The sequence below is a fragment of the Clostridium sp. DL1XJH146 genome (genome assembly GCF_054819755.1).
Genome location: NZ_JBTVVN010000027.1, coordinates 1 through 49,565, shown reverse-complemented (window position 1 = coordinate 49,565; position 49,565 = coordinate 1). Strand labels below are relative to the sequence as shown.

45 protein-coding genes are annotated in these 49,565 nt (G+C 30.9%); 31 read left to right on the top strand and 14 right to left on the bottom strand.

The features are described 5' to 3' along the window. From ACVHXK_RS12970 to ACVHXK_RS12960, 3 genes are all read left to right on the top strand, one after another. Nucleotides 1-1,691, top strand: a 1,691-nt coding sequence (locus ACVHXK_RS12970; RefSeq protein ID WP_461206826.1) for an InlB B-repeat-containing protein, incomplete at its 5' end; no start/stop codon positions are given. 232 nt (nucleotides 1,692-1,923) lie between these two features. Further along, nucleotides 1,924-2,415 (top strand): hypothetical protein, encoded by a 492-nt coding sequence (locus ACVHXK_RS12965; RefSeq protein WP_461206825.1) that lies wholly within the window; start codon nucleotides 1,924-1,926, stop codon nucleotides 2,413-2,415. Nucleotides 2,416-2,436: 21 nt separating this feature from the next. Next, nucleotides 2,437-3,303 carry a hypothetical protein gene (locus ACVHXK_RS12960; protein ID WP_461206824.1) on the top strand — a complete coding sequence of 289 codons (867 nt, stop codon included), beginning with the start codon at nucleotides 2,437-2,439 and terminating at the stop codon, nucleotides 3,301-3,303. A gap of 110 nt (nucleotides 3,304-3,413) precedes the next feature. Here ACVHXK_RS12960 and ACVHXK_RS12955 read toward each other — a convergent pair whose 3' ends face one another. The 6 genes from ACVHXK_RS12955 to ACVHXK_RS12930 form a co-directional block, all read right to left on the bottom strand. Then, nucleotides 3,414-5,183, bottom strand: a complete 1,770-nt coding sequence (locus tag ACVHXK_RS12955) for an oleate hydratase (protein WP_461206823.1) — start codon at nucleotides 5,181-5,183, stop codon at nucleotides 3,414-3,416. 140 nt (nucleotides 5,184-5,323) lie between these two features. Beyond that, the gene (locus ACVHXK_RS12950) at nucleotides 5,324-5,890 is read right to left on the bottom strand and encodes a TetR/AcrR family transcriptional regulator (RefSeq protein ID WP_461206822.1); all 567 of its coding nucleotides are present in this window, start codon (nucleotides 5,888-5,890) and stop codon (nucleotides 5,324-5,326) included. 80 nt (nucleotides 5,891-5,970) lie between these two features. After that, complete coding sequence (locus ACVHXK_RS12945; protein WP_461206821.1) at nucleotides 5,971-7,386, bottom strand: DUF4317 domain-containing protein; 1,416 nt, start codon at nucleotides 7,384-7,386, stop codon at nucleotides 5,971-5,973. A 287-nt stretch (nucleotides 7,387-7,673) separates the two neighbouring features. Further along, a complete protein-coding gene (locus ACVHXK_RS12940) occupies nucleotides 7,674-8,372 on the bottom strand; it encodes an ABC transporter ATP-binding protein (protein WP_461206820.1) in 699 nt (232 codons plus the stop codon). Then, nucleotides 8,365-9,549, bottom strand: a complete 1,185-nt coding sequence (locus ACVHXK_RS12935; protein ID WP_461206819.1) for an ABC transporter permease — start codon at nucleotides 9,547-9,549, stop codon at nucleotides 8,365-8,367. Before ACVHXK_RS12935 ends, ACVHXK_RS12940 begins: the two co-directional genes overlap by 8 nt. A 13-nt stretch (nucleotides 9,550-9,562) precedes the next feature. After that, nucleotides 9,563-10,198 carry a cobalamin B12-binding domain-containing protein gene (locus tag ACVHXK_RS12930; protein WP_461206818.1) on the bottom strand — a complete coding sequence of 212 codons (636 nt, stop codon included), beginning with the start codon at nucleotides 10,196-10,198 and terminating at the stop codon, nucleotides 9,563-9,565. A 276-nt stretch (nucleotides 10,199-10,474) separates the two neighbouring features. On the opposite strand from ACVHXK_RS12930, the gene ACVHXK_RS12925 reads away from it, so the two are divergent. Next, nucleotides 10,475-11,680 (top strand): M20 metallopeptidase family protein, encoded by a 1,206-nt coding sequence (locus tag ACVHXK_RS12925; RefSeq protein ID WP_461206817.1) that lies wholly within the window; start codon nucleotides 10,475-10,477, stop codon nucleotides 11,678-11,680. Nucleotides 11,681-11,763: 83 nt separating this feature from the next. On the opposite strand, the gene ACVHXK_RS12920 is transcribed toward ACVHXK_RS12925, so the two are convergent. Beyond that, on the bottom strand, nucleotides 11,764-12,726 hold the full coding sequence (locus ACVHXK_RS12920; RefSeq protein WP_461206816.1) for a tocopherol cyclase family protein: 963 nt from the start codon (nucleotides 12,724-12,726) through the stop codon (nucleotides 11,764-11,766). A gap of 226 nt (nucleotides 12,727-12,952) precedes the next feature. On the opposite strand from ACVHXK_RS12920, the gene ACVHXK_RS12915 reads away from it, so the two are divergent. From ACVHXK_RS12915 to ACVHXK_RS12870, 10 genes are all read left to right on the top strand, one after another. After that, entirely contained in the window at nucleotides 12,953-14,065 is a 1,113-nt protein-coding gene (locus ACVHXK_RS12915; protein ID WP_461206815.1) for a cysteine desulfurase family protein, read from the top strand. Nucleotides 14,066-14,102: 37 nt separating this feature from the next. Further along, nucleotides 14,103-14,924, top strand: a complete 822-nt coding sequence (locus ACVHXK_RS12910; protein WP_461206814.1) for a tRNA 2-thiocytidine biosynthesis TtcA family protein — start codon at nucleotides 14,103-14,105, stop codon at nucleotides 14,922-14,924. A gap of 245 nt (nucleotides 14,925-15,169) precedes the next feature. Further along, on the top strand, nucleotides 15,170-16,003 hold the full coding sequence (licT, locus tag ACVHXK_RS12905) for a BglG family transcription antiterminator LicT (protein WP_461206813.1): 834 nt from the start codon (nucleotides 15,170-15,172) through the stop codon (nucleotides 16,001-16,003). 202 nt (nucleotides 16,004-16,205) lie between these two features. Continuing rightward, on the top strand, nucleotides 16,206-18,158 hold the full coding sequence (locus tag ACVHXK_RS12900; RefSeq protein ID WP_461206812.1) for a sucrose-specific PTS transporter subunit IIBC: 1,953 nt from the start codon (nucleotides 16,206-16,208) through the stop codon (nucleotides 18,156-18,158). Nucleotides 18,159-18,533: 375 nt separating this feature from the next. Then, entirely contained in the window at nucleotides 18,534-19,859 is a 1,326-nt protein-coding gene (locus ACVHXK_RS12895) for an ABC transporter substrate-binding protein (RefSeq protein WP_461206811.1), read from the top strand. A gap of 79 nt (nucleotides 19,860-19,938) precedes the next feature. Then, nucleotides 19,939-20,823 carry a carbohydrate ABC transporter permease gene (locus ACVHXK_RS12890; protein ID WP_461206810.1) on the top strand — a complete coding sequence of 295 codons (885 nt, stop codon included), beginning with the start codon at nucleotides 19,939-19,941 and terminating at the stop codon, nucleotides 20,821-20,823. Continuing rightward, complete coding sequence (locus tag ACVHXK_RS12885; protein ID WP_461206809.1) at nucleotides 20,823-21,650, top strand: carbohydrate ABC transporter permease; 828 nt, start codon at nucleotides 20,823-20,825, stop codon at nucleotides 21,648-21,650. Before ACVHXK_RS12890 ends, ACVHXK_RS12885 begins: the two co-directional genes overlap by 1 nt. Before the next feature lie 193 nt (nucleotides 21,651-21,843). Then, a complete protein-coding gene (locus tag ACVHXK_RS12880; RefSeq protein ID WP_461206808.1) occupies nucleotides 21,844-22,848 on the top strand; it encodes a LacI family DNA-binding transcriptional regulator in 1,005 nt (334 codons plus the stop codon). Between the two features lie 160 nt (nucleotides 22,849-23,008). Further along, nucleotides 23,009-23,980, top strand: coding sequence for an adenylylsulfate kinase (locus ACVHXK_RS12875; protein ID WP_461206807.1), 972 nt, complete (start codon nucleotides 23,009-23,011; stop codon nucleotides 23,978-23,980). A gap of 54 nt (nucleotides 23,981-24,034) precedes the next feature. Continuing rightward, nucleotides 24,035-25,750 (top strand): alpha-amylase family glycosyl hydrolase, encoded by a 1,716-nt coding sequence (locus tag ACVHXK_RS12870; protein ID WP_461206806.1) that lies wholly within the window; start codon nucleotides 24,035-24,037, stop codon nucleotides 25,748-25,750. Between the two features lie 150 nt (nucleotides 25,751-25,900). Here ACVHXK_RS12870 and ACVHXK_RS12865 read toward each other — a convergent pair whose 3' ends face one another. Beyond that, a complete protein-coding gene (locus ACVHXK_RS12865) occupies nucleotides 25,901-26,248 on the bottom strand; it encodes a cupin domain-containing protein (RefSeq protein WP_461206805.1) in 348 nt (115 codons plus the stop codon). A 448-nt stretch (nucleotides 26,249-26,696) separates the two neighbouring features. Between ACVHXK_RS12865 and ACVHXK_RS12860 the strand changes: the two genes are divergently transcribed. From ACVHXK_RS12860 to ACVHXK_RS12815, 10 genes are all read left to right on the top strand, one after another. Continuing rightward, the gene (locus ACVHXK_RS12860) at nucleotides 26,697-27,752 is read left to right on the top strand and encodes a LacI family DNA-binding transcriptional regulator (RefSeq protein WP_461206804.1); all 1,056 of its coding nucleotides are present in this window, start codon (nucleotides 26,697-26,699) and stop codon (nucleotides 27,750-27,752) included. Beyond that, on the top strand, nucleotides 27,745-27,900 hold the full coding sequence (locus ACVHXK_RS12855) for a hypothetical protein (RefSeq protein WP_461206803.1): 156 nt from the start codon (nucleotides 27,745-27,747) through the stop codon (nucleotides 27,898-27,900). Before ACVHXK_RS12860 ends, ACVHXK_RS12855 begins: the two co-directional genes overlap by 8 nt. A gap of 14 nt (nucleotides 27,901-27,914) precedes the next feature. Beyond that, on the top strand, nucleotides 27,915-28,913 hold the full coding sequence (gene larC / locus ACVHXK_RS12850) for a nickel pincer cofactor biosynthesis protein LarC (RefSeq protein ID WP_461206802.1): 999 nt from the start codon (nucleotides 27,915-27,917) through the stop codon (nucleotides 28,911-28,913). Nucleotides 28,914-28,921: 8 nt separating this feature from the next. Further along, nucleotides 28,922-29,722 (top strand): ATP-dependent sacrificial sulfur transferase LarE, encoded by an 801-nt coding sequence (larE, locus tag ACVHXK_RS12845; RefSeq protein WP_461206801.1) that lies wholly within the window; start codon nucleotides 28,922-28,924, stop codon nucleotides 29,720-29,722. 87 nt (nucleotides 29,723-29,809) lie between these two features. Then, the gene (gene larB / locus ACVHXK_RS12840) at nucleotides 29,810-30,559 is read left to right on the top strand and encodes a nickel pincer cofactor biosynthesis protein LarB (RefSeq protein ID WP_461206800.1); all 750 of its coding nucleotides are present in this window, start codon (nucleotides 29,810-29,812) and stop codon (nucleotides 30,557-30,559) included. Nucleotides 30,560-30,687: 128 nt separating this feature from the next. After that, a complete protein-coding gene (locus tag ACVHXK_RS12835) occupies nucleotides 30,688-31,662 on the top strand; it encodes an AEC family transporter (protein WP_461206799.1) in 975 nt (324 codons plus the stop codon). Between the two features lie 246 nt (nucleotides 31,663-31,908). Next, the gene (locus ACVHXK_RS12830) at nucleotides 31,909-32,577 is read left to right on the top strand and encodes a haloacid dehalogenase type II (protein ID WP_461206798.1); all 669 of its coding nucleotides are present in this window, start codon (nucleotides 31,909-31,911) and stop codon (nucleotides 32,575-32,577) included. A 23-nt stretch (nucleotides 32,578-32,600) separates the two neighbouring features. After that, nucleotides 32,601-33,239: a flavodoxin family protein gene (locus tag ACVHXK_RS12825; protein WP_461206797.1), complete on the top strand. Its 639-nt coding sequence runs from the start codon at nucleotides 32,601-32,603 to the stop codon at nucleotides 33,237-33,239. 83 nt (nucleotides 33,240-33,322) lie between these two features. Further along, complete coding sequence (locus tag ACVHXK_RS12820) at nucleotides 33,323-34,699, top strand: aldehyde dehydrogenase (RefSeq protein WP_461206828.1); 1,377 nt, start codon at nucleotides 33,323-33,325, stop codon at nucleotides 34,697-34,699. A gap of 192 nt (nucleotides 34,700-34,891) precedes the next feature. Then, entirely contained in the window at nucleotides 34,892-36,046 is a 1,155-nt protein-coding gene (locus ACVHXK_RS12815; RefSeq protein WP_461206796.1) for a hypothetical protein, read from the top strand. Between the two features lie 63 nt (nucleotides 36,047-36,109). On the opposite strand, the gene ACVHXK_RS12810 is transcribed toward ACVHXK_RS12815, so the two are convergent. After that, nucleotides 36,110-36,916 carry an MBL fold metallo-hydrolase gene (locus ACVHXK_RS12810; protein ID WP_461206795.1) on the bottom strand — a complete coding sequence of 269 codons (807 nt, stop codon included), beginning with the start codon at nucleotides 36,914-36,916 and terminating at the stop codon, nucleotides 36,110-36,112. A gap of 220 nt (nucleotides 36,917-37,136) precedes the next feature. Between ACVHXK_RS12810 and ACVHXK_RS12805 the strand changes: the two genes are divergently transcribed. From ACVHXK_RS12805 to ACVHXK_RS12780, 6 genes are all read left to right on the top strand, one after another. After that, nucleotides 37,137-38,273 carry an AI-2E family transporter gene (locus tag ACVHXK_RS12805; RefSeq protein WP_461206794.1) on the top strand — a complete coding sequence of 379 codons (1,137 nt, stop codon included), beginning with the start codon at nucleotides 37,137-37,139 and terminating at the stop codon, nucleotides 38,271-38,273. Between the two features lie 212 nt (nucleotides 38,274-38,485). Beyond that, the gene (locus ACVHXK_RS12800) at nucleotides 38,486-39,058 is read left to right on the top strand and encodes a histidine phosphatase family protein (RefSeq protein WP_461206793.1); all 573 of its coding nucleotides are present in this window, start codon (nucleotides 38,486-38,488) and stop codon (nucleotides 39,056-39,058) included. A gap of 228 nt (nucleotides 39,059-39,286) precedes the next feature. Continuing rightward, a complete protein-coding gene (locus ACVHXK_RS12795; protein WP_461206792.1) occupies nucleotides 39,287-40,327 on the top strand; it encodes an HD-GYP domain-containing protein in 1,041 nt (346 codons plus the stop codon). A gap of 314 nt (nucleotides 40,328-40,641) precedes the next feature. Next, on the top strand, nucleotides 40,642-41,052 hold the full coding sequence (locus ACVHXK_RS12790; protein WP_461206791.1) for a peptide deformylase: 411 nt from the start codon (nucleotides 40,642-40,644) through the stop codon (nucleotides 41,050-41,052). A 40-nt stretch (nucleotides 41,053-41,092) separates the two neighbouring features. Further along, on the top strand, nucleotides 41,093-41,533 hold the full coding sequence (locus ACVHXK_RS12785) for a GNAT family N-acetyltransferase (RefSeq protein ID WP_461206790.1): 441 nt from the start codon (nucleotides 41,093-41,095) through the stop codon (nucleotides 41,531-41,533). Nucleotides 41,534-41,578: 45 nt separating this feature from the next. After that, on the top strand, nucleotides 41,579-42,736 hold the full coding sequence (locus ACVHXK_RS12780) for a M20 family metallopeptidase (RefSeq protein ID WP_461206789.1): 1,158 nt from the start codon (nucleotides 41,579-41,581) through the stop codon (nucleotides 42,734-42,736). Between the two features lie 104 nt (nucleotides 42,737-42,840). Here the strand turns inward: ACVHXK_RS12780 and ACVHXK_RS12775 are convergent, their stop codons facing one another. The 5 genes from ACVHXK_RS12775 to ACVHXK_RS12755 form a co-directional block, all read right to left on the bottom strand. Then, complete coding sequence (locus tag ACVHXK_RS12775; RefSeq protein ID WP_461206788.1) at nucleotides 42,841-43,413, bottom strand: rhomboid family intramembrane serine protease; 573 nt, start codon at nucleotides 43,411-43,413, stop codon at nucleotides 42,841-42,843. Nucleotides 43,414-43,554: 141 nt separating this feature from the next. After that, a complete protein-coding gene (locus tag ACVHXK_RS12770) occupies nucleotides 43,555-44,478 on the bottom strand; it encodes a leucine-rich repeat protein (RefSeq protein ID WP_461206787.1) in 924 nt (307 codons plus the stop codon). Nucleotides 44,479-44,701: 223 nt separating this feature from the next. Next, the gene (locus tag ACVHXK_RS12765) at nucleotides 44,702-45,265 is read right to left on the bottom strand and encodes a carboxymuconolactone decarboxylase family protein (RefSeq protein ID WP_461206786.1); all 564 of its coding nucleotides are present in this window, start codon (nucleotides 45,263-45,265) and stop codon (nucleotides 44,702-44,704) included. Nucleotides 45,266-45,286: 21 nt separating this feature from the next. Then, the gene (locus ACVHXK_RS12760) at nucleotides 45,287-45,622 is read right to left on the bottom strand and encodes a MarR family winged helix-turn-helix transcriptional regulator (RefSeq protein ID WP_461206827.1); all 336 of its coding nucleotides are present in this window, start codon (nucleotides 45,620-45,622) and stop codon (nucleotides 45,287-45,289) included. Between the two features lie 70 nt (nucleotides 45,623-45,692). Beyond that, complete coding sequence (locus tag ACVHXK_RS12755) at nucleotides 45,693-46,412, bottom strand: LytR/AlgR family response regulator transcription factor (protein WP_461206785.1); 720 nt, start codon at nucleotides 46,410-46,412, stop codon at nucleotides 45,693-45,695. A 326-nt stretch (nucleotides 46,413-46,738) separates the two neighbouring features. Between ACVHXK_RS12755 and ACVHXK_RS12750 the strand changes: the two genes are divergently transcribed. Next, nucleotides 46,739-49,565 (top strand): leucine-rich repeat protein (locus ACVHXK_RS12750; protein WP_461206784.1); only part of this gene is annotated, 2,827 nt, incomplete at its 3' end.

The following is a 49,565-nucleotide window of genomic DNA, read 5'->3' as shown; positions in this document are numbered from 1 at the left end:
ATATTAATAGCTATGCAGTAACCTTCGATGTAGATGGAGGAAGTGCAGTTGCAAGTGAAAATGTAGAATATAATACAGAAGCAACTAAACCAGCAGATCCAACGAAGACAGGATATAGTTTTGGAGGCTGGTATACAGATAGTACACTTACAACAGCATTTGATTTCGATAGTGTACTAGTAACAGAAGACACAACAATATATGCGAAATGGAATATTAATAGCTATGCAGTAACCTTCGATGTAGATGGAGGAAGTGCAGTTGCAAGTGAAAATGTAGAATATAATACAAAGGTAACAAAACCAGCAGAGCCAACAAAGACAGGATATAGTTTTGCAAGTTGGTATGCAAATAATACATGGACAGCACTATTTGATTTTGACAATGTATTAGTAACAAAAAACACAACAGTATATGCAAAATGGAATGTTAGTAGCTATGCAGTAACCTTCGATGTAGATGGAGGAAGCTCAGTTGCGAGTGAGAGTGTAGTATATAATGGCAAAGTAACAAAACCAGCAGAACCAACAAAGACAGGGTATAGTTTTGCAAGTTGGTATGCAAATAGCACACTTACAACAGCATTTGATTTTAATAGTGTACTAGTAACAAAAAACACAACAGTATATGCGAAATGGAATATTAATAGCTATGCAGTAACCTTCGATGTAGATGGAGGAAGTGCAGTTGCAAGTGAAAATGTAGAATATAATACAAAGGTAACAAAGCCAGCAGATCCAACGAAGACAGGATATAGTTTTGGAGGCTGGTATACAGATAGTACACTTACAACAGCATTTGATTTCGATAGTGTACTAGTAACAGAAGACACAACAGTATATGCAAAATGGGTATCGGTAGTTACTCCGGCAACAACAGTAAAAGGACAAGTTGTTGATAAAAATGGAGATAGTGTTGGTGTAATAGATGCACTAGTAACTACAGAAGCAAGCGGAAATAAAAATGTGGAATTAAAAGCAGAGCAAGTTCTTTTGATGAAACAGGCTGATGGGAGTGAAGAGCCATTTAGTGACATTTCTAAAATAGGTTTTGCAGCAGAGGATAATATAAATGTTTCTATTTCTGCCGATGGCAAAATTCAAGTAAATGATTTAGCTATGGGTTCAGAGTCTATAGTACCAGTTACCTATGATTTAGGAAATGGAAATGAGATTATTATTGAATATATGTATATTAAAGTTGACGACATAGGAAATGTAACTATTACAAGTACTTTAGTAGACCCATATGGAATAATTACTGATATATCTACAGATGAGGTTATTGCTGGTGCAAATGTAACATTGTATTATGCAGATACCGCTAGAAATAAAGCAGCAGGTAAAATAGCTGATACATTAGTGGAATTACCCATTATTGATGGATTTAATCCAAATAATAATAAAAATCCACAAGTAAGTGATATATTAGGATCTTATGCCTTTATGGTATTTCCTACATCAGATTATTATATCGTTGTAACAAAAGATAAGTATGAGAAATATGTAAGTCCAACAATAAATGTAGAAAAGGAAATAGTTAAATATGATATAGAGATGACACCAATAAAAGAAGGTACTCTTGTGAAAACTGGTTCCTTTATAGATGTATTTATGTTGAATATTATAGGAAGTCTACTTATATTGGCAGGATTGTTTTTTATTAAGAAAAAGAACATAAAGTTTAGGTAGTATAAATTTATTGTACAATAAACAATTAAATATGATTTTGGTACTCAAAAAAAGCATGCATATTTTAATTATGTGTGCTTTTTTTATAGTTTTTACATTTGACGCTTCAATTTTTACATAATGAGTTTATAGGGTCATCAAAATGATACAATACGGTAGATTATTTTTTAATGATGGTAGAAATTTGTTAGAAGCTGTCGTTGAATTTAATTATAAAAGGGAGGGTTTTTTTATGTTAAAAAAAATGTTAGTAGTAATTTCAACTGTAGTGTTAGGTGTTGTAATGTTGACGGCTTGTGGTTCTGATCCAGTGCAAGATGATTTAATTAATTATATAAACAATGAGGTGTCAACTTTAGTTGAAACTGAAAACACAGTAAATTCAGAATATAGTGCAATTATGGAAAACAGTGAAACTACTGACGTAGAGTTTGCAGCTAAATTGAAAGATGTTGTAATTCCTGCTTCAGAGGAATTAGTAGCAAAATCAAAGGCAATCGTTCCAGAAACAGAAGAAGTGGCTGCAGTTCATAATAAATATGTAGATGCAGTTATTGCGCAAAATGAAGCTTTTTCTTTATACCTTGAGGCAGCTGAAAATAGTGATGGAGCAATTGCAGATACTGCAAATGAAAAATTAGCAGAGTCAAATAAATTAATTGAAGAATTTTTATCAGACTTGGCAACTTTGAAAGAAGAACATAATGTAGAAGATGAAAAATAAAATATAAAGGGTGGGTTATTTATGTTAAAGAAAATAATTATGACAATTTTAACATTAGCTATAGGTATGGCAGTGTTAACGGGATGTTCTTCTGATCCAGTGCAAGATGATTTAATTAATTATATAAACAATGAGGTGTCAACTTTAGTTGAAACTGAAAATTCAGTAACCGAAGAATATAGTGCAATTATAGAAAACAGTGAAGCCACTGACATAGAGTTTGCAGCTAAATTAAAAGATGTTATAATTCCTGCTTCAGAGGAATTGGTTGCACAAGCGAAAGCAATTGTTCCAGAAACAGAAGAAGTGGCTGCGGTGCATAATAAATATGTAGAAGCAGTTACAGAGCAAAATGAAGGATTTGTATTATTTTTGCAGGCAACCCAAAAGAATAATGAGTTAGTTGAGTATTCCACTAATAGTGAAATGTTAACTTTGATTAATTTAGAAGATGCAATAAGTACAGAATTTCAAACTGCTACCACAGGCAGCGATGAGGCTTTAGCAGCTAGTTTGAAAAATAGCATAATTCCAAATTCAAATGAATTACTTGAAAAATCGAAAGCGATTGTTCTAGAGACAGAAGAAATAGCTACAATCCACAGCAAATATATAGAAGCTAATACTGAACTATCTGAAGCATTTACTTTATTGCTTAAGGCAATTGAGGATAATGATTCCGATGCATTAGATACTATAAATGATAAGATAAATAATTCAATTAACTTATCAGACGAATATTTGTCAGCTGTTAAGGATATGGTTGATGATACTACATTACTAGATAGTGCAAATGAAAAGCTAACAAATGCAAATAAGTTATCTGAAGAGTATTTATCAGACTTGGATGCTTTGAAAGTAGAGCATAACGTGGAAGACGAAGAATAGAAATGATAAAAAAGTGTGAAAGGAGAGATCCTTTCACACTTTTTTAGTAAAATTATTTTCTGAATAGGGTTTTAAATTTTCTTAAGACCGTTGGGATGATAATTTTTAAATTATAGTAACTTATATCTCTTAAGTAAATCTTCTACAAGAGTTCCACTTATTGTTTTAAGTACTTTCTTCTTTACTAGACGAGCTTTAAATGGTAGTTTCACATCTTCTAGTTTTTTACCATCCATCATTTTGGATGTAGAATCAAGAAGTACACGTACATCGTAGCATGAGCCGAAGACTTCTGGCACACCACGGTCAACATTTAACAAAGTATATACAGCTTCCATAGCTGTTCTTACAGAGTATTCTGTAGTAAATACTGTGTCACGTACTGTTTCTGCAAATTGACCAAGGAAAGCAAAGTTTGTGCAACCTTCAGGTACAACAGCTGGTCTATCGCCTTTAGTTCTTGGCATAAAGAAAGCTGTTATATACGGCATCATACATGGAACACAACGAGTAGAATTTGTTGCTAAATCAAGAATTTCATTTTCAGGAACTCCCATATGATAAAGCCATTCTTGTGTTATTTCAAGGCCTGTACAATCTTTCATTGGTTTTTTGATGTAATCTCCAGGAACGTCAGTAAATAAACCATATACCCATACTACAAGTTGGTCTTTTGGTTGGTCTTTAAAATGACCTTGACGGTTAAGGGTAAAACTCATAAGCCATTTTGAGTCTTTAACTGAAACTATACCGCCAGTTACAACTTTACCACTGAATGGATCACGTTTGCATATTTTTTCGATATATGGTGGAATTTTATCATCTAGAGTTGTAATAGAAGCTGATTCCCAGTTTGTTTTTTGTGTGTTTGTACAGAATTTATCCGGGTGGCCGAAAGATGGGTCCTGTTTTGCTATGTTTCGCCAAAGATCCCAAGAAGCACCGTCTTCTATTTTAAATTCAGGTGCATTATTATCATCACCAAGGGAAGAGTTATCTGTACAGCTACCATTTGTAACAAAGACTAAATCATCTTCTATTAAATCGATATTTTGTTCAAGTCCATCATTTAGACAAATAATTCTTGTTGCAAGTTTTTTGCCGTTTTTTATATCAAAGATAACATTTTTTACTCTTGTATTGTAGTGGAATTTTACGCCATGAGATTCAAGGTAATTTAGCATTGGCATAACTAATGATTCGTATTGGTTGTATTTTGTGAATTTTAAAGCAGAGAAATCTGGAAGTCCTCCAATGTGATGAATAAATCTTTGAATATATAGTTTCATTTCTAATGCACTGTGCCAATTTTCAAAGGCAAACATTGTTCTCCAATAAAGCCAGAAGTTAGAAGAGAAAACTTCATCTGTAAATATTTCGTCTATTTGTTTGTCATATAAATCTTCATCGCGAGTCATAAATAATTTTATGATTTCTGCTGATGCTTTTTCACTCAAACCAAATTTACCATCAGTGTGAGCGTCTTCACCTCTATTTTTAATAGCTCTCATAAGAGAGTAGTTAGGGTCTTCTTTGTTTAGCCAGTAGAATTCATCAAGTACAGAAGCTCCTTCGGTTTCAAGTGATGGGATAGAGCGGAATAAATCCCAGAGACATTCAAAGTGATTTTCCATTTCACGACCGCCACGAGTTACATAGCCTTTTTGTGTATCCTTGATGCCATCAAGAGCACCACCTGCAATGTTTTGAGCTTCCAATATGTGTATGCGGTCACCTTTCATCTGTCCGTCACGAATTAAAAAACATGCAGCAGATAGGGATGCTAAACCTGAACCAACAAGATATGCAGATTTTTTATCTACACCTACAGGTTTTTTAGGACGAGCAAATGCTTCATAATTTCCGTTGCTATAATACATAATAGTTACCTCCAAAAGTTATTTTATAACTATATGTTAATGTATTTTTAAGACAGTAAAAATAGACATTATAGAGGGTATGTCTATTTTTTAGACAGACCAACTATAATGTCTAAAGAATTTACATTAAGTGGGATAACTTAATTATGTGTGCAGGTTTCGAATTTTAGAAGACCATCTTTTACATTACCTTGAAGGAGAATACTCAAACGGTCTATGATTTCGCTAGGTTCTTCTTTCATATTTGTACGAACCCATTCTAGCATAATTCCTACAAATGCATATTTATAGAAATCTGCAATGAATTGTTTGTCTTTATCTGAAACATTCATTTTAAAGGCTGTTTCTTCTACAACACCTATTAAAAGGTCATAGGTTTCATTATAGAGGTATGTTTCTAGATGATCTCTACTTAGAGAGTGATATGTGTTTATTATAAAATTTTTATTTTTTAGTACATATTCAAAAATACCTAGAAATCCTTGTTGCCAAGTATCATAAGTTTTTTTACCATCGAGGGCTTTTGTTGCTTCACTTGTATAAATCCAATCTATTAAATCATAAATATCTTGGAAGTGATAATAAAAAGTTTGTCTATTTACTTCACAATCCTCAGTGATGTCCATAATTGTGATTTTATTTAGTGGTTTTTCTGCAAGAAGTTTTTTTAGTGATGCTGCAAGGGCACGTTTAGTTGTTTGTGACAAAAGTAATCCTCCATTTTATAAAGTTTATTATAGATAAAAATTAAAAAGTTAGATGCAAGTCATATATACTTGAACATAAGTTAAATCAAATTATCTAAGCCATTAACTGTAGTTTGCTCATTTTCATTAATAGGAATGATTATACATCTTTGACCATCGATTATTTGAGATTTTATTTGGGGTATTTTTTCAGGTTTTACTTCAAGTATGACATCATAGTTTGCAATAACTTTTTTATCTTCTGAGCTTATATCTTGAGTTTTCTCTAAATTAGTATCTGATGATTTTTCTGAATTAACATTTAGTAATTCTCTAGAATCAGTTTCGTTGGTTTCTTCTGAAATTGTATTATTATCATCAGCCTTTTCAGGAAGAATAGTTTCATCATTTAAAGTTTTTTCCTGTTCTACAGATTTTTTTTGTTTAGCCTCATCTAGTTTAGTTTGAAGTATTTCTACTTGTTTTATAAGATGTTCTTCTTTTTTTCTTTGAGCATTTGCTTTAAGTGCTTTTGCATCTATTAAATGCTCTGCTATAGGAATGTCATCACCAAAATTTTCTGTATAGGACTTTTCGATTTCAGAAGTGATTTCTTCAGGAACTCCACTTTCTATCAAAAGGTTTTGCATATCTTCTTTAGTTAAGATTACAGGTTCTGAATCAGGATCGTCATTCATTTCTTTATGCTCTTCTATTATATTGTTTAGGGTTTCTTGTACTTCCATAAAAATTTTATCAGCCTTTGATTCATCGGCACTAAAGGAATCTTTAATAATTAATTGGAAGGTTTCCTTTTGAATAGTAGCGGTTTGTTTTTTATAACAGCCTAAAGCATTTTCCATTAATTCTGGATGAGTATCTTTTGCATTTTTCGTATAGTACATAATAGAATTAACATCGGAACTACGGTCAATAAAAGCAGGGAATACAAAGCCATTTGCAGGTGCATCAACTACCCAATCTCTTATGCGAGCTTTTATTTTGTTTTCTTCTTCAAAATATCTAAGACCAGGATTTGTTAGTGAAACAGGGCAAATGGCGCATAATAAGTATTCATAAATTTCTTCAGATTCATCTATCTTTGCCCCATCTTTAGTTTTTGTAATAACATCATAGGCATCGTGAAATAAAAGGATTATAAAATTACCAGTATAATCATAATTATCTATAATAGACTGGTAAAAATCATCGAGAAGACCATCATCTTTTAAGGCACTTTTTTTTAGGTGTGCTAGAGAAATTTGCTTTTCGTTTATAAGGTCTTCATTAATTGGAAAGTTAAGTTCTAAAATATTATTTCCAATAGTTCCTGACAGTACTTTCTTTGCAATCTCTAAGTATTTAAAGTATTCATCTTCTTCTAAATTTAGAAAGTTTTCTCTGAATTTTAAAATACTATGCTTTTCTCCGTTAACATAGCAGCCGCAAACTTTAGTAAAGGTGCAATGGTCTTTCTTAAAACGTTTTTTCAATTCAAGTATATCTTTTTTTTTCATATATAAACCCCTTAATTTATAGACAAAGCTTATGTAAATATAATTAGTTATAACCAAAACGTAATTGTTTAATTAATAATGTATTTAGTTAAAATTATTGTTAAAGTAGCTTATCTATAGTATTTTTAGTTTGGTACTATTATTAAAATTTGCAAATTATATTACCACTATTTATTATAGTATTATTTTTATATTAATTAAAGATTTTATTAGTTGAAATTAAAGTAAAGTGGCTGTAGATAGGTTTGTTTAAAACAAATCTATCTACAGCCTTTTTGATAATTAACTTAACTTTTTAAATCTATATCAACTCGTCCATCTTTTATTTCTATTATCCTATCAGTTTTTTCTGCAATTTTTTTATCATGAGTAATTATAATAAAAGTTGTTTTAAAATTTTTATTAACATTTTTTAATATTTCATAGACATTTTCAGTTCCCTCAGAGTCTAAATTTCCTGTAGGCTCATCTGCTAGAATAATTTTAGGGTTATTAATAAGTGACCTTGCTATAGCTGTTCTTTGTTGTTGACCACCGGACATATTAGTAGCTTTATTATTAATAACTTTTTCAAGGCCAACTAAATGTAGTAGTTCCTTAGCTCTATCATATACTTCCTTAGAAGGATTAGGGTTTTGGATTAAATAAGGCATCATAACATTTTCTAGGGCTGTAAATTCAGGCAAAAGATAATGAAATTGAAATATAAAGCCTATAGTTTTATTTCTAAGTTCTGCAAGTTTATTTTTACTCATTTGGTCTGTTCTTTGACCATTTATAAATACTTGTCCATTAGTTGGCTTATCTAGTGTTCCTATTATATTTAGCACAGTACTTTTACCGCTTCCGGAAGCTCCTATTATGGAATTAAAAGAGCCTTCTTCAAAATTAAGGTTTACATCATATAGAACTTGAGTTTTTGCCTGAGAACCTTCTGCACCATAAATTTTATTTATATTTTTAAGCTGAATTATTTTATTAGCCATTCTTAATCACCTCCATTGGGTCTAGTTTTGAAGAACTCCTAGCTGGGATAAGAGAAGCTAGTGAAGCTGATAATATAGCTATAAATCCTGAAAGTATTATAAAGTTACTACTTATGTATACATCAACAACAGGTGTGCCATCTGGATTTACTGCAAATTTTGTGAATAAAAATAGTAATAATAAACCGAAGGCAATACCTAAAATAGCGCCCATAATACCCAAAATTAGGCCTTGGAATAAAAATATTTGACTCGATGTCCTGTTTTTTATTCCCATAGCTTTTAATATACCTATTTGCTTAGATTTTTGTACTACAGATATAGCTAGTACAGATGCTATTCCAAGGACTACAGAAACTAGTACAAATACTTGTATCATTATACTAGATACACTTTGACCATTAAGACCACTTAAAAGTTCTTCGTTTTGTGCTTTCCAGTTTTGAACTGAAAATGTAGAATTAGTATCTTTTTTTTCTAAAGCATCTGAAACATTTAAAGCAATTTTATCTGCACTAAAAACATCATCATCATTAACCTGCATCTCAATTGAAGTTACTTGGCTATCTGTTAAATCAGCAATCCCTTGAGCAGTATTTAAATTAACCATAACCCAAGATTTATTTATAGCGGCAACTTTTAAATCATAAAAACCGCTTATAGTAAGTTCAGTAACATTACCGTCTGGTGTTATAACTTCTATAGAATCACCGATAGAGAGCTCTAATTCTTCTTGTAAGTCTATGCCTACTATAGCTTCAGTAGAATTTGAGGGTTCATTTCCACTTACTAATCTTTCTTTTATGTTGTAAATTCCATCAGCATCATCAAAATTGAAACCTCTAACTAGAATAGGATTTGTTTTTTCATCAATTTTAAGGAAAGCTGAAAGATCAACGGCTGCGTTTACTGAAGTTATTCTATCGTCTGATTTTTTTATAGTATCTAGTATATCATTATAATTTTCAATATATGAATAGTCTTCATCATCAGAGGTTACAGTTATTTGAGATGAATTTCCTATAGTTGTATCTACAAGTCCTTTTTGAAGCCCTTGTATAAGTGCACCAATAAATATTTGAACTGAAACACCGATAGCGATTCCAAGGGCTATTAATACAGTTTGCCCTTTGCTAGATTTTAAAAATCTAATGGCTATCTTAAAAGGTAATTTCATTTTCACCACCCCTTTATAAGTTTTTTATATCTTCAAAGTCTTTTATTAGCATATCTGCGCCAATTTTTTTCCAAGCATCTTGATTATTTTCAAAAGCATGTCCACCAACTAAAATTTGTAAACCATAGTTTTCAATTGCTCGTATAGCTTCGATTGTTCTTTTGGCAGAAATGAGGTTGTAGTAATTTGTTACGCTTATTGCGATAAATTTTGGTTTATATACATTAATTGCAGAAAGAAATTCGTTTTTAGGTGTATTACTTCCAACAAAAATAGAATCGTAACCACATAAAGTAAAATAATCCGACACCATTCTTGCACCAATTTCATGATATTCATCAGTAGGACATAAGACTATAACTGTACCAGCATCTTTATTTACCTCATTTTTATCTTTTTCCTGAATTATGTATGGATAACAACATTCTAAGATAGTCCTTACAATTGACGTTCTTACATGCTCTTTCCATATACATACTTCTTTATCTTCAATACTACATACTAGATTGTTTAGTGAGGGAGTAAGGATATTTTTATATAGATCAACTATTGTGATTTCTTTATTTTTTACATTGTCTAAAATAAATTGAACTGATTTTTCTTTATTTTCATTATCTAGATACTCTTTAAATTCATCATAAATTTTCATTATAAAGTTCCCCTTTCGTATTATTTAAAAACAATTATCAATTAATATAAATTATCATAATACTATTTTATCATATTTGTAAATTTAATCAATTAATTTATTGGAAAATAAATTTGTTTTAGGCATAAATAATGTAATAGAAAATAATAAATTCCATAAAAATATGTAATTTATGGTATAATTATTTTAATATTCTAATGGGAAAAATTTATATATTTTTAATGATAATATAAAATAAATTAAAGTTAATTTTTTAAATAATAGGAGGATTAAAAAATGAAAAGTTTATTGCAAGAAATTAAAAAATATGAAGAAGAGATTCTTTCAGCGCGTAGATATTTACATCAAAATCCTGAATTACATACTAATTTACCACTTACAACAAAATATGTAATGGATAAATTAACCCAGTATGGATATGAACCAAAAGAGATATGTGAAGCAGGGGTTGTTGCTATAGCTGGGGGGAAAAAACCAGGTAAAACATTTCTTTTAAGAGGTGATATGGATGCGTTACCCATAAAAGAAGAGACTGATTTAGATTTTAAGTCTATTAATGATGGTAAAATGCATGCCTGTGGTCATGATATGCATACAGCAATGATGCTAGGTGCTGCAAAATTATTGAAAGATCATGAAGATGAAATAGAAGGAACAGTAAAACTTATGTTTCAGCCAGGAGAAGAAACATTATCAGGGGCAAAACTTATGATTGAATCTGGTTTACTTGAAAACCCAACTGTTGATAAAGCAATGATGATACATGTTGTCTCAGGTTATCCTATGCAGAATGGAGCCGTTATTTTCCTAGGAAAAGGACCTGCTACTGCAAATGTAGATGTTTTTGAAATCAACATACAAGGTAAAGGTGGACACGGTGCAATGCCAGATACAACAATTGACCCACTTAATGTTTTAGCACATCTACATATAGCACTTGCAGAGTTAAACTCTAGAGAAGTTGAGCCTGGAGAAGTTGCAGTCCTAACAATAGGAGAAATGAAAGGTGGAAATGCTCCAAATATTATACCAGATACGGCTTATATGAAGGGAACTATAAGAACCTATAATAAAAAAACAAGAGAGTTTATGAATAATAGACTAGAAGAAATATCACGTGGTATTGCAAGCACTTTTAGGTGTACAGCAACTGTTAAATCACAGGGATGTCCATCAGTTATTAATGACGAAGAACTGTTTGATGATACAATTAAATATACTACTGAATTAATAGGTAAGGATGCTGTAGTAGATGTTGAAAAAGTTTTAGGAAAAGGTAAAAAAATCAATGGATCTGAAGATTTTGGATTTGTAAGCGAAAAAGTTCCAACGTTAATGCTTGCTATAACTGCATCCCTTAGTAAAGATGGAGCAATCTATCCTCAACATCATCCTAAAGTAATGTTTGATGAGAGTGTACTATCTATTGGGGCAGCAGTATACGCTAATACAGCTATTGAATGGTTAAAAGAACATCAATAGTAATAGTAATGAACAATTGTAAAATAAATGTGCAATTTAGTCATTGGAAATTGCACATTATCTTTTTATTTTTGAAATGAATGTTATATATTCATCATCACTTCAATACCTGCGTTACTTCCTGTTGAGGTAAGAACATTGTTAGTAACATTATCAGTTAAGACTAATTCTACGGTACCTGCTAATCCTTCTTTTATGGTATCATTCATAGTACCATCTTTCGGTGAAGTTAGAGATGCAAGGGTATCCACTTTTCCTTTAACTTTAAGAGTTGCTTTTCTATTACTGATTATAACGTCAAACATTCCGTTTCCCGCCTGGTTTATTTTGATTTTTGAACCGTTGTACGTTGCAAATCTATATTCTTTATCATTATATAATAATGAACAAAAGAAGCCCTGAAAATTTGACCACATAAAAGGGATTTCTGCTACTGAAAGAACAAGCCTAAGGCCTTCTATATTGAAATGGTTACACTGAATCCACATATATTCCCTAGGGAAGGACCTTCCCCAGTCTTTTTCCATATAGCCTTTGCCGCCTTCAAATTTCACTATTTCTCCATTTATAATAAGTTCTCCTACAAGACCATGTTCCATACTAATAACATGATGATTACATTCCATATTTGGGATGTAGCTAAAAAAACCCATTATATTGGGATTTAGAAATGTTGTAGGTAGAGGCGATAGTTGATTAAAAGTAAGATTTCCCTTAATAGAGATTTCATTGTTTTTTAGTACAACAGTTAGACCACTTTTGCTAAAAGTACACTCTCCTATTGTTATTTCAAAGGGGGAATCTTTAAAAATAGCATCTTTTAGGTCATAGCTAAAATAATAGCTGGATAATTCTTCAAGTTCATTGCGAATAATGACTTGAATAAAACTATGTGAATCGGAATTACTATAACTGATACCAGGAATAAAGCTAATAGTACAAGTACCATCTTTACTGACTTGTTTTAAGTACCAACCTTCAAAATATCTATTATTAATATCTTTTCTTCTTCCCTGAAAAATCGTCTTGTTGTAATGCTTATTCATTAGATCACCTCAGTTTTTATCTTTTTATTAAAGTTATTATTTAGTTTTAATACCATAATTATAACACGTATTTCATAATACACTGAAATTTGTAGTTTGTGTAAAGAAGCTATGTATTAATTGATATTTCGTGAAGATAAATAGATTACTATGTTAGATATTGAGAAATATATAAGCTTAATGTTATAATAAATAGTATTTAATTAAAATAAGAAAGGAAAATAATATGATATATCTAGATTATGCGGCTAACACACCAGCAAGTGGTGAAGTAATTAAGCGTTTTGCCGACTGCGAGCTAAACTACCCGATGAATCCTAACGCAAATAATCCTTTGGCAGCAGAAGCTAAAATAAAGTTAAAAAAAGCTAAAGAACAAATTGCAAAGTGTCTAGGAGTGCATTCACAGGAATTAATTTTTACTTCTTCAGGCACTGAATCTAATAATTTAGCTATTAAAGGAATTGCAAAAGAACATGGTGCTAGAAGAAAACATATAATCACTAGTTTTTTAGAACATTCATCTGTTTTAGGTCCTATTGGACAATTGGAGAAAGAAGGATATGAAATAGACTATGTTGATATAGATAAGCAAGGTAGAGTAGAGAAGGAACATTTAAAAGAATTACTGAGACAAGATACATTATTGGTGGCTTTGTGTCAAGTAGATAGTGAAATGGGAATAGTTCAAGATATTGAGGAGATTGGCTCTTTAATAAAGGAAAAATCCTCTGCTTTTTTTCATGTAGATGGAACTCAAGCTGTAGGTAAGATTTTTAAGTCCTTAAAATATGTTGATAGCTATACCTTTGCTGGACATAAATTCTATGGATTAAACGGTAGTGCTTGCTTGGTTTTAAAAGAAGATGTTATTATAGAACCTCTGCACCATGGTGGATTAAGTATTTCTCCCTTTAGAAGTGGCACACCATCATTGGCCCTTATTGATTCGCTAGCATTTGCACTTAACAAAATGGATGAAAATCATAAAGAAAATTATGAATATGTCAAGGGACTCAACGAACAATTAAGAAGCTTTTTTAAGCAATTTGATTTTGTGCGGATAAATTCCACAGAAGAATCAGCTCCCTTTATATTGAATATTACATTAAAAAAGATTAAAGCAGAGCAGGTAAAGAATAAATTAGCGGAAGAGAATATTTTTGTTTCAACAAAGTCAGCATGTAGCTCGCCTTTTGCCCCTTCAAGAGCAGTTTTTGCTTTGACAAAGGATAAAAAAGCAGCCATATCAACGCTTAGAATAAGTTTGAGTCATTTGACAACGAAAGAAGAAGTAGATATATTTAAGGCTTCTTTTGAAAATATAGTTAACGGTTAAACCAGTTAATGAATAATTTATAGAAAAGAGGTAAAGTATGGATAGAGCAGAAGAAATAGAAAGAAGTATAAATAAAACCTTTAAGAAAACTATTTGGTCTAGATTTTTAAAAGGCATTAGAGAATATGATTTAATTCAAGAAGGAGATAAGATTGCTGTATGCATTTCAGGTGGAAAGGATTCTATGTTACTTGCAAAATGCATGCAATTAATACATAGACACTCTATTATCCCTTTTGATATTGAATATTTGGTTATGGACCCAGGATATAATTCTATCAATAGAAAAAGGATAGAAGATAATGCAAAGATGTTAAATGTTCCTGTTAGAATTTTTGAAACTAATATTTTTGAAGTAGTAGCCAATATTGATGAAAGCCCTTGCTACTTATGTGCAAGAATGAGAAGAGGTCATCTATATAAAAATGCACAGGATCTTGGTTGTAATAAAATTGCATTAGGGCATCATTTTGATGATGTTATAGAAACGAATTTAATGAATATGTTTTATGGTTCTGAAATAAAGACAATGATGCCAAAGGTACATAGTCTTAATTTTGAAAGAATGGAACTTATTCGTCCTTTATATCTAGTTAGAGAAGAAAAGGTAATTGAATGGATGAAGCACAATGAGCTGAAATTCATTCAATGCGCTTGTCGATTTACTGAAAATTGTGTTATAGATGGCCAAGGTGGTGGCTCTAAAAGAGCAGAAATGAAAGAGTTAATTAAAAAGATGAAAAAAGATAATCCTAATGTAGATATGAATGTTTTTAAAAGCACTCATAATGTTAATATGGATGCAATACAAGGATATAGAAAAGATGGTAATAAACATAGCTTTTTAGAGGAGTATTAAAGGGAGGTATTATAACTGTATCGTTAATTTAAATCACCTTCATATTTTGAAGGTGATACTCTCACTAGTTTTTGAATAATATACTGAAATAGTAGGGGTTATCTATTTGTACCCAATATGTCCTAAGATAAATTTGATCGTTGGAAATGAAAATGACTGAATTAATTGACATAATTATGTGTTGATGATAAAATTTTTTATAATAGTTTATTTTCGTTGTAATATAAATGTTGAGGAGATTATTTATGATAATTGAAAAAATACTTAATAATAATGTTATTACAACAATTGATAAGGAAAATGGATTAGAAAAAGTTGTTATGGGCAAGGGAATTGCTTTTGGTAAAAAAGTAGGAAATGGGATTAATGAAAAGCAAATTGAAAAGGTTTTTACTATTGAAGATAAAAATGTAAATATGAAATTCCAACAGCTTGTTAGTGAGATTCCCATTGAATATTTTACTATATCAGAAAATATTATTAACTATGCTAAAGAGCAACTAAGAATTAAGCTTGATGAACACATAAATATTGCTCTTGTAGATCATTTATATTTTGCTATTAAGAGAGCCAAAATGGGTATGATTATTAAAAATCAATTACTCTGGGAAATTAGAAGAATTTATAAAAAGGAATTTTCTATAGGTAATTGGGCTGTAGAGTACATAAATAAAGAGCTTGGAGTTAATTTAACAGAAGATGAGGCGGGATTTATAGGTTTACACTTGATTAATGCTTCCGTTTATGGTAAAATGAGCACAACAATTGATATTACTTCAATTATTAAAGATGTATTTAATATAATAAAGTATAATCTTGTTATTGAAATTGATGAAGATGATATGGCTTATGACAGATTAGTAACTCATTTAAAGTTCTTTGCTCATAGGGTTTTGATGAATAAACAGATTAAGGATAAGCATAAAGATATTTTAGATGTTATAAAGAGTAACTACCAAAAAGAGTATTTATGTGCTTTGAAGATAAGTGATTACATCAATAAGAGATATGATTATGTAGTTGAAGAGGGAGAAATCGTATACTTGAGTATGCACTTAAGTAGACTTATGGATTATTAAAATAAAATAGTTGGGATTGTTACTGGTAATGCAGGCTAAACCTAGATCAAATTTAGAATATTATTCAAGTTTTTGTCTTGAAAAGTATCTTAAATTTGCTTTAGGTTTTTTATTTGCTTATTTTTCAATGATAGCTATAAAGTATCAGTAAAATAAAGTACTAGCTAGATAAATTTTTATGTTTTCATACAGGAGGACAACAATGGATTATGGTAAAATTTCAAAAGAAATTGTTGGGTTGGTAGGAGGAGAAAAAAATATAGAAAGTGCTGCTCATTGTGCTACTAGATTACGCCTTGTTTTGAACGATGAATCTTTAGTTAACGTAAAAGAGATTGAAAAAATAGAAGAAGTAAAAGGTACATTTAAAAGCGCAGGACAGTTTCAAATAATTATTGGTCAAGGAACTGTAAATAAGTTATACGAAGAGATGATGAAAACCACTAAAATTGAGAGGGTTAGTGTAAGCGATGCCAAGAAAAAAGCCATGAAGAATATGAATCTATTCCAAAGATTTGCAAGAGTTCTCTCAAATATTTTTGTTCCGATTATACCAGCCATTGTAGCTAGTGGATTGCTTATGGGTCTACTTAGTATGGCGATAAAATTTCAATGGGTAAACGATTCAAGTGGCGTAATTACTTTACTTGATATGTTCTCCAATGTTGCTTTTGTTTTTATGCCGATACTGATTGCTTTTAGTGCGGCAGAAGAATTTGGAGCTAATCCATTTTTGGCAGCTGCTTTAGGGGGAATACTTATACATCCTAATCTTCAGAATGCTTGGACATTAGGAGGTGGTATTGAGCAATATATTGATATTTTTGGATATAGTGTAGGAATGATTGGATATCAAGGAACAGTTCTTCCTGTACTAATAGCTGTTTGGGTCATGAGCTATATAGAAAAAGGGGTAAGGAAAATCGTACCAGATATTTTAGATATTATTTTAACTCCCTTTATAACATTGATAACTACTGCAATTATATCTTTACTTGTAATAGGACCTTTTGGAAGATTTATTGGAGATGGAATTTCTATCGGACTGCAATTCCTTTATAATACTGCAGGACCTTTAGCTGGTGTTATCTTTGGAGGTTTATATTCGTTAATAGTAATAACTGGTATTCATCATAGTTTCCATGCTATTGAAGCTGGTTTGCTTTCAAATCCTGATATTGGAGTTAACTTTTTACTTCCAATATGGGCAATGGCTAATGTTGCCCAAGGAGGAGCGGCTTTTGCTGCATATTTCAAGACTAACAATAAGAAAATTAAAGTTATTGCAATTCCAGCAGCTACTTCATGTATGCTAGGAATAACAGAAGCTGCAATATTTGGTGTTAATTTAAGATTAATAAAACCTTTTATAGCAGCAGCCATAGGTGGTGCAGTAGCAGGGGGGTATGTGGTTTTAACAAAAGTGGTAATGACTTCTGTTGGGGTAACTGGAATACCTGGTATAGCTATAGTACAACTAGGTTCTTTGCTGAATTATATTATAGGAATGATTATTGCATTTGGAGTTTCTTTTGCTTTAACATGGATATTAGGTTTTAAAGAGAATGACGAAGAAGAAAAAACTTTAGGAATTGAAAGTGTAGAAAAAATAAATAATAAACTAGAAATTGATAGTATACAAAAACTTGATAGTATACAAGAAATTGATGATATACAAAAACTGAATGATGCAACTAAGATAGAAGAGTGCATTATATCTCCTTTGTCGGGCGAAGTGATTTGTTTAAGTGAGGTTCCAGATAGAACATTTTCAGAGAAAATAATGGGAGATGGAGTTGCAATATTACCTAGTGAAGGTACAGTAACATCGCCAATAGATGGAGAGATAACCTTAGCTTTTGAAACAAAACATGTTATAGGAATGGTAAGTGAAAATGGAACAGAAATTCTTATTCACGTAGGAATAGATACTGTGAAAATGAATGGTGAAGGATTTAAATCATTTATAAAAACAGGAGACAAGGTAAAAAAAGGAGATAAACTTATAGAAGTAGATCTAGAATTAGTAAAATCTTTAGGATTTTCTACTATAACACCAGTTATAATTACAAATACAAATGAAGTAATATCCATTGATATAGTTGATGATAAGAAAGTTAATAATAGTGAAAAGCTTATGATTGTTGTAAAGTAGGTGTTTTCAAATTTTAATGGGCAATTAGAAAGTAGTAATGAGCAATTTGCAATTATAGTTAAGGAAGATTTTGCTGGGCAAAATCTTTGGAATAATTAAATAGCTATAGGTTCTCGATGATAGGAGAAAAATATAATATTGATATATAAGTAGTTAGAAAAAAGAGGTAGTAAGTGTACCAATCAGGAAATCGGTTTCCTGGAGAAATAATTAAATCATTATCTTAAAAAGAATTTTAAATTTTTTATGATTTTGATTTGTAAAAGAGTATTTTTTTAAGCTTTCATAAAAATCTTATAAGGGTTTATGAGCTTATTATAATAAATTCAAACAAGGTTCTTAAAAAGAATCACAAAAATTTAGGGGGTATTAATTATGAAAAAAAGAATTATTTCAGTAGTAATGGCAACAGTATTAAGTTTATCATTATTAGCAGGTTGTGGAAATTCAGGCAATAATGGTAATGAAGGAAACAATACTAGTGGAAGCAATACAGAGGCTACTAGTGAAGAAGTGAAAGTAACTTTTGTAAACTCTAAAGCAGAAATTCAAACTCAATTAGAAGAAGCAGCAAGTTTATTTAGTGAGCAAAGTGATAATGTAACAGTTGAAGTTATTCCTTGTCCAGATGGTACATCACCTTTTGAAAAAATATCATCAATGTATGCATCAGGAAATGCACCAACTTTAGCTATGATGGATCCTAATGATATTCCAAAATTCAAAGATAAATTTGCTGATTTATCAGATGAAAAATGGGTAGGGGATACAGTAGATGGAAACCTAGATGCAGTAACTATTGATGGTGCTGTAAAAGCATTCCCTTTAACTATTGAAGGATATGGTCTTATATACAATAAGTCAGTATTAGATGCAGCAGATGTTGATCCAATGGCAATCAATACAACAGATGCTTTAAAAGAAGCTTTTGAAAAGATTGATGCATCAGGAGTATCTCCTATGATTTTATCTCCTATGGATTGGTCACTTGGAGCACATTACTTTGCACTTACTTATGTTCAACAAGATAAAGATCTAGCAAAAGCAGAAGAATTAATTGCAGGTTTAAAAGATGGTAGTGTTAATCTTACAGATAATGATGTGTTTAATGGTTATATGGATACTTTCGATATATTAAAAGAGTACAACATTGATATGAATGACCCATTAGCAGGTACTTATGATAGAGGTGCTGAAGTAGTAGCAAAAGGAGAAGCTGGATTCTGGTTTATGGGTAACTGGGCTTGGCCTCAAATTGATGAATTTAATGAAAATGGATCTGATTTCGGTTTTATTCCAGTACCAGTAAGCAATGATGCTGCTGATTATGGTAATACTCAAATTACAGTTTTCCCATCAAAATTCATAGGTTTAGATGTTGAGCAAAACACTGTAGAACAACAAGATGCAGCTAAAGAGTTTTTAAATTGGTTAGTATATGACGAAGTTGGTCAAGATTTATTAGTTAATAAAGCAAATATTATTCCAGCTTTCAAGAACATAACTCTTGAAGCAAAAGACCCATTAGCAAAATCAATAAAAGAATATATGACAAAGGGTAATACTTTAAAAGGAATTGCTAGTCTTCCTGGAGATCACTGGGCAGAAGTTGGAGCATCTATGCAAAAATATTTAGTTGACCAATCAGACAGAGAAACACTTGCTGAAGATATTAAAACTTACTGGGGTTCAGTACAATAATTTTTACTAAAATATTGTAGCGGATATTAAGCTATATCCGCTACATTTTTACCAATTATTCATACAAAGGGGTGTTAAAATGAATCAGGAAAAGAGTTTTATGCAAAAACTTAAAACCTATATAATGTTTGCTGGACCATCTACCTTCGCCTTTCTTACAGTAATAATTCTACCTTTTGTTTTTGGTATATATTTGACCTTTACAAACTGGAATGGTATTTCTTCTGCACATAGTATTGTTGGTTTTGATAATTATTTAAGTGTATTTAAGGATACAGTATTTTGGGGATCCTTTGGTTTAACAATAAAATATGTTTTGTTTTGTGTAGTTCTTGTTAATGTAGTGGCATTTTTATTAGCTTTTATTTTAACTAGTGGAACAAAAGGACAAAACTTTTTTAGAGCAGGTTTTTTTACTCCTAACTTAATAGGTGGGATTTTACTTGGTTTCATATGGAAGTTTATTTTTTCCAATGTTTTAGTTTATTTAGGTAATAATTTTGATTTAACTATTTTTTCAGCATCATGGCTTGCTAATTCTGATAAAGCCTTTTGGACATTAGTAATTGTTACTGTTTGGCAGTATTCAGGGTATATGATGATAATTTATATTGCAGGATTTATGAATGTTCCTGCTGATATATTAGAAGCAGCTGATATTGATGGAGCTAGCCCTTTAACAAAATTGAAAAGTATCGTATTACCTATGATGATTCCATCTTTTACAGTTTGTCTATTTTTAACACTTCAAAGAGGATTTATGGTATATGATTTAAATATAGCTTTAACTGGTGGTGGACCATATAAAAGTACTGAATTAGTTGCGATGCATGTATATAATAAAGCTTTCTTATCCCAACAATATGGCGTAGGTCAAGCAGAAGCATTCTTCTTGTTTTTGATGGTTGCAGCAGTTACTTTAGTGCAGGTTTACACTACTAAGAGGATGGAGGTTGAAGCATAATGAAAAGAACGAAAAGAATAATGAATGCATTAAAGTTTATTATATTAAGCGTGATTTTAGTTTTTTATATTGTTCCATTTGTCTTTGTGCTTATCAATTCGTTTAAAGATAGAAAAGAAATTATAGCAAATCCATTAGCTTTGCCAAATGCAATTAATTTCTTTAACTATATAGATGCATTCAAGAAAATGAATTATCTCCATAGTTTTACGAATTCTTTGATAATAACTTTTTTTTCTGTTGCTATAATAGCTCTTTTCTCATCTATGACTGCTTATATATTTGTAAGGAAAAATTGGAAGATCAACAAAATAATATTTTTTGGAATGTTAGCTTCAATGATAATACCATTTCAAGGTATAATGATTCCTTTAGTTAAAATTTACGGATCAATTGGATTTTTCAATAATAAATGGTCTTTGATTTATATGTATTTAGGATTTGGTTCGTCTCTTGCAATTTTTATGTATCATGGTTTTATCAAGAGTATACCTAAATCTTTAGAGGAAGCTGCTATGATTGATGGATGTACTCAATTTCAGACTTTCTGGAAAGTAGTTTTTCCTTTGCTAAAACCAACAACTATGACAATTGTAATACTAGATGTTCTTTGGATTTGGAACGATTTCTTATTGCCAAATCTAGTATTGATAGCTGAAAAAGAAAGAACATTACCATTATCAACATACTATTTTTCAGGCACATATACTGTTGAGTATGGACTATCTATGGCTGGTTTGATGCTGACAGTATTACCAGTATTGATTGTATATCTATTCATACAAAAACACATAATAAATGGTGTTCTTCAAGGCTCAGTAAAATAATTTTCATGAACACCTGTCAAAAATGGCAGGTGTTTGTCATTAATGTATAGAAAAAGAGACTTTATGTAGTTTGAGATTTTAAGCTTTAGTTATTTTATTAGTAATAAGTATGAAAAATCAATTGACATTTGGAAATCGGTTTCCTATAATAGAAAGGGAGTTCTTTAAACCATTCTAGATGGAGGAAAATAAATTGAAGACAACGATAAATGATATAGCAAAAATTGCAGGAGTATCAAAAGCAACAGTATCTAGAGTGCTTAATGAAAGTAAACCTGTAAGTGATGAGATTAGAATGAGAGTTGAAAAGGCCATTAAGGAAAATAATTATAAACCAAGCTCCATTGCTAGAAGTCTAGTTAATAAAACAACAAACATAATTGGCGTAATAATTCCTGATATAGGAAATCCATTTTTTTCGCAATTAGTGAAAGGAATACAAGATGGTGCTAATGAAAATGGATACCACATTATGCTTTGTAATACCTATAAAAATGAAGAAAAAGAAATTGAGTATTTAGAAATACTTCAAAATCATCAAGTAGATGGAATAGTATTTTTAACAACTACAATACAAAACTCTCACAAATTATTTTTTCAAAAAAATAAGATTCCTGTAGTTTCAGTTAGTAGAAGATTTAAAGAATTGTCTATTTCAAGTATAGATGTAGATAATTATAGTGCTGCCTATGATGCAACTAGTTATTTGATAAATTTAGATCATAAAGAAATTGCAATGATAAGAGGCGATATTGATAATAATTCCGTTGATTTTGATAGATTTGAAGGATATAAACAAGCTATAATAGATAGTAATATAGATTTTCATGAAGAATTAGTAGTGAAAGGAGATTTTTCTGTAGAAGGTGGTTATAATGCTATGGGGAAACTACTTACACACAAACAGCTCCCAACGGCTATATTTTGTGCTAGTGATCATATGGCGTTTGGGGCAATAAAATGTGCACATGAAAGTGGACTTATAGTACCAGATGACATATCTGTAATTGGTTTTGACGATATTCCTTTAGCATCAATGTTTATTCCATCCTTATCTACTGTTAAACAACCTATATATGAGTTAGGCCAAAAAGCTATACAAACAATAATATCTGAAATTCAATCTAAATCTAAAGCACAAAATATTGTTCTGTCAACTGAAATAGTTATTAGACAAAGCACTAAAAGAAAGAAGTAAGATTATTATTGTAAAACAAGGGAAACCGGTTTCTTAAAAAAGCATAAAAAAAATATTAATTGCAAATCCATTATAGATAAAACTTTTAATATAAATTGCTTTATAAATAAACAATTAGTTAAAACACATTCAAAAATATTATAGATGAGGAGGTTTTATTATGTGTAAAAATTCAATTAATGAAAATATGAAAGAAATTAAGAAAATTTCTCTTGACGGTGAGTGGGTAGCGCCCGAAATTTCTGATTTAAACGCTATTCCAAAAGGGGATATGCCAGGAGATAAAATTGAAATAAACGAAAAACATTTAGAAAAAGCAAGAGTTATTTTCCCGAATTTGTTAGAGTTATTACTTCCAGTTTTAAATAAGCAGTCTAATGGACGTGCTGTTATTGCTGTTCATGGTGGCTCAGGTGTAGGAAAATCCGAAACAGGTGCTTTAATTGCATATTATTTAAATGCTATGAATATTGGAAGCTATGTACTATCAGGCGATAACTATCCTCATAGAATACCCAAAAAAAATGATGCAGAAAGAGAAAGAGTTTTTAAAGAAAGTGCAGTCAAAGGATTAGTTGCTCGTTATGAATTTACAAAAGAAAGAAATGCTAAAATTCAAGAGCTACAAGATAGTGGAAATGACTCTAGTAGAGAATATATAAAAGAATTTCCTTGGCTCGCTGTTTATCAGGAAGAAGGCCGCAAAGGACTTCAAAATTACTTAGGAACACCAAACGAAATTGATTTCGCTGAATTAAGTAATATAATAGCTCAATTTAAAAATGGTGCAGATGAAATTATGCTTAAGAGAATGGGAAGAGAAGAAAAAGAATTATGGTATGATGAAGTGGATTTTAGAGGCAAGAAAGTATTAGTAATTGAATGGACACATGGTAATAATCCGAATTTAGAAGGAGTAGATATACCAATTCTTTTAAATAGTACACCAGAAGAAACCCTTGCTCATCGCAAAGCTCGTAATAGAGATGGCAAAACAGATAGTCCATTTACTATGATGGTTTTAGAATTAGAGCAAGAAAAATTAGCAACGCAAACTAAAAATGCAAAAATTATATTAACTAAAAGTGGAGAAATAATCTCATATGAAGAATACCAAAAACTAATGGGGTAATTTAAACTTAAAGCTCTGTTTTAAAGAATTGTTGATTTTTATAGGAGGAATAATATGAATAGTAATTTTACAAAGGCTGGGGCTATGTTAAATGCTTATCCAGATAGCATAGGTGGAACTTTAGGTGATATTGTTGATTTTTTAAAAAAATCTGAGGTTAAAGGGGCTTTTGAATCCTTCTATATACTTCCAAGCCTTTTTAATACAGACTTAGACAGAGGATTTTCTGTAATAGACTATGAGTTAAATGAAATGTATGCATCAAAAGAAGATTTAGAGGAATTAAAGGAAGAAGGTATAAGTTTTAAGTTTGATTTTATACTAAATCATGCCTCAGTATTGTCAAAGCAATTTCAGGATATATTAAAAAATGGTGAAGCTTCTAAATATAAGGATTTCTTTATTAATTGGAATAAATTTTGGCAAGGCCACGGTGAAATGACTCCTGATGGATATATTCAACCAGATGAAGAGTTAATTAAATATATGTTTTTTAGAAAACCAGGACTTCCTATTTTAAATGTTCGTATGCCTGATGGAAATGAGGTGCCATACTGGAATACTTTCTATCAAGAAGTAAAATATGATAGAGTAGATGCCCAAGATTTGATGAAGGAAATAGATATTCAATATAGGGCTGCAGAAATGCTTTCAAAGGTTATCAATGAATCTCTTGATAAAGAAATAAAACCAAAGGATATAGAATTTGGAAGATTTGAAGCTTATAGTGAAAAGGCTATAGATCTATTAGAATCAAGGCGTAAGTATTTAGGACAAATGGATTTAAATATTAAATCACCATTAGTTTGGGAGTTTTATGAAGATACTTTAAAAAAGCTATCTCAATATGGAGCAGAAATTGTAAGACTAGATGCCTTTGCTTATGCACCAAAAGAGCCAGGTGAGAAGAATTTTTTTAATGAACCGGGAACTTGGGACTTATTATATAAAGTTAAAGAATTAGCTGACCAACATGATTTAAAGCTTTTACCTGAAATTCATTCAAAGTATGAGGATAAAACTCATGAGATAGTAGCAGAAAAAGGCTTCATGACTTATGACTTCTTTTTACCAGGGCTAATCATTGATGCTTTTGAAAGAAATTCTAAGGAAACTTTGGTTAAATGGATTAGTGATATTGTAGAAAAAAATATAAAAACTGTAAATATGCTTGGGTGTCATGATGGTATTCCACTTCTTGATTTAAAAGGATTGTTAAAAGATGAGCAAATAGAAAAGTTAATTAAAATTGTAGTAGATAGAGGCGGATATGTTAAAGACCTTCACGGAAAGAAGAATATGTATTACCAAGTAAATGCAACATACTATAGTGCATTAGGTGAAGATGATCAAAAGCTACTACTTGCAAGAGCTATTCAATTATTTATGCCAGGAAAACCTCAGATTTGGTATTTGGACTTGTTTGCAGGGAAAAATAATTATGAAGCAGTTGAAAAAGCTGGGGTAGGTGGACATAAAGAAATCAATAGAACTAACATAAAAGTAGATGAAGCAATAGAATTATTAGGAAAAGATGTAGTTGAAGCACAAATTGAGCTTTTAAGATTTAGAAATACTTGTCCTGCTTTTGGGTTTGATGCAAAATTAGAAGTTGCAGAGTCAGAAGATAATGTTTTAAAACTAACTTGGAAAAATAATGGACATATAGCTACACTAGAGGCTGACTTAAAAGATTTTACGTATAAAATAGTTGCGAAAGATGAAGAGGGAAAGTTTATTTTTAGTTGCACAAGTGATGCGGAATTTTAATATTGAAAAGCCAATGAAAGTAGCTTTGACAGTTGCTTTCGTTGGCTTTTATTGTTTATAAAATAAATATAATGTTTTAAACATATTTTTGAATATAATCATAATTGGATATTTATTATCAGTATTTTAAGGGTAGCAATTCATAATGAACTATTTATGTCCTTCTTTTGGCACAATGCAAATGAATTCTAACTCAGAATCACCAGTATTCATAAATTGATGTAGTTTGTCTGATGGTACATATGCAAATGAGCCAGCTTCTATCTGTTTGTCTTCGCCATCAAGATGAAGAACTCCTTGTCCACTAATAATATAATTTATGTGAGGCCATGCATGAGTGTGTCTTGGAGTAAATCCTCCCTTTTCTAGTTTGAAGGTTCTCATAACGTAACCTTCCCAGCCTTCTTCTGGAGAAATAAGTACTTTCATAAAGGCACCTTTAACCTCAGGATTATCAATTTTAACTTCTTCTACTTTGGATTTGTGTGAAACTATCATAATTTAACCTCCTAGATTTAATTTTATGGTGAAATAATAATATTTATAGGTGAATGTATTTCAAAAAATTAGTTTCTATGAATACAGTCTAATTATAACATGAAATTCACTAGAATATTCAAAAAAAGACTAGGGAATTAATGAAGGTTAATGCTGATTGCTTCAAGAAAAAAAGAAAAGGTATGAAAAATCTTCATACTTGTAGGTTTTTTCTCAGATGATATTATATAAATAAGCTCAGAAACGTAAAACATATAAATTTTATATGCAGAAGAAATAGGAGGTCAACTTTTAATGTAGTTTTATAGCTAATCCTTGAATCAACATTAATTGCACATTGATAATTACTAAATATATTTAATTAGCCAAACGGTTGGCTAAAACGAATATAATTTTTGTTGATACTTTAGTATAAGCTATGTTACTATTTAAAAGACGAGGTTTAATTATGAAAATAAAAATGAAAGACATTGCAGAAGTAGCAGGAGTTTCAATTACAACAGTTTCAAGGGTACTTAATGGCAACAGAAAACAGCCTGCAAGTCAGGAAACCGTTGATAACATTTGGAAAATAGTTAAAGAAATGGGTTATATACCCAATAAGAGTGCTAGGAATCTAGTAAAAGGTAGCGAGGAAGAGGATGTAATTGCAAATAAGATTGGCTGTGTATTTACCTCAACTTTTGATTTGAACAATGATCCCTTTTTCTCTTGTATTGGTTTGGGTATACAACATGAACTAAATAAAACAGCCTACAATCTAGCTTTTACTTTGCAGGCAGGTAATATGAAGTATGATGAAATTTATAAATACATAACCAAGTATGATGTTGATGGAATCATTCTTATGGGAAGTATTGATTACAGTACCTTAGATATGATAAAAGGGGCTGTGGAGCATATTGTATATGCAGGGGTAAATGGAGTTGAAGATTCATTTGATGAAGTCATTTGTAATGGTTATGATGGAGCAACAGCTGCCATTGGACATCTAATAGATATGGGACACAACAAGATCGGTTACGTTGGCATAACTTCAAGGAACAAAAAAATGATTAATGAGAACAGATATAAAGCATATTGCGATGTTTTGCAAAAAAACAATATGCCTATTGATGTAGATTATGTGGTATCAACTGAATTAAAAACAACATTAGCCTACAATAATATGAAAGAATATCTTAGTAATAAAAACAAAGAAAAATTACCTACGGCTTTATTTTGTGGTAATGACGCTGTAGCCTTTGGTGTAATGAAAGCTTTAAAAGAAGAAGGATTTAATATTCCAGAAGATATTGCCATAATAGGTTTTGATAATGTTGAAATGACTCAGTTTGTAACACCGCCATTATCGAGTGTCGCAGTGCCTAGAAAGAAACTAGGAGAACAAGCTGTTAAAATGCTAATTGAGAGAATTGAAAACAAAAGAGACTATTCCATGAAAGTGAATTTACCATATAAGTTAATCCTTCGTGAGAGCTCTGATTATTATAGAAATGACTGATAATAGAGTTATTGTATTAAACCAGGGGTCAATTGTAGCTGATGATTTACCTATGAATATATATAGAAATAAGAATTTGTTAGAAGAGAATGGGTTAGAGCCACCTTTAAGACTTCAGGCATGCCCAATATGTAATAATAATAATTAACAAAGGAGACGAATATGAAAATATTATACTATGATGTTTTTTGTGGAATTAGTGGAGATATGAATTTAGGAGCACTAGTTGACTTGGGTGTTGACTTTGATTATTTGGAAAAAGAGCTTCAAAAGCTTAATATAGATGAGGAATTCCATCTAGAGTTATCTAGAGATATGAAACATGGTATTAGTGGTAGTAAGGTAGATGTTATACTACATAATCAACAAGGTGTAGAACAAGAGCATAATAAACACATTCATAATGGGAGCCATCAGTTTATGCATGAACATAAACACCCAAAGGTACATAGTGATGAACATAATCATAATCATGATAACGAACATAGTCATAATCATGAACAAAAGCAAGGGGAAGAATACCAAAATACCCATTCACATATAGAGGGAGCTCACCAGCATAACCACTTACATAGTGAGCAAGAGTGCAATCATACTCATACACATAATGAAGATAATCACCATCATTCACATAAAGATAATCATCATTCCCATAGGAATTTTGGGAGCATACGTCATATGATACAATCTAGTGACCTAAAGGAAAAGGTTAAATGTAGAGCTATTGAAATGTTCCGCCTTGTTGCAGAAGCTGAAGCTAAAGTTCATGGGAAAACTATTGATGAAGTACATTTCCATGAAGTAGGAGCTACGGATTCTATAGTTGATATAGTTGGTGCAGCTATTTGCATTGATGCTTTAAAAGTTGACAAAATTATGGCATCTAAAGTACAAGTAGGGGGCGGATTTGTCAAATGTGCCCACGGAATGATGCCAGTTCCTGCGCCTGCAACTGTAGAGATTTTAAAAGATGTGCCATTAAAATTTGATGTAGTTCCATACGAGACTACAACACCTACTGGAGCCGCCATTCTAAAGGCAAATGTAAATGAATTTAGTGATTCTAAAGATTTAAATATTACTAAAATAGGATATGGTGTAGGGAATAAAGATTTTGAAGTACCTAATTTATTAAGGGTATATTTGGCAGAAAATAAATAGGAGAGTGAATGATTATGAATAAAACAAAAGAACTTATAGAGTATATAAAAGGGCTTGAAAGTGTAGGGGTAGCTTTTTCAGGTGGTGTTGACAGTACCTTTGTAGCTTATATTGCAAGAGAAGCTCTAGGAGATAAAGCCGTTGCAATAACTATTGAAACTCCATATATACCTAAATGGGAAATTGAAGAAGCTAAGGAACTAGCTAAGGAAATAGGAATAAAACATATTATTATCCCACTGGGAATTGAAGAAAGTATAGAAAATAATCCTGTAGATAGATGTTATTTATGCAAAAAAGTAGTTTTTAGTAATATAATAGAAGAAGCCAAAAGACAAGGAGTTAAAACTATCATAGATGGTACTAATTTTGATGACACTAAAGACTATAGGCCTGGTTTGAAAGCCTTAGCTGAACTAAGGGTGGAAAGCCCACTTATGGCGTGTGAGTGGACAAAAGATATGATAAGAGAGCAATCAAAGGAAGCTGGTCTTCATACACATGATAAGCCTGCTTATGCTTGCCTTTTAACTAGATTACCTTATGGAACTACTATAGACAAAGAAGAGCTTAGAAGAATAGAAGAGGCAGAACTAATTATGATGGCGTTAGGATTTAGGGCTGTTAGAGTAAGGTCTCACGGCGATTTGGCAAGAATAGAAGTGGCAAGAGAATTAAGAGAAAAACTTTTTGATGTTGATTTATTAGACCAAATTTCAGAAAAAATAAAAGCCGTTGGCTATAGATATGTTGCAATAGAAGCAGCTGGATATTCTATGGGAAGTTTAAATAAACAAATTACTAATTAATGATAATATATAGAACCAAGAAATGAAGTATAATTTTAATAAATATTATATATGAAATCTAATAAGTAAAATCTAAGGAGAGTAAATATGGATAAAAGTGAATTACAAGGATTACTTTCTAAAGTTCAGCAAGGTGAAATATCCATTGATGAAGCTGTTGATACAATTGATTTGCCTGAATTTGGCCATCTTGGCTTTGCAACTATAGATAATCATAGACAAAGAAGAGTAGGATATCCAGAAGTAATCTATGGTGGAGGTAAAACAGACCAGCAGGTTGCCGATATCGCAGCTTATATGACTTCAAATAAGCAAAATGTATTAGTTTCAAGGGCATCAAAATCTATGTTTGAAGCAGTAAAAAAATGTTGTGACAATGCAGAGTATAACGAACTTGGAAAAACAATTGTTATAATGAACCAAGAACTCCAAATTAGTGAAGGCACAATAGCAATTGTAGCTGCGGGAACCTCTGATCTACCAGTAGTTGAAGAGGCATATGAAACTGCAAAAATATTAGGAAACAAAGTAGAAAAAATTGTTGATGTAGGTGTAGCGGGTATTCATAGATTATTTAATCGTCTTGAAGATATAAAAAAAGCAAGGGTTATAATAGTTGTCGCAGGAATGGAAGGGGCTCTTGCTAGCGTTATAGGTGGATTAGTAGATAAACCTATAATTGCAGTACCAACTAGCGTAGGCTATGGAGCAAATCTTGGAGGTATCGCAGCTCTTTTATCTATGTTAAACAGTTGTGCTAGTGGAGTTAGTGTAGTTAATATTGATAATGGATTTGGTGCGGCTTATAATGCAAGTATTATAAACCAAATGAAATAAACAGATTGGAAACTTATTTTCAGCTACTCAATTTTGGGTAGCTTTTTACATTTGTGGGAAATCATATTAAAAGTATAGTATAATATAGTTGAGTTACACTGTTAGAATACAATTTGTTGGAGGTATTTATGAATAAATTTATTTTTTCACTTAGTCTAATAATTATTGGTCTCTTGATAGGTTACATATTACAAATATTCATAAAAAACAAATGGATAACAATCCCGTTAACTACAGAAAAATTAACTAGAAATATGCAGAAAGTTGCATTACTGTTTCTAAATCCTATAGCATTAGTAGGGGCGCTATGGATAGTTAATTTAAATAGCATAAAGCTAATGGTTTTACCTTTTTTAGGGTTCTTTGCTCTGATTTTGGGTGGGATAACGGCATTTATATTTGGGAAATTACAAAAATTAAATAGAAAACAGATGGGAGCATATGTAATCAGCGGTAGTTTTACTAACTTAGGTACCATTGGAGGACTTATTTGTTTTACTTTTTTTGGAGAAGTGGGTTACGCCCTTGTACCGTTGTATAAATTATTTGAAGAATTAACTTACTATGGTATAGGATTTCCAATAGCGAAGGCATATAGTGGGGCAAGCTCAGAGAGAGAATCTTTATGGACAAGATTAAAGAATGTGTTTAGCGATGTTTTTATAATTGTAGCTTTTTTGAGTATATCAATAGGGCTTATTCTAAATTTTTTATCAGTAGATCGTCCAAAATTTTACAGTGAACTCAATAGTATAGTAATACCACTAATGACAATTATATTGCTAGCTTCTATAGGTTTAAATTTGAAATTCAACAATATGGGTAAATATATCAAACCTAGTTTATTAATTGTTATAATAAAGATTGTTATAGTACCTGTTACTATTACAATATTAGCTTATATTTTAGGCTTAGAAGAAATAAACGATGGGTTGCCATTAAAAGTAGCCTTAGTGTTAGCAAGTATGCCAACAGGATTTATTGCTATGGTACCGCCTACTATATATGATTTAGATTCTGATTTAGCCTACACTGTTTGGATTGCAACAAATGCTAGCTTGATTATAACTATTCCTATTTTAGGAATAATAACGAAATTTTAATAAATGCTATCATCTGAGATAGCTCTTCCATCTGGTATTGGATTACTTTTCAACACTCTTTTTAATGTTGTTGATACATATTATTTTGTTCTATTTCCTAGGAAATTATTTAAATTTAAGCATTTTAGGTGTTTGGTGGGGTATTGTAACAATCAATTGGAGTGGTAATAGATTTGACAAGGTTATATGAGTTACGATAAAATATATTCAACCGGTTGACTATGAAATGGCGAGAGGAAGATCAAAATGATAAAAGCAGTATTTTTTGATATGAATGAAACTTTATTAAATTTAAGTTTACTTAAGAAGAATTTCAAGAAGAGTTTTCACGATGAATATGTATTACAGTATTGGTTTACTAAGCTTTTACATACATCCACAATAATGGGTAGTATGGATAAATATAAAAATTTCGGTCAATTAGCTGAAGTTGTACTAGACAGTGTCTTTCTTGAAGGAGGCAAAGAATTAACGGATTCTACCAGGGAAGAAATATTAGGCTCATTTAGGAATTTAGCAGCATATGAAGATGTACCTGAAGCTCTTAAAATTCTTAGGCAGAATAATATAAGAGTTATTGCCGTATCGAATTCATCCTTAGAGATGATGAAAGAACAACTTACAAATGCGGGGATAATAGAATTGTTTGATACATATTATTCTGTGGATGCTGTGCAAAAATATAAACCCTTTAGCGATATATATAAATTTGTGGCTGATGAAGAGAATTTAGAGGTAAATAATATAGTCATGGTTGCATCTCATGATTGGGATTTATTCGGAGCAAAAAAAGTGGGTTTGAAAACAGCATATATAAAAAGAAAAGAAGTTATATTTAATCCATATTTTAAACATCCAGATGTAGCTGAAGGAAATATGGTTGATTTAGTAAATAAGATTATGAAAATAAAATAATTAAACTAAGGAGAAAATAAATTATGATTTTAGGAATATCAGGAAGTCCAAGACCAAATAGAATCACAGCTAATGCAATAAAAGAGGTCCTCGCCAATGTTAAAGATGAAACAGAGTATATTTCTCTTGCAGGTAAACAAATTGCAAGCTGTATCAGCTGTCTTGGGTGTACAAAGGATAATAAATGTGTAGTTAAAGATGATTTTCCAGAAATAGCAGAAGTAATGGTTAGAGCAGATGCTATAGTAATAGGAGTCCCGAATTACTATAATGTACCTAACGCATTATCACATAGTTTGTTAGAAAGATGTTTTTGTTTCCGCCATCAAAGTGCATTTCTTTTAAAAGATAAACCTATTATTATTCTTTCAACAGGATACTCTGCTGATGAAGAAAATAGTCAGGTGCTGAAAATAGTTGAGAATTTCGCAGAAAACAATAAGATGAATGTTGTATCAAAATTTTTAGTGGGTGCTTTTTCTCAATGTTATACTTGTGAATATGGTTTAACTTGTGCTGATGGTAATGTTGTAAGGAATAATGGATTTGTGGATGAAATTACTTTTGAAATGTTACCTCCTGAGTTTGATATGCAAATGGAATCAATAAAAAAATGTCAAAATGCAGCATATTTATTAGATAATATTTTGAGTAATGAATAAAAATAAGTGCCAATAGAGAGAAACTATATGGCAAAGATAATTAAAAAAGTTAATGATATAGTCGGTATAAAAAGGGGTGATATATTATAATAAATTACACAAAAATCATAGAAAAACATAGAAATTATTACTACAAAGGTGAGACAAAAAATATTGAATATAGACTGCAAAAATTAAGAGAGCTGAAAAAAACTATTCTCATATATGAAGATGATATTGCGGAGGCGCTATATAAGGACCTTGCAAAATCTAAACATGAAGCTATAACTACGGAAATAGGGTTTACTTTGAATGAAATCAAAACCGTTATGAAAGGACTTCCAAAATGGGGCAAGGTTAAAAAGAGAAAAACTAACCTTATAAATTTTCCAGCTAAATCTTATACGTTTAGGGAACCCTTTGGCGTGACACTTATTATGGGGCCTTGGAATTATCCTTTTCAGTTGGTAATGGCGCCACTTATCGGTGCTATTGCAGGTGGAAATTGTGCTGTAGTAAAACCTTCAGAATTAGCACCAAATACGGCGATTATTCTTGAAAAAATAATAGCAGAAACCTTCGATGATAAGTACATTTCCATTATTCAGGGAGGTATACCAGAGACAGAGGCACTTTTAGAGGAACATTTTGATAAAATTTTCTTCACAGGTAGTACAAAAGTAGGAAGTATAGTTATGAGCAAAGCATCAAAACATTTGACACCAGTAGTCCTTGAACTTGGAGGTAAAAGTCCTACTATAGTTGATGATACTGCAAATTTGACTAAAGCTGTTAAACGTATTGTTTTTGGAAAAGGAATTAATGCAGGACAAACCTGTGTGGCTCCAGATTATGTACTAGTGCATGAAAAGGTAAAAGATGCTTTTTATAAAACATTTAGTAAAGTAGTGAGAGAATTATACGGAGATGATTTGCTAGGGAATGATGATTACGGCAGAATGATAAATAGTAGGAATTATGAAAGAGTGAAATCTTATATAGGTGATGGAAAAGTTATTTTTGGTGGTGGAACTGATGATGAAAATCTCCATATTGATTTGACGTTAATAGAGGTTCTGAATCTTGATAAGCCTATTATGAAAGAGGAAATCTTTGGACCAATATTACCAATAATAAGTTATAGTAATTACGGGGAGTTAATAAATATCATAAGAAGAAATTCAGATCCTCTAGCGCTGTATGTATTTAGTGAAAATAGAGAATTTATAGATTCATTAATTAAAGATGTTCCCTTTGGTGGAGGGTGTATCAATGACACAATTATGCATCTTACTAATGAGCACTTACCCTTTGGTGGCAGAGGGAGTAGCGGGATAGGTAATTATCATGGATGGTATAGTTTTGAAGCCTTTACTCATGAAAAATCAATTCTCAAAAGTTCAACATTTTTTGACTTGCCACTGAGATATCCACCTTATAAAGAAAAAGTATTATCCTTAATTAAGCGATTGATGTACTAATGTTTTGGACTTAAGTTACTTTTTAGTGACTTAAGTTATTTTTTTGTCTAAATTTAGTGACTTCAGTTATGCTCTGAAAAAGAAGTAATTACCTTTGATGTGTTGATGTTAATAAGGAGTTTCAATAGAATAATATTATGAATACAAGGAAATTTTTTTATAACAAAGTAATAAATCAAAAAGGGGGATTATATGAAAAATAAATTAGTAGTTTTAATTATGATTTTATTGACTTTAGTTTTTTTAGTTTCAGGTTGTGGGAATGCAGAAGAGGACAGTGGAGAAAATGAGAATAATAAAGCAGTGGAAGAGGTAGTTGAAAAAGAAACACAAAAAAATGAAGAAACTGATGAAGAATCTCAGCAGGGTGAGTCTAATATTGAAGGCATTAAAAATGAGATTTCATCAATAAAACCACCTAATGAGTTTAATATGGTAGTTGAAGGGGCAAGTAAAGGATCAGATTTTGAGTTTGAACTTAAGTATGATATCTATTATAGAAATAATGATGTAAGAATAGATACTTATTGGGAGGATAAGGCCATTTCTTCAGCTATTTATAATGAAAAAGATGATGCTACTTATGTACATACAATGAATTATACAGATTATGCAGAGTATTCAAAGGGTAATTTATTACCTATAAGATTAATAGATGTAGATTTTTTAGAAGGAATTGAAATGGATACGTCTGATATGACTCTAACTGCGAATTATGAAACTTTTGAGGGAGAAAAAGTTTTATATATAAAAAGTAGTATAAATAATGGAGTAACTACAGAAATGTGGTACTCACTAGAGTACTTAGTACCGATAAAATTTCATGAAGTATCTATAGATGAAGATGGAAAGGAAGAAATTGATTGGCAGGTAGTTAGGGTAGATGAAACGACACCAATTGATGACGATGTTTTTTACATACCGGACGATATAGAAATTAATGAAAATAGTGCAGATGATTACTATGGAGATGATGATTACTATGAGGATGACGATTGGGAATCTGAAGATGATTATTCAGATGAGCCAATGTACCCTACTACAGAGGAACAATCAAACAAAACAAGAGAATTGCTTTTATATAAGGTCGATTATATTGATGCAGAAGATGTAAGTATGTTGGATATGACACAAATATTTTATTATTCAAATGAATCATATGAAAATCTAGTTAAGTATTTTAAGGGGCTGCTAGAAGATACAGAAGATTATTACATTATGGAAGAAGATAAAAAAACATCATTTGATGGAACGTTAAATGGAAATCCTGTAATTGTAATAGTTAATAATTATATGAAATATGAACCAGAGGTTGACGGGAATGGAGTTAATGTAAATTATTATTAATATCAATACTAATAGCGAATTAAAAGCTGACCAAAGATGGACAGCTTTTAATTAACATAGTATTTAAGATATTTGTTTTTGTGATTCTAAAAAGATTGTAGTTTTAGGTAATATGTCTTTGAACTTTTCTAGTGATTTTATTGTGGATTTTCTATAGCCGAATTTATCATCTTCTTCAAAAGGCAAATGAAAAACTAACAATTCTTCAGGCCTAATTATTTCACTAATTATTTTTCTACCTTTTGATAAGCAAATAAAAGGAAAGTTTAAAAATGCAATATCTATTTTTTCTTCAGCTAGAAACTTTCGGAGGAATTCCTCATCTATAGATGTGTCTCCAATATGCAAAAATGTTTTTGTTCCTAAATTTATGATGTAGCAATAATTATTTATATTCTGATAATCCACTCCATCATGTAATGACCTAAAATATTTTATACTTATATTTTCAAAAGAAATATGTTTTATTTCACCGATTTTAGAGTGCAGTAAGATTTTGTTTTGTACTTCTTCTAGTGTTTTGCTACTATTATTTTGCATTTCTCTTTCTAAATATTTAGGCGAAATTAAAAATGTACTTTTGTTATTGTGAGTATATTCTAAAACTTTTTTTGCATCCATATGATCTATATGCTGGTGAGTGAATAATAGATAATCTATGTTATTGAAGGGTTCAATTCCTTTGACGATTTTATCTAATAATGATTTTGGTACAGAACTAAAAGATAGAGCTTTTTTTGAATGGATACCATCTACCAGAATTTTTGTGTTATTATATTCAATCATTATACCTGCATTAGCTATATAAGTAATAATGCACGTATTTATTATTTCATTCTTATAATCATTTTTTGAGGAAATCATATTCATTATAAAAACTCCTTTTCTAGATAATATTCTTTTACTTTGATAATAAATATCTATTATGCAGTAGTACGGAATAAATCAACGCTAAAGTCAATTATATAAATATTTCTATAATTAATCAATAAAATTAGTTGGTATTTCTCTATGTAACATTATATCGGTGGACATTGTATTTATGATATAATACAACTCAAAGGATAATAATAAACGTAAGGAGAAAAAAATGAGAAATTTAATTAATAGAGGTAGATTTAGAAATAATGGATATTTGTTAATTACATATATTTTTGTGCTTGGACTTATACTAAAATATTCAGATGTTATAGGAAGTAGTGTAAATAAAGGCGTGGGTGCTTTTAAGGCTTTATATATAGGGATAGCTATTGCCTATATAATTAATATTCCTATGAAAAGTATAGAGAAGCTTCTAAAAAATAAAATTAAGAAACACACAAGAGCAATAGCTATTGGAATAACATATATTCTTGCGATAATTGTTTTAGGACTATTATTAAATATTGTTATACCCCAACTTATTGAGACTATCACAAATATAGTTTCTAAAGCTGATTCTTTTGGTGGAACATACGAAAAACTTGCAGTGTATTATAAAGAATATTTCAACTCAAGTATGCCTGTTAATTTGGAGGATATTATGACACGGGTTGCTGATGGAATAGGGGGAATTGCTAATAATGTAATGGCATCCATTACATCAATTGTTAGCCAATCTGTTAGTTTTTTTATTGGAATTATAGTATCGGTATATTTACTAGCGGCTAAAGAACATATGACTTGTCAAGTTAAAAAAATGTTAGGTGCCCTTGTAAGTGTTGAAAGAGGTAACAAAATCCTAAGATTTTTTAGAAAGGTAAATGATATTTTTACAAATTATATCTCAGGAATACTTGTAGATGCAATTATAATTGGTGCTCTTATAACATTGATGATGTTAATTCTAAAGCTACCATATGCAGTTTTGGTTGGTGTTGTAACTACCTGTCTTGCGATAATTCCTATATTTGGGGCTTTTGTAGCTATGTTTTTTGGTGCAATATTAATATTAGCAGTTAGTCCTATTAAGGCACTTTATTTTATTATTGGTTTTCAGGTTGTTCAACAATTTGAAAACAACTTAATTTATCCAAGAGTAGTAGGATCATCTGTTGGACTGCCAGGTCTTTGGACATTACTTGCTGTTAGCGTTGCCGGAACGATTTTTGGCTTTCTTGGAATGCTCGTTGCTGTACCTGTAACATCAGTAATATATATGGTTATATCTGATTTTTCAAATACGAGAATGGATGAAAAAAATATGAGTATTGATGATGACGGAGATTATGTGTCTAAGGAGAGTTAGCTATAAAAGCTATTTGCTAGAAGTGATTAATAGCTTCAGGTATTTATTTATATCCATAATTAAAGAATATAAGGTATAATGCAGAAGGTAAAGTCATGCCATATTTAAGTGTAATAAAATTGAGAAAAAGCTAATAAAGATTTAGCCAATAAGTTAATTAGAAGAGATGCGTAGGCTAGGGTAATAATTTAGCAGATGATGAGAGGTGGCATATGAAATTATTTTTAATAAGACATGGACAAACAGATTGGAATGTAAAAGGTAGAATACAAGGAAGTTATGATAGTGAGTTAAATGCCACTGGTATATTGCAGGCAAAAGACTTAGGTGAAAAAATATTAGAACTAGATTATAAGTTTGCAAAAATATATTCAAGCCCTGGCAGAAGGGCAGCTAAAACAGCAGAAATTTTGAGTGGCATTACTAAGGTGGAGTATTTATCAATAGATGGACTTAGGGAAGTTAATTTTGGAGATTGGGAAGGACTTACTTGGAATGAAGTAAAAGAAAAACACCCTGAAGAGTTTGGTGTTTGGTACAACAATCGAAGATATACCAAAATACCAAATGGAGAAACTTATCAGGAAATGTTGGAGCGTGTTTTGATTGAAATTAATAAAATCATTGGAGAGAATTCAGAGGATGTTGCAATTGTAACTCATAGTGCCGTTATTATGGGCCTTCAATGTTATATAACAAACACTCCATTCGAAAAAATGATGACATTCAGAATAGAGAATAGTTCAATAATGGAAATTGATAGTGAGGCATTTCTGCTGGATTAAAATATAGTAAGTAAATAAGTTCTCTCAATAAGAGCAGTGATGCTTTTATAATAAGCACACCACTAGAAAATCATAGAATAGTGATTATTATGTTAGTATTAAAAATACATGAATCACTATAAATAAGGCTAAAAAAATGGTATAATAAGATTAATTTATGCTGAATATTATCGTATTTGATATTTTAAGCTTTGATTTGCTCATAATTTCTCGAAGGGACACTCTTAAATGAAATCAAATATATCTTTAAAAGAAAATAGATTAGTAGTTATTATTATTGGAAGTTTGATTTTTGGTATAGCATTTGTTTTTCAGATGAAATTAGCAAATGTGCCAACCTTTTGGAATGGTATTATCGCTCAAATTCAAGTCTTGACATCAATCTATATGGTTTTTCGTGTACCAGGTTTAGGGAGGGTAATAGCTTCTATTTTTAATATAATTTTGATAATGGCAATATCTATTCATTTTACAGCATGTGGGAATTCTCAGGTTTTACCAGGTATATTTGTAGCCATGGGGACTATTATTACAATACAGATTATTGGCTATTATAATAAACAGTTAATTATTAAGAATCAGGAGATAATAAAAGAGAAAACGGATAAGGCAAATGAGATTATAGAACTTCAGGATATGGCGATTATGTCAATGGCAGCGCTAGCAGAGACTAGAGATAACGAAACAGGTAAACATATCCAACGAACGAAATTATATGTTAAAGTTCTTACAGAGTACTTGCTTGAAAAAGGGGAGTATTGCCATATTTTAAATAGCAAGATGGTAACTATGATAGTTGCATCTGCTGCATTACATGATATTGGAAAGGTAGGAATACCCGATTCAATATTATTAAAACCTGGCAAGTTAAATGTGCAAGAATTTGAAGTAATTAAACAACATACAATACTAGGCTTTGAAACTATTATGAAAGCGGAAAAGTTAATGGAAGAAAAAGATAAATTCTTGAAGTATGCTGGTGAAATTATACTGTATCATCATGAACGTTTTGATGGTATGGGTTATTTATACGGTTTAAAGGGTGAAGAAATACCTTTATCTGCGAGAATTATGTCAGTTGCAGATGTTTATGATGCATTGACAGATAAGAGAGTTTATAAAGAGCGTTTTTCTCATAATAAAGCATTTAACATAATAAAAGAGGAATCAGGAAAGCAATTTGATCCAGTAATTGTAGACGCATTTATTGCGTGTCACGAAACTTTTAAAATGATTGCTGAGAAATATCGTGATGATTTAGATGAATAGAGAAAAGAATATAAAAGTAAGTGAATAGAAAGATGTCTCATTAAAAGAAATAAAACAATTGCTTGATATACAAACAACATACAACATACAACAAAGGAAGTTCACCTAGTGAACTTCTTTATGTATTTTTATATTAAATTTTTTAGTGATTACTAAGTTGAATATATTTCGATCGATAGAAAAAATAATGAAATATTAAAAAATATAATCATTCATTAGGGTAACTGTGACTTTGTAAAATTTATGTATAATAAAAATCAATCTTTCTATTTGTTGTATAATAAAATAAAAGCAAAAATAAAGGAGTATAACATATGGTAAAATCAATTATGAAAGATATATTTTTCCTCAATCAAAAATCAGAACAAGCTACAAAAGAGGATATGCAAGTAGTACAGGATTTGCTTGATACACTTAAAGCAAATGAAGAAGGTTGTGTAGGGCTAGCGGCTAATATGATTGGCGTTAAGAAAAGAATTATTGCAATAAACATGGGATTTGCCAATGTTGCTATGATTAATCCTGTCATAGTCAATAAGTCAGGAGAATATGAAGTAGAAGAGGGATGCTTATCGTTAATAGGTGTTAGGAAGACTATTAGATATAAAGAAATCGAAGTAGAATATTTAGATTCGGGGTTTAAAAAGAGAAAGGCTAAGTATACAGGATGGATTGCACAAATTATTCAGCATGAAGTAGACCACTGTGATGGTATAATAATATAAAAAATTGTTTGGAATTAACCAAATAAGGGAGGGAAAAGTATTGGAGTTTAAAATAAAAAAGTTTAGAGAATTAGGGGTATATGAATTACACGATATATTAAGGATAAGAAATGAAGTATTTATTGTTGAGCAAAATTGTGTTTATCAGGACTGTGATGAAAAAGACCTAAGAGCATATCATTTATATGTTGTAGAAGATAATAAAGTTATCGCCTGTTTGAGGATTTTGGAAAAAGGTGTTTCTTTTGATGAAATATCTATCGGGAGGGTATTAGTAGATAAAAAATATAGAGGTACGGGATTAGGTAGAGAGATATTAATAAAAGCTATAGATTTTATTAATAATGAACTTAATGAAAAACAAATTCGAATTTCAGCACAGGAGTACTTGCTTGATTTTTACAAAAGTTTAGGTTTTGCAGCTGTTTCGGATGTGTATCTTGAAGATGATATACCTCACATTGAGATGATTTATAAATAAGGTAAAGATTAATTTATCAGCAGAAAAAATTAGGAGGAGTAACATATGATGATAAGAGAAATAGCTAATAAATATAAGAAACAGGTTATTGATTTGAGAAGAAACTTTCATAAATTTCCTGAGGAAAGCTTGAAAGAGTTTAAGACAAGTGAAGAAATAAAAAAAGAATTAGATAAAATAGGTATTCCATATAAATGTGTAGCTGAAACAGGCATTATTGCAGAAATCAAAGGTTCAAAGGATGGAAAGACTGTTGCTTTGAGAGCTGATATAGATGGCTTATCTGTGACAGAATTGAATGAATGTGATTATAAATCTCAAAACGAAGGTTTTATGCATGCATGTGGACATGATTGCCATATATCTATGCTTTTAGGAGCAGCTATGATATTAAATGAAATAAAAGATGATATTAATGGAAGTGTAAGATTAATCTTTCAACCAGCTGAGGAAGTTGGAAAGGGAGCAAAAAAAGTAATTCAATCCGGTGCTATAGAAGGTGTGGATGGAGTATTTGGAATACATATATGGAGTGATATTGAATGTGGTTCAGTATGTGCACAAGCAGGGCCTTTAATGGCTTCGGCAGATTTATTTACAATAAAAGTAGAAGGTAAAGGTGGGCATGGTTCTGCTCCTCATCAGGGAATAGATGCTGTTGTTGCTTCAGCAGCTATAACTATGAATCTTCAATCAATAGTAAGTAGAGAGCTTAATCCATTAGAAACAGCAGTTGTAAGTGTTGGTTCAATAAAAGCGGGTTCTAGGTTCAATGTTATTGCCAGTGAAGGAGTTTTGGAAGGAACAACAAGGTGTTTTAATAATGATATAAGAAATAAATTTCCAGAAATAATCGAGAGAGTGGCTAAAGATACTGCTTCAGCTTTTAGAGCGAATGCTAGTATTAATTATATATCGGGGACTTCTGTTGTAATTAATGACGATGAATGTTCAAAAATAGCAAAAATAGCTACTGAAAAAATCGGTGCAAATGCTATTACGATAGAGAAAATTACAGGGGCAGAAGATTTTGCAGAATATATGAGTATTGTTCCAGGAGTATTATGTTTTGTTGGTTGTAGAAATAAAGATAAAGGGGCCTGTTATCCTCAACATCACCCTAAGTATACAGTAGATGAAGATTCACTAGAAATCGGATCAGCACTATATGCACAATATGCCTATGATTTCTTAAACAACTAAAAGTCTGACTAAAACAAATTAATGGATTCCAAAAATCATTTCGAGAGAGCCGACCAAAACCCTTGGGAGATGGGAACAAATATTTACAAATTACATATCGGCTTCTAGGGTTTTTGTAAATATTTAGATATAAATAAAACATATACTATACCCACAGTAGCTCCCAACAAATGAGCTAATTCGGAAATATTATTAGCAATAAAAAGACCACTATATACTTCTTTAGCTAGGAATAAAATAGCTATAAAAATAAATGTAAGAGGGATTCTATTTTCCTTCATATTTGTAAAAGAAGTTAGAACAATCATCATAAATACAATACCACTAGCACCAAGTATACCACTATGAAAAAGAAGAACTTGCACAATACCTGTAAGAACGGTAGTAGTAATAATTAATATAAATAAAACTCTTGAAGAATACTTTTCTTCTAGCATAGGACCAATAAGTAGAAAAATAGTCATATTTCCTAGTAAATGATCAACTGATGCGTGGCCTAGTGGGTAAGAGAATAAAGTAAATAAGCCTACTAAAGAAAACCCACCTCTATAAACAAAAAGATTATTAATTAGATCTATAGGAAGTATTTTATCAATAAAAAAAACAGATATTGCTATTATGGATATTGTCAGAACTAAAGGTGAATTATATTCAATCTTATTAAATATTTTTTTCATAAGTAGCCTCCTGTGAATAATGGATAATTTTTCTTTGCAGTTTTGCAATTTCTTAACTTAAAAGCAAAACACATCAGTTTTATCTAGAAAAACCTTGCTAATTTAGTTCATAGAGCAGATGGAGTTTTTATTCCATCTTTTTTATTTTTTTTCCCATCTACCGTTACTATATACATATGTGCCAGCTTCTTTGTTACTATCGTTATTATAATAGGAGATGAAATCTCCCTTATCGTTGTGGGTGAATGCAGTGTCGTTTAAAGTTACGCCACTTCCAATAGTGATTTCTGTTATAGCATTGTATGCAAAAGCGTAATTATCAACATATGTAACACTATCAGGGAGTGTTATACTAGTGAGTTCGTTATTAGCAAAAGCCGTGTCAGCAATTACCTTTAATCCTTCATTTAGTGTAATTTCTTTTAAGTTATTATTATCGAAGGCCAATACGTTTATAGTTTCTACACTACCTGGTATTTCTACAGTTTCAAGTTCGTTATTACGAAAAGAAAATTTATTAATAGAAGTTAAAGTGTCAGGTAAGACAAGACTAGTTAAACCTATAGAGTCTAGTGCTCGAAATGCAAGACCTGTTACGGTAACACCGTCTATTTCACTTGGAATAACTAAATCAGTAGAAGTACCATCATAAGATTCTATAATACCAGAGGATGAGTTGAAGCTAAAATCAGATGCTGGTGTAACTGTTCCTTGTGAATCTATTAATTCCCACTTTTCAGAGTCAAGATTCCATGTGAATTCTACATCGCTTTGCTGTGGCTCAGCCACCTTTACTAAGAATTCAGGAATTAATACGCTCATTAAATAGTCACTTTCATCACTTGAAGCAAATGGATCATTTTCAGGGTAGGTTGTCCTATAAAGTGAGGTAGCTGAATTAAGGGTTTTTAAACTTGCTGTATCAGCCTTTTTCTTAGAGTTAGATAAGATGCCTAAATAGTTGGGTATAGCAATTGTAGCAATAATTGCTATAACAGCTAAAGTTATAATTAATTCAATTAGTGTAAAGCCTCTATTTTTTTCACATACTTTATTCTTTGTCATAGATTACCTCACTTAATAATATAATCCTAATCTCTTCACTTCATTACTTATAGTATACATTAACAACATATTTTTTAAAAGATGATTTATAAGCAAGTAATAAATGAATTGCTAAACAACTTGCTTATTCAGATATGAAAGATATTCTTGATTATAATGAATAAGATATCTTATATGGCTTAAAAGACGTAAAAAAGGGAGGTGAAAACCATCCCTTTTAGTATTATCTAAATAGATTTTTAACGGCCGATATAGGTAAAAATAATAATATTCCAAATGCAATGCCTAATTCATTGTAGAGCTTGCTATTCTTTACTGCCTTACCTGTAAGTCTGTTTTTTAAAGAGCCAAGTGCTATGCCGTGAGCATTTCCCATTGTAATGATTTTAGTTACAGCTAAAATACCTTGTGCTTTTATTTCACCGTAAGTATCAACTAATCTTTGCCACGCGGAAGCATCATAATTACCTTTTGATTCTGCGTAATGTTGAGCGAAAAATAATGCTATAGCTTCATCTTTTTTTATATTATCTAGGATACCTGATAGCATTCCTTGAATATCTTCTTCCGACATACCCATTTCAAGAGCATCCTTGGTGTGCTTATAAGAGCAAAGTTGACATCCATTTACCTCTGTAACGGCAAGCATTACATGATTTTTGAGTTCTTTTGATATTAAGTTTTGCTTTTCGGCTTTTCTCATATTCTTTGCAGAACTAATTGCACTATCTACTATGTGATAAAACTCCCCTGTAGTAAATATACGTTTGTTAAATTCTTTAGACATAATTATTCAACCCCCTGATAATTAAATGTTTTTAATATATGGAGTACTTTGTTCAATAATTTTCAAAGCTAATATTAATTCATCTAACTGTTCTTTAGTAAAATCAGAAAATCTATTGGAGAGATGCCTATACAATTCTTCTTTCAATTCTCTGAAAATTTCTAATCCATTGGAACTTAGGTTTAAATGGACAATCCTTTGATCATTTTCATCTCTAGTTCTATTAATTAAATCTTGAGAACTTAATTTTGATAAAACTCTAGATAAAGCACCAGTATCTATAGATAATATTTCACTTAGCTTGGTTACTGTAGTATTTGGATTCGAGAGAGCACTAAAATATCCAGTTGGTGGAATGAGGTGGCATATGGATATCTAATGTCAAATAATGTTCTAGAGTAGGGATGAGATAAGCTTGATTGTATTTCTACTGAAAGTAATAATTTATATAGGCTTGCTTTACAGCTTTGAAAACATTTCTTGAAATAGGTATAAGTTGGTTGTTTGTCATTGTTAAACCATTTTTTGATAAACTCTTAATATAGTCTAAGTTGACTATATATGAACGATGAGGCTTTATGAAACGTTTATCTGTTAATAAAACTATTTCAACTTTAGAAAGAGTAGTAATGCTTTCTATTACGACTCCGTTTGTTTGATGAAAAAATATAGTTCTTTTTATAACATCAATATATATCAGGTCATGCATAAATATTTTGACCATACCTATTTGTGTTTTGACAATGATATATTTTTTTGTTTCACTGTAAATATCTTTGATAGCTTTTCCTAAAACAGAATAGAGCTTGTCCTTTTGAACTGGCTTCAATAGATAGTCAAAAGCACTCACAGAATAAGACTCTATTGCAAATTCTGGACTTGAAGTTAAGAATATGATTTTGCCAACGGGATCTTTACTTCTTATATAAGTAGCAAGTTCCATGCCGGTTATTCCGGGTATGATGATATCTAAAAGAAAAATATCAAAACACTTGCCGCTTTCAAGCTGATGGATCAGCTCTAAACTACTTTTAAAACTATGGACTTCTATTTTAATTTCTGTAAAGTTGCAGCTTAAAAATTCATATATAAACTGACGGATATGTAAAAGGTCCTGATTGTTATCATCGCAAAGCGCAATTTTCATATTATCACCTAAATTTCATTGAAAGTTTTGATTTAATTATAACACGATAACTTATAAAAAGAGATTTAAATTACATTTCATATAAATAAAATTACACTTCATAAAGAATAGCAATGAAGTGAATCCTTTTATGATAAAATTAAGAGGCTGTGCTAAAACTATAAATGAAAGGATGTGAAATTTAGTTAGAATATAGAATATACTATATTTTTTACTAGGAAAAAATGGGGAAGAAATTACTAGCAACATTACTTGTTATGTTATTAATAATGAGTAACATTAATGTTAAGAATGTGTTTGCTGCAAATAATTACGTTGGGGGAACTGTGAATATTGATACTCCTTGGACAGGCAGTACTTTAGAAGATACTGTGACAGGGCTACAATCAACTTTAACAGAAATAACTACACTAAACATAACAGCAGGAGAATTAACAGATGTTGATGTTATGTGGATTAGTAAAGAATTATCAGAACTTGTAACACTTAGAATAACAGGGGATGCATATTTTACAGGTAATACTTTGGCAGATTTCGCTTTTTCAGATGCCGATTTTATAGGTACGAATATGTCAAAACTAGAGACAGTAACTATTGATATTGATGAAAGTAAAAAGTTTAGTTTTGGAGACAATGCATTTCGTTCTTGTAATAGCTTAACAAATGTAAGTTTATCTAAAGCGACTACATTTGGAAATTATGCATTTTATGATTGTGAGGTTCTAATAAACGTAAGCTTACCAAATGTAACTTCATTTGGAAATAACGCTTTTTATTTTTGTTATGCTCTAACAGACGTAACATTACCAAATGTAATTACATTTGGAGACTATTCATTTTCGGCTTGTAATGCATTAACAAGTATAAGTTTACCTAAAGCAACTACATTTGGGAAAAATGCATTTTATTCTTTAGATGCCTTAACAAATGTAAGTTTACCAGAAGTAACTGAATTTGGAGATAATGCATTTTATCAATGTAGTGCATTAGAAAGCATAACTTTACCTAAAGCAACTAAATTTGGAAATTATGTATTTTGTAATTCTGATACATTAACAAGTGTATCTTTACCAGAAGCAACTGAATTTGGAAGTATTGCATTTTATAGTTGTGATGCCCTAGAAAGTATAACATTAGATAAAGCTACTATATTTGGAGGTAGTGCATTTGGTATGTGTAATGCATTAACGAGTGTAACCTTACCAGAAGCAACTGAATTTGGAAGTAGTGCATTTTATAGTTGTGATGTCCTAACAACCATAAACTTACCAAAAGTAACTAAATTTGGAGATGATGCATTTATGTTTTGTGATGCATTAACAAGTGTAAACTTACCAGAAGCAACTGAATTTGGAGAAGACGCATTTTTTTCTTGTGATGTACTAACAGACATAAGTTTACCAAAAGCAATTACATTTGGAAATGGGGCATTTAAGTATTGTGGTGCATTAAAAAGTGTAAGCTTACCAGAAGCAACTACATTTGGAGAAGAAGCATTTTTTGGTTGTGATGAATTAACAAGTGTGAGTTTACCAAAAGTAACTACATTTGGAAATTATGCATTTAAAAGCTGCGATAAGGCAATAAAAATGACACTAGGTGCTACACCTGCTACTATGCCTATTAATGCGTATTATGATCTTCCTGACGCAGCTACAATTTTAGTACCAGTAAGTGCAGGTAGCACATATAAAGCAGTGAATGATGGAAATACAGGGGATAACCTATGGTACGGATGGATCATAGACGATAAAAACACTTATGATTCTGCTACTGGAACTGTGAATGTTGATAATGTTTGGACAGGAACTTTAGCTGGAAATATAGAAAATTTACCAACAAATTTAGAAGACATAACCACACTAAACATAATAACAGGAATATTAACAGATGATGATGTTATGTGGATTAGTAAAAAATTATCAGGACTTGTAACTCTTAGTATAACAGGAGATGCATCTTTTGAAGGTAATACTTTGCCATTTTACGCTTTTTCAAATAAAACTAGTGCAGGTACTAAAATGTCAAAACTAGAGACAGTAACTATTGATATCGCTGGTACTGGAAATCTTAGTTTTGGGTGGAATGCATTTTATGGTTGTACTGCTTTAACAAGTGTGGATATACAAGAAGTAAGTACTTTTGACCAAGATGCATTTAATGGTTGTACTGCATTAACAAGTGTAAGTTTGCCAAAAGCTAAAACATTTGAATATAATGCATTTGCCAGTTGTTCTTCACTAACAAATATAACATTACCAGAAGCTACTGAATTTGGAGCGTGTGCATTTTCAGGTTGTAATGCCTTGATAAATATAAACCTACCAAAAGCTTCTTTTTTTGGGAATCATCTATTCAATGGGTGTTCTGCACTAACAACTGTAACATTACCAGAAGCTACTATATTTGGAGCTTTTGCATTTGCAAATTGTGATGCTTTAACAAGTATAAGACTACCAAAAGCTACTACATTTGGAACTGCGGCATTTACAGGTTGTGATGTACTAACAATTGTAGTATTACCAAAAGTTACTAGTTTTGGAACAAATATATTTGACAGCTGTAACAAAACAATAAAAATGACACTAGGTGATATACCTCCTACTGTTGGTGATTTTGCTGGGTATACCCCTACTGAAACACCTATAATTTTAGTTCCAGTAAGTGCAATTAGCACATATAAATCAGTATTTGATGGAGATGATGATACTAACAAATGGTACGTATGGAATATAATTTCTAAATCATTTACATTAACTTACACAGCAGGAAGTAATGGTACAATAACAGGGACATCACCTCAAACAGTGGATTATAACAGCACTGGAACTACAGTAACAGCAGTTGCAGATGCAGATTATCATTTTGTAAAATGGAGCGATGGTGTTACAACTAGTTCAAGAACTGATGCAGGTGTAACAAGTAATATAAATGTAACAGCGGAATTTGCAATAGATACATTTACATTAACTTATGATGCAGGAACGAACGGTACAATAACAGGGACATCATCTCAAACAGTAGGATATAACCTAAGTGGAACTACAGTAGAAGCAGTTTCAAATACAGGTTATCATTTTGTAAAATGGAGTGATGGAGTTACAACTAGTTCAAGAACTGATGCAGGTGTAACAAGTAATATAAATGTAACAG

Coding starts and splice junctions, on each gene's coding strand:
- ACVHXK_RS12895 (WP_461206811.1), top strand. CDS start 18,534: ATGAAAAAAAGAATTATTTCAGTAGTAATGGCAACAGTATTAAGTTTA.
- ACVHXK_RS12960 (WP_461206824.1), top strand. CDS start 2,437: ATGTTAAAGAAAATAATTATGACAATTTTAACATTAGCTATAGGTATG.
- ACVHXK_RS12925 (WP_461206817.1), top strand. CDS start 10,475: ATGAAAAGTTTATTGCAAGAAATTAAAAAATATGAAGAAGAGATTCTT.
- ACVHXK_RS12935 (WP_461206819.1), bottom strand. CDS start 9,549: ATGAAATTACCTTTTAAGATAGCCATTAGATTTTTAAAATCTAGCAAA.
- ACVHXK_RS12770 (WP_461206787.1), bottom strand. CDS start 44,478: ATGACAAAGAATAAAGTATGTGAAAAAAATAGAGGCTTTACACTAATT.
- ACVHXK_RS12900 (WP_461206812.1), top strand. CDS start 16,206: ATGGATTATGGTAAAATTTCAAAAGAAATTGTTGGGTTGGTAGGAGGA.
- ACVHXK_RS12915 (WP_461206815.1), top strand. CDS start 12,953: ATGATATATCTAGATTATGCGGCTAACACACCAGCAAGTGGTGAAGTA.
- ACVHXK_RS12910 (WP_461206814.1), top strand. CDS start 14,103: ATGGATAGAGCAGAAGAAATAGAAAGAAGTATAAATAAAACCTTTAAG.
- larE (WP_461206801.1), top strand. CDS start 28,922: ATGATTATGAATAAAACAAAAGAACTTATAGAGTATATAAAAGGGCTT.
- ACVHXK_RS12765 (WP_461206786.1), bottom strand. CDS start 45,265: ATGTCTAAAGAATTTAACAAACGTATATTTACTACAGGGGAGTTTTAT.
- ACVHXK_RS12920 (WP_461206816.1), bottom strand. CDS start 12,726: ATGAATAAGCATTACAACAAGACGATTTTTCAGGGAAGAAGAAAAGAT.
- ACVHXK_RS12835 (WP_461206799.1), top strand. CDS start 30,688: ATGAATAAATTTATTTTTTCACTTAGTCTAATAATTATTGGTCTCTTG.
- ACVHXK_RS12860 (WP_461206804.1), top strand. CDS start 26,697: ATGAAAATAAAAATGAAAGACATTGCAGAAGTAGCAGGAGTTTCAATT.
- ACVHXK_RS12870 (WP_461206806.1), top strand. CDS start 24,035: ATGAATAGTAATTTTACAAAGGCTGGGGCTATGTTAAATGCTTATCCA.
- ACVHXK_RS12800 (WP_461206793.1), top strand. CDS start 38,486: ATGAAATTATTTTTAATAAGACATGGACAAACAGATTGGAATGTAAAA.
- ACVHXK_RS12755 (WP_461206785.1), bottom strand. CDS start 46,412: ATGAAAATTGCGCTTTGCGATGATAACAATCAGGACCTTTTACATATC.
- licT (WP_461206813.1), top strand. CDS start 15,170: ATGATAATTGAAAAAATACTTAATAATAATGTTATTACAACAATTGAT.
- ACVHXK_RS12955 (WP_461206823.1), bottom strand. CDS start 5,183: ATGTATTATAGCAACGGAAATTATGAAGCATTTGCTCGTCCTAAAAAA.
- larB (WP_461206800.1), top strand. CDS start 29,810: ATGGATAAAAGTGAATTACAAGGATTACTTTCTAAAGTTCAGCAAGGT.
- ACVHXK_RS12775 (WP_461206788.1), bottom strand. CDS start 43,413: ATGAAAAAAATATTTAATAAGATTGAATATAATTCACCTTTAGTTCTG.
- ACVHXK_RS12930 (WP_461206818.1), bottom strand. CDS start 10,198: ATGAAAATTTATGATGAATTTAAAGAGTATCTAGATAATGAAAATAAA.
- ACVHXK_RS12885 (WP_461206809.1), top strand. CDS start 20,823: ATGAAAAGAACGAAAAGAATAATGAATGCATTAAAGTTTATTATATTA.
- ACVHXK_RS12965 (WP_461206825.1), top strand. CDS start 1,924: ATGTTAAAAAAAATGTTAGTAGTAATTTCAACTGTAGTGTTAGGTGTT.
- ACVHXK_RS12810 (WP_461206795.1), bottom strand. CDS start 36,916: ATGAATATGATTTCCTCAAAAAATGATTATAAGAATGAAATAATAAAT.
- ACVHXK_RS12855 (WP_461206803.1), top strand. CDS start 27,745: ATGACTGATAATAGAGTTATTGTATTAAACCAGGGGTCAATTGTAGCT.
- ACVHXK_RS12865 (WP_461206805.1), bottom strand. CDS start 26,248: ATGATAGTTTCACACAAATCCAAAGTAGAAGAAGTTAAAATTGATAAT.
- ACVHXK_RS12805 (WP_461206794.1), top strand. CDS start 37,137: ATGAGAAATTTAATTAATAGAGGTAGATTTAGAAATAATGGATATTTG.
- ACVHXK_RS12815 (WP_461206796.1), top strand. CDS start 34,892: ATGAAAAATAAATTAGTAGTTTTAATTATGATTTTATTGACTTTAGTT.
- ACVHXK_RS12780 (WP_461206789.1), top strand. CDS start 41,579: ATGATGATAAGAGAAATAGCTAATAAATATAAGAAACAGGTTATTGAT.
- ACVHXK_RS12795 (WP_461206792.1), top strand. CDS start 39,287: ATGAAATCAAATATATCTTTAAAAGAAAATAGATTAGTAGTTATTATT.
- ACVHXK_RS12875 (WP_461206807.1), top strand. CDS start 23,009: ATGTGTAAAAATTCAATTAATGAAAATATGAAAGAAATTAAGAAAATT.
- ACVHXK_RS12830 (WP_461206798.1), top strand. CDS start 31,909: ATGATAAAAGCAGTATTTTTTGATATGAATGAAACTTTATTAAATTTA.
- ACVHXK_RS12940 (WP_461206820.1), bottom strand. CDS start 8,372: ATGGCTAATAAAATAATTCAGCTTAAAAATATAAATAAAATTTATGGT.
- ACVHXK_RS12825 (WP_461206797.1), top strand. CDS start 32,601: ATGATTTTAGGAATATCAGGAAGTCCAAGACCAAATAGAATCACAGCT.
- ACVHXK_RS12790 (WP_461206791.1), top strand. CDS start 40,642: ATGGTAAAATCAATTATGAAAGATATATTTTTCCTCAATCAAAAATCA.
- ACVHXK_RS12890 (WP_461206810.1), top strand. CDS start 19,939: ATGAATCAGGAAAAGAGTTTTATGCAAAAACTTAAAACCTATATAATG.
- ACVHXK_RS12945 (WP_461206821.1), bottom strand. CDS start 7,386: ATGAAAAAAAAAGATATACTTGAATTGAAAAAACGTTTTAAGAAAGAC.
- larC (WP_461206802.1), top strand. CDS start 27,915: ATGAAAATATTATACTATGATGTTTTTTGTGGAATTAGTGGAGATATG.